41 protein-coding genes (2 of these 41 only partly in view) are annotated in these 57671 nt (G+C 52.8%); 30 read left to right on the top strand and 11 right to left on the bottom strand.

The annotated features are described in order from the left end of the window. Nucleotides 1-3239 carry the 5' portion of a WD40 repeat domain-containing protein gene (locus tag J7619_RS30430; protein WP_291208152.1) on the bottom strand. 817 nt of this gene lie to the left of the window's left edge, so 3239 of the gene's 4056 nt are visible here — the first part of the coding sequence; the start codon lies at nucleotides 3237-3239; its stop codon lies beyond the left edge, outside the window. Nucleotides 3240-3498: 259 nt separating this feature from the next. Between J7619_RS30430 and J7619_RS30425 the strand changes: the two genes are divergently transcribed. Further along, nucleotides 3499-6678: a caspase family protein gene (locus tag J7619_RS30425; protein ID WP_291208150.1), complete on the top strand. Its 3180-nt coding sequence runs from the start codon at nucleotides 3499-3501 to the stop codon at nucleotides 6676-6678. Here the strand turns inward: J7619_RS30425 and J7619_RS30420 are convergent. Beyond that, nucleotides 6630-9581: an ATP-binding protein gene (locus J7619_RS30420; RefSeq protein ID WP_291208148.1), complete on the bottom strand. Its 2952-nt coding sequence runs from the start codon at nucleotides 9579-9581 to the stop codon at nucleotides 6630-6632. The two genes, J7619_RS30425 and J7619_RS30420, sit on opposite strands and share 49 nt — an antisense overlap. Before the next feature lie 6 nt (nucleotides 9582-9587). Further along, nucleotides 9588-11420 carry a CHAT domain-containing protein gene (locus J7619_RS30415; protein ID WP_291208146.1) on the bottom strand — a complete coding sequence of 611 codons (1833 nt, stop codon included), beginning with the start codon at nucleotides 11418-11420 and terminating at the stop codon, nucleotides 9588-9590. A 261-nt stretch (nucleotides 11421-11681) separates the two neighbouring features. On the opposite strand from J7619_RS30415, the gene J7619_RS30410 reads away from it, so the two are divergent. The 3 genes from J7619_RS30410 (at nucleotide 11682) to J7619_RS30400 (ending at nucleotide 15368) form a co-directional block, all read left to right on the top strand. After that, a complete protein-coding gene (locus J7619_RS30410; protein ID WP_291208144.1) occupies nucleotides 11682-12374 on the top strand; it encodes a DUF1345 domain-containing protein in 693 nt (230 codons plus the stop codon). Nucleotides 12375-12615: 241 nt separating this feature from the next. After that, entirely contained in the window at nucleotides 12616-13071 is a 456-nt protein-coding gene (locus J7619_RS30405) for a (2Fe-2S)-binding protein (RefSeq protein ID WP_291208142.1), read from the top strand. A 32-nt stretch (nucleotides 13072-13103) separates the two neighbouring features. After that, nucleotides 13104-15368: a xanthine dehydrogenase family protein molybdopterin-binding subunit gene (locus tag J7619_RS30400; RefSeq protein ID WP_291208140.1), complete on the top strand. Its 2265-nt coding sequence runs from the start codon at nucleotides 13104-13106 to the stop codon at nucleotides 15366-15368. A gap of 64 nt (nucleotides 15369-15432) precedes the next feature. On the opposite strand, the gene J7619_RS30395 is transcribed toward J7619_RS30400, so the two are convergent. Then, nucleotides 15433-16695, bottom strand: coding sequence for a dipeptidase (locus tag J7619_RS30395; RefSeq protein WP_291208138.1), 1263 nt, complete (start codon nucleotides 16693-16695; stop codon nucleotides 15433-15435). Nucleotides 16696-16970: 275 nt separating this feature from the next. Next, nucleotides 16971-18311: a hypothetical protein gene (locus J7619_RS30390; RefSeq protein WP_291208135.1), complete on the bottom strand. Its 1341-nt coding sequence runs from the start codon at nucleotides 18309-18311 to the stop codon at nucleotides 16971-16973. 67 nt (nucleotides 18312-18378) lie between these two features. On the opposite strand from J7619_RS30390, the gene J7619_RS30385 reads away from it, so the two are divergent. The 16 genes from J7619_RS30385 (at nucleotide 18379) to J7619_RS30310 (ending at nucleotide 34104) form a co-directional block, all read left to right on the top strand. Next, nucleotides 18379-18528: a hypothetical protein gene (locus J7619_RS30385; protein ID WP_291208133.1), complete on the top strand. Its 150-nt coding sequence runs from the start codon at nucleotides 18379-18381 to the stop codon at nucleotides 18526-18528. Between the two features lie 60 nt (nucleotides 18529-18588). Further along, entirely contained in the window at nucleotides 18589-18930 is a 342-nt protein-coding gene (locus tag J7619_RS30380; RefSeq protein ID WP_291208132.1) for a VOC family protein, read from the top strand. Nucleotides 18931-19074: 144 nt separating this feature from the next. Beyond that, nucleotides 19075-19506: a CBS domain-containing protein gene (locus tag J7619_RS30375; RefSeq protein ID WP_291208130.1), complete on the top strand. Its 432-nt coding sequence runs from the start codon at nucleotides 19075-19077 to the stop codon at nucleotides 19504-19506. 94 nt (nucleotides 19507-19600) lie between these two features. Next, on the top strand, nucleotides 19601-20050 hold the full coding sequence (locus J7619_RS30370) for an NADH-quinone oxidoreductase subunit A (RefSeq protein ID WP_188929401.1): 450 nt from the start codon (nucleotides 19601-19603) through the stop codon (nucleotides 20048-20050). Continuing rightward, nucleotides 20031-20669, top strand: a complete 639-nt coding sequence (locus tag J7619_RS30365; RefSeq protein WP_291208126.1) for an NADH-quinone oxidoreductase subunit B — start codon at nucleotides 20031-20033, stop codon at nucleotides 20667-20669. Before J7619_RS30370 ends, J7619_RS30365 begins: the two co-directional genes overlap by 20 nt. A 1-nt stretch (nucleotide 20670) precedes the next feature. After that, nucleotides 20671-22428 (top strand): NADH-quinone oxidoreductase subunit C/D, encoded by a 1758-nt coding sequence (gene nuoC, locus J7619_RS30360; protein ID WP_291208124.1) that lies wholly within the window; start codon nucleotides 20671-20673, stop codon nucleotides 22426-22428. An 18-nt stretch (nucleotides 22429-22446) separates the two neighbouring features. Next, on the top strand, nucleotides 22447-22926 hold the full coding sequence (gene nuoE, locus J7619_RS30355; RefSeq protein WP_291208122.1) for an NADH-quinone oxidoreductase subunit NuoE: 480 nt from the start codon (nucleotides 22447-22449) through the stop codon (nucleotides 22924-22926). 4 nt (nucleotides 22927-22930) lie between these two features. After that, complete coding sequence (gene nuoF / locus J7619_RS30350; protein ID WP_291208120.1) at nucleotides 22931-24199, top strand: NADH-quinone oxidoreductase subunit NuoF; 1269 nt, start codon at nucleotides 22931-22933, stop codon at nucleotides 24197-24199. Nucleotides 24200-24205: 6 nt separating this feature from the next. Next, nucleotides 24206-26902 carry an NADH-quinone oxidoreductase subunit NuoG gene (gene nuoG, locus J7619_RS30345; protein WP_291208118.1) on the top strand — a complete coding sequence of 899 codons (2697 nt, stop codon included), beginning with the start codon at nucleotides 24206-24208 and terminating at the stop codon, nucleotides 26900-26902. Continuing rightward, nucleotides 26899-27852, top strand: a complete 954-nt coding sequence (gene nuoH, locus J7619_RS30340) for an NADH-quinone oxidoreductase subunit NuoH (RefSeq protein ID WP_291208116.1) — start codon at nucleotides 26899-26901, stop codon at nucleotides 27850-27852. Before nuoG ends, nuoH begins: the two co-directional genes overlap by 4 nt. 18 nt (nucleotides 27853-27870) lie before the next feature. Continuing rightward, a complete protein-coding gene (gene nuoI, locus J7619_RS30335; RefSeq protein WP_291208114.1) occupies nucleotides 27871-28386 on the top strand; it encodes an NADH-quinone oxidoreductase subunit NuoI in 516 nt (171 codons plus the stop codon). A 3-nt stretch (nucleotides 28387-28389) separates the two neighbouring features. Continuing rightward, a complete protein-coding gene (gene nuoJ, locus J7619_RS30330; protein ID WP_291208112.1) occupies nucleotides 28390-28950 on the top strand; it encodes an NADH-quinone oxidoreductase subunit J in 561 nt (186 codons plus the stop codon). Next, nucleotides 28947-29258 carry an NADH-quinone oxidoreductase subunit NuoK gene (gene nuoK, locus J7619_RS30325; protein WP_291208110.1) on the top strand — a complete coding sequence of 104 codons (312 nt, stop codon included), beginning with the start codon at nucleotides 28947-28949 and terminating at the stop codon, nucleotides 29256-29258. Before nuoJ ends, nuoK begins: the two co-directional genes overlap by 4 nt. 22 nt (nucleotides 29259-29280) lie before the next feature. Then, entirely contained in the window at nucleotides 29281-31170 is a 1890-nt protein-coding gene (gene nuoL, locus J7619_RS30320; protein ID WP_291208108.1) for an NADH-quinone oxidoreductase subunit L, read from the top strand. Further along, nucleotides 31167-32681, top strand: a complete 1515-nt coding sequence (locus tag J7619_RS30315; protein WP_291208106.1) for a NuoM family protein — start codon at nucleotides 31167-31169, stop codon at nucleotides 32679-32681. The genes nuoL and J7619_RS30315 overlap by 4 nt, the downstream gene beginning before the upstream one ends. Further along, nucleotides 32668-34104 (top strand): NADH-quinone oxidoreductase subunit N, encoded by a 1437-nt coding sequence (locus J7619_RS30310; RefSeq protein ID WP_291208104.1) that lies wholly within the window; start codon nucleotides 32668-32670, stop codon nucleotides 34102-34104. Before J7619_RS30315 ends, J7619_RS30310 begins: the two co-directional genes overlap by 14 nt. A gap of 67 nt (nucleotides 34105-34171) precedes the next feature. Here J7619_RS30310 and J7619_RS30305 read toward each other — a convergent pair whose 3' ends face one another. Together J7619_RS30305 and J7619_RS30300 are read right to left on the bottom strand one after the other, a co-directional pair. Further along, entirely contained in the window at nucleotides 34172-35011 is an 840-nt protein-coding gene (locus J7619_RS30305) for a class I SAM-dependent methyltransferase (RefSeq protein WP_291208172.1), read from the bottom strand. A gap of 126 nt (nucleotides 35012-35137) precedes the next feature. Continuing rightward, nucleotides 35138-36439 carry a vanadium-dependent haloperoxidase gene (locus J7619_RS30300; protein WP_291208102.1) on the bottom strand — a complete coding sequence of 434 codons (1302 nt, stop codon included), beginning with the start codon at nucleotides 36437-36439 and terminating at the stop codon, nucleotides 35138-35140. 228 nt (nucleotides 36440-36667) lie between these two features. Here J7619_RS30300 and J7619_RS30295 point away from each other — a divergent pair, with 228 nt between their 5' ends. Further along, nucleotides 36668-37288, top strand: a complete 621-nt coding sequence (locus J7619_RS30295; protein WP_291208100.1) for a DUF3455 domain-containing protein — start codon at nucleotides 36668-36670, stop codon at nucleotides 37286-37288. Here the strand turns inward: J7619_RS30295 and J7619_RS30290 are convergent, their stop codons facing one another. Beyond that, a complete protein-coding gene (locus J7619_RS30290; RefSeq protein ID WP_291208098.1) occupies nucleotides 37289-41317 on the bottom strand; it encodes a hybrid sensor histidine kinase/response regulator transcription factor in 4029 nt (1342 codons plus the stop codon). A gap of 243 nt (nucleotides 41318-41560) precedes the next feature. Here J7619_RS30290 and J7619_RS30285 point away from each other — a divergent pair, with 243 nt between their 5' ends. The 5 genes from J7619_RS30285 to J7619_RS30265 all read left to right on the top strand — a co-directional run bounded on the left by J7619_RS30285 (nucleotide 41561) and on the right by J7619_RS30265 (nucleotide 50888). Continuing rightward, on the top strand, nucleotides 41561-43441 hold the full coding sequence (locus J7619_RS30285; protein WP_291208096.1) for a helix-turn-helix domain-containing protein: 1881 nt from the start codon (nucleotides 41561-41563) through the stop codon (nucleotides 43439-43441). 267 nt (nucleotides 43442-43708) lie between these two features. Then, nucleotides 43709-46678: a TonB-dependent receptor gene (locus tag J7619_RS30280; protein ID WP_291208094.1), complete on the top strand. Its 2970-nt coding sequence runs from the start codon at nucleotides 43709-43711 to the stop codon at nucleotides 46676-46678. Between the two features lie 18 nt (nucleotides 46679-46696). Beyond that, complete coding sequence (locus J7619_RS30275; protein ID WP_291208092.1) at nucleotides 46697-48274, top strand: RagB/SusD family nutrient uptake outer membrane protein; 1578 nt, start codon at nucleotides 46697-46699, stop codon at nucleotides 48272-48274. Further along, nucleotides 48271-49317: a SusE domain-containing protein gene (locus tag J7619_RS30270; protein WP_291208090.1), complete on the top strand. Its 1047-nt coding sequence runs from the start codon at nucleotides 48271-48273 to the stop codon at nucleotides 49315-49317. Before J7619_RS30275 ends, J7619_RS30270 begins: the two co-directional genes overlap by 4 nt. A gap of 14 nt (nucleotides 49318-49331) precedes the next feature. Then, complete coding sequence (locus J7619_RS30265; protein WP_291208088.1) at nucleotides 49332-50888, top strand: alpha-amylase family glycosyl hydrolase; 1557 nt, start codon at nucleotides 49332-49334, stop codon at nucleotides 50886-50888. A 17-nt stretch (nucleotides 50889-50905) separates the two neighbouring features. Here the strand turns inward: J7619_RS30265 and J7619_RS30260 are convergent, their stop codons facing one another. The 3 genes from J7619_RS30260 to J7619_RS30250 form a co-directional block, all read right to left on the bottom strand. Then, complete coding sequence (locus J7619_RS30260; RefSeq protein WP_291208086.1) at nucleotides 50906-51274, bottom strand: glyoxalase; 369 nt, start codon at nucleotides 51272-51274, stop codon at nucleotides 50906-50908. Nucleotides 51275-51336: 62 nt separating this feature from the next. Further along, complete coding sequence (locus J7619_RS30255; protein ID WP_291208084.1) at nucleotides 51337-51903, bottom strand: Crp/Fnr family transcriptional regulator; 567 nt, start codon at nucleotides 51901-51903, stop codon at nucleotides 51337-51339. A 116-nt stretch (nucleotides 51904-52019) separates the two neighbouring features. Further along, entirely contained in the window at nucleotides 52020-53657 is a 1638-nt protein-coding gene (locus J7619_RS30250) for a phage tail protein (RefSeq protein ID WP_291208082.1), read from the bottom strand. 250 nt (nucleotides 53658-53907) lie between these two features. Here J7619_RS30250 and J7619_RS30245 point away from each other — a divergent pair, with 250 nt between their 5' ends. From J7619_RS30245 to J7619_RS30230, 4 genes are all read left to right on the top strand, one after another. Further along, nucleotides 53908-55056 carry a glycosyltransferase family 87 protein gene (locus J7619_RS30245; protein ID WP_291208080.1) on the top strand — a complete coding sequence of 383 codons (1149 nt, stop codon included), beginning with the start codon at nucleotides 53908-53910 and terminating at the stop codon, nucleotides 55054-55056. Then, the gene (locus J7619_RS30240) at nucleotides 55046-55783 is read left to right on the top strand and encodes a glycosyltransferase family 2 protein (RefSeq protein ID WP_291208078.1); all 738 of its coding nucleotides are present in this window, start codon (nucleotides 55046-55048) and stop codon (nucleotides 55781-55783) included. The genes J7619_RS30245 and J7619_RS30240 overlap by 11 nt, the downstream gene beginning before the upstream one ends. After that, nucleotides 55765-56565 carry a polysaccharide deacetylase family protein gene (locus J7619_RS30235; RefSeq protein ID WP_291208076.1) on the top strand — a complete coding sequence of 267 codons (801 nt, stop codon included), beginning with the start codon at nucleotides 55765-55767 and terminating at the stop codon, nucleotides 56563-56565. Before J7619_RS30240 ends, J7619_RS30235 begins: the two co-directional genes overlap by 19 nt. 164 nt (nucleotides 56566-56729) lie before the next feature. Further along, nucleotides 56730-57671, top strand: partial view of a GTP-binding protein gene (locus J7619_RS30230; RefSeq protein ID WP_291208075.1) — the 5' portion only. Its footprint extends 264 nt past the window's final position; only the first 942 of its 1206 coding nucleotides appear in the window; the start codon lies at nucleotides 56730-56732; its stop codon lies off the right edge, out of view.

Raw genomic sequence — 57671 nt, 5'->3', positions numbered from 1 at the left:
TCCAGGCCAGTCTTAACCGACCATTCCCGCAAGGTTTTGTCTTTCGAGGCAGAGAGGATTCTTTCGCCGTCGGCGCTGTAAACCGCGTGATAAACCTGGTCGGAGTGCCCTTTGAAAACCCGGGGCGGAACTTCGCTCTCGGCAGGCCATTCGATGATCGAGCGGTCGTCGGAGGCGGATAGTACGTGCATTTCGTCGGGACTGTAACACACACTGTTGACCTTTTCGGTGTGCCTGTTCAGCACCCTGAGGCATTCTCCCGTTTGGCCGGACCATTCCCGGACAGTCGTATCTGCTGAGGCCGACAAGATTTTATCCCCTTTCGGATTGTAACACACCGCCGATACATTCCTGGTGTGGCCGGTATAGGTCGTCGTGCATTCGCGGGTCGCGATGCTCCATTCCCTGATCAGCTTGTCATCGGCGCAAGTCAGAATTTTGGTCCCGTCCGGCGAGTATAGCGCATTATTGACCTTCGAATGCAAATGTTCGTAGCTGGCGAGTTCCGTTCCATTGCTTACCGACCATTCTTTGACGAATGTATCGAAGGATGCGGATACCACCTTCTGGCCGTCGGCACTGTATCTGGCCGACATTACCTTGTCGGTATGCCCGGAAAATGTTTGTAAATGCTTGCCTGTGTCCGTAAGCCATTCTTTAATGGTACCGTCGTCCGACGCTGTGAGCAGCTTTTTACCGTCGGCACTGTAATGCACCTGGTTGATCTGGCCGTAATGCCCTTTGAAGAGGAAGCCGTCGCCATCGAGGATACTGTCTTCAAACCGCGCCGGGAGGTAAGCGTTGCCCTGGTGGCGGGTTAGCGGGAGGCCATTAAACTGGATTTGGCGTAAGTCGAGGCGGGTCAGGTCGGCGCCGGCGAGGCTCTGACGCAAATCGAGCCAGATCGTCATCACATTCCGGATCACGAATGCACGCTCCGCATCGCCGGCGGTGATTCCCGAATTAGCCCGGCATAAATCCATCAGGCGCGACAATAGATTCTCCTTTTCTATCAGTTCGAGGCGACCTTTGGCTGCATTCCAGGCCGGTACCGCATGATGCTCTCCTTCTATTTCCCCCAGCAAACGCCGCAAATACACGGGAATATAGTTTCTGAAAAACACATCCGGCAACACGCGCCGCGCTATGGCGATCTCCGTCATATTGCGTATATGGCATACCGCGAAAAAATCCCTGAAATTCTGGTGTAAAAACCGGAGATCGTCACCTTCCATGACCAGCACGCGAAGCCGCTCGACCAGGAACTGCTTTACTTTTCCCGACCGCTGCTCTTTTTCGTCCAGCCCGGTGAGCACTCCCAGGCCCAGTTCCCTGCGTTTGCCTTCGAATTCGGGGTATAATTCGGTCAGTTCCTCCGTGTCGAGCTCGGCGAATGCCTCGTCCAGCAATGTTTTGAAATTGAAAGCAGGATCGGTGAGTTTGCGGATGGTAATGGCATATTTGCCCTTGTCTTCCATTCGGTATGCTATGTAAGGGACAAGCACACGGAGCAGAAAGTTTTGGTAGCGGATATCGGCTTCTTCGTTGACGTCCGTGAGCTGGGCGAGCTGGGCCTCGTTGAAATTCCAAAGCAGCTCGCCGTAGGTAGTCACTTTTTTGAAATGGAAGCGGTCGTCGTCCTTGAACCTCAAAGCGATATTGTTGGCCCCCGAATACAGCGTGAGCATCATCGGGTTTGCGAACAGCCCCAGCAAATCTTTGTTTGCCGGTATTTCCTGACCTTTTTCTTTCAGGTATGCGATAACGGTTTCCTGTGCAAGGGGCAGGATTTGCATCACTGCGGCGCTTTCGCTGGCCAGGTCCAATTTTTCAATCTGCTTGTTCCTGGACGAGATGATCATTTGGGTGCCGCCGGCCCTGGCGGCGAGATCGTTCACCGTGGCCATCAACCGCCCTTTTGGAACGGTCACTTCGTTGAGGCCGTCCAGCAGCAGGATCATCGACGGCTTTCCTTCCTGCGGTGTTTCAAACAGCTTCCAAAGGGCATTAGCAGTTTCCGGCAGCGGCTCCGGTATGTTGAGGAGGTTTTTGCATATATATCTGACCACGAAATCGTTGCGTTCGGCTTCGGAAGCCGAGTTGTATTCGTTCAGCGGAATGAATACGGGAACGGGGCCGTTTTCTTCAAAAAGGAGGTCCCGCCAGAGCAACAGCAGTGACACCGTTTTACCCATTCCGCCATCGCCTATGAGCAACGCCTGCGACTTCCTGTTTTGCCATAATGCACCCACCGCCAGTTCAAGCGAGGCAACCTGCGTGTCGGTTTTGACCTGTACATCGAGGTATTTACCCATGTTGATCTCCGAAACCAGGATGCTCTCGATATTCAGGTATTTGTAGCGCCCTTTTTGAAGCCGTTCGAACTGCGCTTTGGAGCCTGCGCGCAACGTATTTTGCAGGTTCGCGTTGTCGAATGGCGTGGCCGGTTGCGCTGCTTGTGCGGTGCGGTGGAAGAAAAACTCGCCCAGCTTGTATTTCTGGTTGACGAGGCTTTTGCAAAGGGGCTCTATCTCAAATCCATTGTCGCGTACCTGCTTCGTGATTTGTGCTCCCAACCAGTTGATAGACACACTGTCGTCCGCATTGTTATGGAGAATATCGATCAGCGCATCTGCAAACGGGCTTTTGTCGGGGACCACTCCATTGCGCCCGGCCGTAAGTACCCACCTCGACGGAACTTCTTCGGCTTCTGCCGACTGGCTTTGCTGTGCCACATCGATTTCCATCGTCGCAAAAGCCTCCGAGAAGCAAGCGTCGACGATCAGGACAATGTGGTGGGCTTTGATATTGGAAAGTATTCGGATGACCTCGCTGACTGAAATCAGCTTTTTCAAATCGCTCGGTCTTTCGGAAAGTACCGGTGCGTCGGAGGGTACCCAATACCCTTCTTTGTTCTTATCGAAATGGCCGTGGCCCGAGAAATAGATGATCAGGTTTTCGTCCGGCCTGATACGAAGTTCGCCGTTTTCGTCCTTGTCGGCCAGGTAACAGATCTCATCGAACACGATATCGGTTTTGGCATGCTCGTCGAAGAGCGGCTGGATCACGAAGTTTTCGTCGGAAAAGCCGTAAAAATCTTTGAGTACGGCAAAGAAGCGCTGGCAGTCGGACACCGGGTACTGCAGCGGCGTCCAGTTGTCGTACTTGTCGATCGCGACGAAAAACAGCCGGTTCCGTCTTGTTTTATGCTGTCGAGGGGTAATTGTCCCGATGCCCATGTTGGTAATATCGCTTACTAGACTTTCAATTTCGGTATTTTTCCGGGGTGTTGGCGGCGGCTGTCGAAGAAATTATTTACCGGGCCGAATCGGGGCCGCGGCATTTCTCAGGCACTATTTTCCCGTTCAATAATAAAGCATACCGGGTGTTGATTTTAATTCATGGGCAAGGTAATTTCAAGCAATACGAGCCAGCGCCGCTGATTAGGAGGCTTATTCTTGCAAGACATCCGTTCTTCCCAACCCAACCTTTTATCATATGAAAATCTTCGCATTGCTGATTGGCATTAATGAGTATAGTCCCACCTCGAACCCGCCGATCAGATCGCTGAACGGTTGTGTGAACGATGTCTCCGATTTCAGGAAACTTTTGAAGGAAAATTATACGGACCTTATTCCCGACGACCGGCAGATCCTCGTGCTTGCGGATGCGAATGCGTCGCGAGCGAAGGTGATTAGCGGCTTTCGCGAACATCTCACGCAGGCAGGGCCGGAGGATACTGCGGTGATTTATTATTCCGGGCACGGATCGACGGGCATTACCGCCCACGAATTCCAGGCCGGAACCTCCGACAGTCAGGAACAGACCTGGGTTTTGCATGACAGCCGCGAACCCGGGAAATATGACCTGGCCGACAAGGAAATCGCGCTTTTGCTGGAAGAAGTGAGTGCCCGTGGCCCCCGGATCGTCGTGATCGCGGATTCCTGCCATTCCGGATCGGTCACCAGGGAGCTTGAAACGTTTCTGCAAATGCAGCCGCGGTTTGAAAAAGGTACTTCCGACATCCGGCCACTGGAAACTTACCTGGATGGCGCCTATGTACAAAGGGGCAATGTCAATATACCTTCATCGGACCATTTGCTGTTGGCCGCGTGCGACCGAGTCGAACGTGCGTGGGAGAACAACGGGCACGGACAATTTACACAGTCTTTGATTACCGTATTGGGCAAAAGCGGCGGGCAAGTTACCTACGCAGACCTGTTCGTTCAGGTGCGGGCATTCATCCGGAATGCCTTGAAAAACCAGACACCGCAGATGGAATCGGTGGGTGTTTTCAATGTAAGCCAGGGTTTTTTAGGGCGAAATGTCGAAGGCGGGCGCCTGACGCGCTACCGCGTATATATGAAGGCGGGCAAGTGGACGATCGACCTGGGCGCGGGGATGGGGATCGAACAGCGCGTGGGCGAGCCTGTCAAAATCAGGCTGTTTGACGCCGTAGCGGAGGGGCAGCTTGTGGGTACCGTTGTGCTGGATGTCATGAATGTGACGGAAAGTACCTTGCAGATCGATGGATTACCGCTGGATGCGAACAACGTTTATTGGGGAGAGCCCGAATCGCTCCGCCTGCAACCGTTTTTCGTTTATGGTGACAGCTCGGTGGCGCAAGTCATGCAGGAAACGCTGGCCGGAGCCGCGGAATCGGGGATAGTTTTGACCGACGTTCCCGCCGCCGCTTTGTTTGAGCTGAAAATAGAAAACGGCAACGTGGCAGTCAGCCACTCGGGAAGCGACGCGATGATCCAAACTGTGGTCGGAACCGATAAATTTTCGGCAAACCATGCCCTGAACCTCTTGCAAACGCTCGCCCGTTGGCAACGCCTGCTCGATTTGCAGAACGTGCAATCGGCCATTCCACCCGGGCAAGTCACATTCAATGTGGAAGTCGCGCAGGGGGGAACTACCGACGTGTTTTCAGACACGCTGATCACGCTCGATCACGATGGGGAGGATATTCCTTTCAAAGTCAATTTTAGTAACGGTACGGCCCGAACGTTGTATGTATGCCTGCTCTACCTCTCGCCGGATTACGGCGTGACGGTCATTTTCAACGATTCGCAGCCTGTGCCTCCGGGCACTTCCGTCGTGCTCACGAGCGACGTCTTTACCCTCAACAGCGAGGAAGAGATAGACACGCTGAAACTGATTGTTTCGACGGAAACCATTGATAGCAGCCTGTTTGTGCAGGAACCGTTGCAAATAGGGGCGATTGTCACACCGACAGGCAGCCGGGGACTGGGGCAATCGAAAGCGATCGGCGGTGGGAAGTCCGACTGGCTCACGAAAGCGGTCAGTATCCGGTTGGTCAAAAAGGCCGAGCAGGAACTTGGTGCGGAGCCGGTGACCATCGGCAGAGGCATCACGGTTCGGCAACACGATTCGTTTCGCGGAAAACTCGGCTGGGCGCCGCTGGTTTCCAGGACCAGGAGTGTCGATAAACCCGTCATCAGTGAAGCTTATGCAGATGGCAATCCGTGGTTCGAAATCGTGAATTTCGACGAAGGTACCAGGGGAGAGGACCGCAGTATTGCGGAGGTGGTCGAAATCAGCAATACGGCTGTGCTTAAAGAGAATCCACTGATTATCGATATTCGGCCTGAGAAAGAAGACGAGCTGGTGTTGCCGTTCTTTTTCGACGGCGAAGACTTTTTGCCGATGGGCGTACTGGCGATCACAGAACCCGGGGTAATGCAAGTCAGTGTGAATACCATTCCCGAAGAAGCGGCAGAGAAGACGCGAAGCCTGGGAGGGGCCTTTAGAATGGTTTTCCTGAAATTCGCGGGCAAACTGGGTATTCAGACAGACCCGAACCGATTGCGGTGGGTGGATTATGCCAACAATGCTACCCGGGAAAGTGAGGGGCTGGAAGGAAAAGTTACACAGGCAAAATCGGTGTTACTGCTGGTACACGGAATTATCGGCGATACCGAAGATATGGCCAAGACGTTTAAAATGGCCATCGATGGCGGTTACGACCTGGTGATGACCTATGATTATGAGAATCTCAATACCCCGATCGAGGAAATCGCGGCAATCCTGAAAAATAAGCTGTCAGCCCTCGGGTTCCATGAAAACGATGAAAAGGAACTGGTACTGGTCGCGCATTCCATGGGCGGACTGGTGTCGCGCTATATGATCGAGGAACTGGGCGGCGACAAATTCGTCGACAAGCTGATTATGGCAGGTACGCCGAATGGCGGTAGCAAGTTTGGGGAGATACCCGGTTATGTCAGCTGGGCATCGGTGGCCCTGGCATTGGGCACCAAGTTGTTTCCTCCGCAGGTGGGCGCAGTCACAGGCTTTTTGTCGTCGGTACTGAAAGTGGGGAACAAGCAGGTACTGCATACATTGGCTCAAATGGACAGCGGCAGCGATTTTATCCAGAAATTAACCCAAAAAAATACGGCGCCGATTCCCTATTTCATCGTCGGCGGCGACCTGGATGCTTATCTGCGTGCCAGCGACGGGCTGCCTTTGATGGAAAAGGTGGTCACGCAAATTGGCACCTGGGTGTACAAGAATACCGTCAACGATATTGCCGTGAGCACGGACAGCATCTTCCAGGCGAAGACCGCCGCCGTGCCGCAAAAGGTGTCGTGCCACCACCTCAACTATTTCGTGATCGACGAGTCGGTCAATGCGCTGGCTAAGCTGTTATAGTCGGAATAGGGTATTTCAATGCGGGTGAGCATACCGATGATCGACGCTACATCGTCCCGGAGCGAATCCGGGATCATGTTCTTGCTGTCAAATGATTGCAGGTCGGCGATCATTACATCACGGTTATAGACGGGCGCATCGATATAGCTGCAATTTCTTTCACCGAAATTTTTGCTGGCTGCGTACTGCCGGTAGTACCGCCTGGCCTCCGCCACATTGCCCGAAAGTAGATAGGCGTGCGCCAGGTTTACGTAAATGTAATGGAGGTGAGATTTGGGCAAAATAGCCACGGCCGTGCCTTTTTTTGCATACTCGATCGACTTTTTAAAGTCTCCGTCGAAGAGCCGGTACCATGACGCATTGTTGTAAACGATCGACAGGTCGTGATTCAGGCACGGGTCATTCGGAAGCCTTTCATGCATGTCTTCCAGGAACAGAATGTGGTCGGCATTCGCGTAGCGTCTGGACTGCGTGCGCACGAATGTGAAAAGGGCGTTCCGCTCGTCCTCCCGCATATTCCGGATCTTGATTTCGAGCTCCACGCGCGCATCCCAGAATATTTCGTTCAGGCGCCGGTTACCGTCGGCACTTATTTTTCTGGATAATGCCATCCAGAGGCCGTAGTTGTCCTGCCCCTCCACTTGCCGGATCAATGCGCTCAATACGCCTTTCAGGTTAACAAGCGACCCCGAGTTTTCTGAGGAAAAGAAATGACTGGACAGCCGGTCGATCGATGTGAGGTATTCATTTTCCAGGTACGTCCACAAATCACCCTTGGCACCGACGCTCGAATTCCTTTTCAGGTATTCAAGGTCTTCGGCATCCAATGGCAGCAGGAAGCGTACTTTGGTTTCGGGTAGCAGGCGCGTGCTCGGTTCGATTTTTTTGTTGCCGGTCCAGAATAGCCGCGTGATACCCATTCGCGTATCGGAGATCGCAATCACGGAGTCGTGCGGGAAGCGCCTCAGCGAGTTGTAGTTATATTCGTTATCGATATCGTAGAGCGATTGCGTGCTGTCGCTCAAAATTCCTTCCGATGTGAGTCTGAACGATTCCCCGATGCGTGTGGTGTCGATGACCCTTTTCATGAGCAGCATCTTCCCGCTGTCGTATGAGATTCTCACCAGCGTTGTGTCGTGGCTGTTGACTACCACGTTGATGCCGTGGTTGTAGCGGTCCCTGGTCCACCGGCGTTTAACCAGGTTGTACCGGTTTTCCAGCGTGCCTAAACGCTCGTTATACAAACTTACAGTGTTAGGCCCGGCAATAATCAGCAGTTTCTTGTCCTTGCCCACGTGGGCAAAAGCCATGTCCGTGATCGGCTCTACATTAAATATGGAAGCGAAATAGAGGTTTTCATGCTCGGGATACCGCTTGATTTCATTAAACATGCCATCGCCGAAAAACCCGGCGAGCATACTGTTCTCTTCATATTGTTTGTAAAGAATGTATTGCTGAGTCTTCGACCGGGCCAGGTTAATGAGCAGCCGGTAGCGCGTGCTGGTTTCTGAGCTCCATACTGCCAGGAAGGTCAGTATGGTCAACAGAAACAGGGCGCCAGCGCCGTAGCTAAGCCCGTATAGGGTCTTGAGCCGGCGTTTGCTGTCTGTCACGAATTTCCACTCTTCGGCCGTGGGCTGCTTGCTTAGCGCCACATTTTCTTTAATATCCTTGGTGGAGCGCCTGATATCCCGCAAATCGTTGCGGTCGAGATACGATCTAAGGAACCATATCTTGTTGGATTGCTCGTATTTCAGGTAAGCATTTTTAATGGTCTTGATCGTCCGGGCGATGTGTGAATTTTCCAGACTGAACTTGTCATGAATGATTTTGGCCAAACTGTCGTGCGCAATTTCATAAATGCTGTCCGTTCCGTTGCCGCCGTATTTGTCGAGCCTGAGAATGTTGCGGGTAGCCAATGATTTGACAATCGCCGTGGCAATGTCCAGTGGAGCGGCCTGCGAAATGATGTCCTCGATCTTTTGCGGGCGCTTGGTGCCTTCGTCGGTCACAAAGCAGTAAAGCACGTCCCTGATCGTATTGTAATTGACCGATCCATGCACCGCGGAAACTTCTGAAATCGTGCTCTCTATCCTTTCTTCAAGGAACTGTTTGAGGACATTTTGGATATTGCCGACTTCGGCCAGTAAACTTGTTTTAAAGATTTTAGGCGGGCCGGGTGCTTTGTGCCAAAGCCGGTCGAGGTAAATTTGGAGATGCGGTAGTTCGATGAGGTTATCTTCGATTTTGAGATTCCGTACGATCGCATCAATAGTGGCCTCGTCGGTTTCTATATCGAAATGCTCGCAGGATTTCCGGATAACATTCTTGATATCGTTGTCGGTCATCCGTTCGATGAGCACCCGTTTATCGAATATCTCCGGCACAATGCTCTCGTACTTCTGCAATTGCGCAATGTAGCGCTCGCGCATAATGAAAATCACCTTGCACGGGATGTCTTTCGCATCGAGTATCCGCCTGAGTTCGTTGAAAAAAGTCTCCTGCTCCTCGGTACTCCCTAAAATGAATATTTCCTCGAACTGGTCGAAGATCAGGTACACGGGTTTGAAAAAATCGAGGTAAAGCGATCGCAGGCAGTCGAGAATGTCGGAGTCAAGCGGGAAATCCTGCTTGTTTTTGAGGTTGATTTCCTTGCGCAGCGAGACATTGATGTCGTCGTAACGCCGCACGAATATTTCCAGCCAGTCGGTTTTCTCGAAGCAATTGGCAAGCCCGCATTTGATGATACTGGATTTTCCGGTTCCCAACGGGCCGTTTACCAGTACGATGTTCGATTCGTGTATGTAGTTATATATGATCCGGATTTCATCCTCTCTTTCGAAAAATGCGTTGCGTTCGCTTTTTTCGAATGAATCGAGCAGCTTGAATGGTGATTGGGCCATGATCTGTCAGGATTGGAAATAGGAAATGAAACCTTCTACACTCAGAAGAATGTCCGGACCGATCGTTTCCAGCTCCTCCTGCGATATTTTCAAATCGGTTTTCGTCCTTAAAAAATTGGGCAATGCCGGGATTTGCAGACGGTCTTTCTTTTCATTGATATTCTTGATGAAATTATAAGTGCAGGTAGTGGCAGTAGTGTTTTTATCATAATTATAGAAGAAGTAGATCTTGGAAAGCTTCTCGCTGATCAATGCATTCATGTCGATCACGAAAGGGTACAGGTTGAATGCGGAGAGCTTCTTGTTCTCGATTTTGTAGATAACGACCGAATTGGAATCTGTGAAGTTTTCGAAATCTTCCATTTTGTCGGTAAACCCGACGAGCACATAATCCAGCTTCACCATCTTGTGCTGATACACGGCCGGCTGGTTCTTCTTTTTATTAATGTAAATATTCTTGATCGTCGCAAACTTGTACCGCGCGCAGAAGCCCAGCTCCTTGAACATAATGCAAAGGCTGGCTTCCGCTTTCTCGCAATCTTCCCGGCATTCCCGGTCGTCGAGCTCTTCCATGATGCTCAGGTCCCGGTATTTACTTTTAATGCGTGTAATGTTCAGATACCCTCCAAAGAACTCACTGTCGCGCTCGTCCATCAGGTCGGCCAGGTGCGACATTTCGCTCACGAACAGCGGTACGTCGTGGGCTTTCAGCTTGTCATGGATAAGCCTCACAAGCGGAATCACGTCGTAGGCCTGCCTGTCCTGATGGTTCAGCAGGAAGAAAGCGCCGATCTGTTCTTTCAGCTTATCTTCGAGAACGGGTACCTTTCCCTGCACCAGTGCTTCCCAGAGTTGGGAAAACATGATGAACAACAGCAAATCGGCCATTACCGAGTAAGTGTTGATTAAAAACCGCAGGCGTTCGCTGGCCAGGGGCTCGTCCTCGGTGACCAGCAATTTTCGCACCTGTTCGGCAATGGGCGAGGGCAGGCTGTTGATAATCGCGTTTTTGACCTCCCTGACGTCGAATCTCCTGGGATCCCATTGTTCACCATATTTCTTTTCAAGATCTTCGAACATCGGGAGTTCGTCGCTGAACGTCATCAGGACGTTATAAAGTGAGGCCAGAATGGCGTCCTCGGAAGTGTTGAAATTCGAGTCGATCTGGCTTTTGATATGCAGCTCGTAAAAGCTCTTTTCCGATAACCGGTGGCTGGCGGCGTCGGGGTGGTTTTTATGAAGGTAAAGTCCCCACACCGGACCTGCATTAGGTGCTTTGATTGTTCGGGCGATGCCGCGGTCCTGATGTTCTTCGGTATTTAAAGTCGCATTGTTTTTGGCGGTAACCACCTCCGTTGCCAGTTTGAAAGCCTCGTCGATAGCGTGTCCGCTGGCCAGCTTCTGGTAAAAATCTTCGGCAAAACGGGTGGCGGTATCGTCGCCGATGTCGACACTTGTCGCGATGACCGCGCGAACGCCCGCGTCGAGCAACTGGTGTACCTGTTCCTGGGTGGAGCAGCCGTTCAGAAAGACAAGTTGTAAATTCTTCTGCAAGCGGATCGATTGGAGCAACCCTGCTCCGTATACGGTGGCATCTTCCATGAGCAGCTGGCTGCCACTCGCATGTCCGGCGTAATGGATGATCTCTACCTGCGGCTGGTACAAAAGCAGGCGGTCCCGCAGTTTTTTGATCGTCCGCGGGTCGGTATCCAGTAGCAGATGCCCCTTTCCCTGCCGCTCACGCAACGCATCCGAAATGGCTTCTTTTTCCTTTTCGAGTTGTGACAGGTATGCGTCGCCGGAGTTCGAAAACGCACAGAGGATGACGGGAGGTCGCATTGATCGGGAAGGATTTAGGCGTGTCGGCAACAAAATGATAAGGTATGCAAGAATACCAAAGTAGTTCTACTTTTTCCGGGAAATGTTATTAAGCGGTTTTACGCTCATATCGGTTCCTGTTTATTACAAATTTACCGAATTAGTTGAATAACCCGACGGCATTCGGGAACAACCGCAACAGAGAAATGAAGGGTGTATTTTAGGCAATTGAACCGGCAATAAATTATCTTACCTTTTTTTGAAAACGTATACCCGACATTTATGCGAGTCACGACATTGATTAACCGAATGGATGCCCATCACAAGCTTGGCATTGCCCTTATTTTGGGTTCGCTGGCGGTCGTAACGACTGCTTCCCTGGTAGAAAAGCCTGTCAACTGGATGATCGGGTGGCTCGTATACAGTACGGTACATCTGGGCCTGGCCTGGGTGACAATTCTCAGTTCGCATCCTTTGGAGGTCAGGCGGGAAGTAAACGGCCAGGATTCGAGCCGGGTCGTGATTTCCCTGTTTGTTATTGTAGCTTCGTTTGTGAGCCTGTTCGCCATTTTGTTCTTGCTGCGTGCGGCGGGGAAAACGGCGTCGTGGTCGGAGCTTACCATTCATTTTATCCTATCGTTTTCCTGCATTGTTTGTTCCTGGATCCTGGTTCATACCATATTCACGCTGCGGTATGCCCATCTTTACTATCGCACCACGGAAGGCGGGCGCGACGGGCGGAACCAGCAGCAACGGGGGCTGGACTTCCCCAATGAAACGGAGCCCGATTACCTTGATTTTACCTATTTCTCGTTTGTCATAGGGATGACTTTTCAGGTTTCGGACGTAACGATTTCTTCCCGGCAAATCAGAAGGCTGGCGCTTGTCCATGCGCTGTTGTCGTTTGTTTTTAATACGCTTCTTGTTGCCCTTACCATCAACGTCGTGTCCGGGCTGATTCAAAACAGGGCATGAACGCGAAGTGGCACGACAGGCGAGGACGAAAACTGTCGTATCAGGAATAATGGTAGACATTTCAGTAATATATATAAGATACGGAGCCGGGACGTGTATGAAATTTGCCATTCTGAAAAGGTTTTTTGACGGAGAATTGGTGAAGTACCTCTTGTAATCGCTAACGGCCGGTGCGAAAGTGCTACCGGTTACGAATTAGGTTATGTCAGGTCAGAAAAAAATGGTCGTAAATTCAGGAACTATGGCTACATACAATCTAAAAATTAACGGAAAAGTCAGGCAGGTGAATGTCGATTCGCAAACACCGGTGCTTTGGGTATTGCGCGACCATCTGGATCTGCCGGGTACCAAATACGGTTGCGGCATCGCTCAGTGCGGTGCGTGCACAGTTCATCTGGAAGGTGTTGCGGTTCGATCTTGCCAGTTGCCGGTTTCGGCGGTTGGGAAGCAGGCGATCACCACGATTGAGGGATTGTCGGCCAATGGCGACCATCCTGTTCAGAAGGCGTGGCTCGAACACGACGTGGCCCAATGCGGCTATTGCCAGTCGGGGCAAATAATGACCGCTGCGTCACTGCTGAAAAGCAATCCAAATCCCACCGACGAAGAGATTGAAACGCATATGAGCGGCAATATCTGCCGTTGCGGCACGTATCTGCGGATCAGGGAAGCAATTAAATCGGCAGCCGGGAAGTAGCGGTACGATCCATTTCTGAACAAAACACGACTATGGCAGAAGATAAAAATTTTAACAGGCGCTCCTTTCTGAAGGCTTCCATGCTCGCGGGAGGCGGAATGGCGCTCAGTGTCAGCTGGTTTTCCAATGCAGTAGCGGCGGTAGCAACGACGCCGGGGCAGTTGCCGGACAATTCGCAGGCACCCGGGCAATGGGCGCATCTGAATGGCTACATTCATATCACCACGGATAACAAAGTCAAGCTGATTTGTCCCAATCCTGAATTCGGGCAAAATGTAATGACTTCCCTGCCCATGATCCTGGCCGAGGAGCTGGATGTGGACTGGAAAAACGTGTCGGTAGAAATGGGCCCGCACGACAACGTGAAGCTCGGGCCCCAGTTTACGGGAGGCAGTAATTCGGTGCGGATGTACTGGAAACCGCTGCGGGAAGCCGGAGCGGCTGCACGGCAAATGCTTCGCGAAGCAGCTGCCCGGTCGTGGAATGTGCCGGTGAGCGAGGTGACCACGCAAGCGGGCACGCTACGCCATGCGAGCGGGAAATCTGCCAGGTATGGCGAGATGGCGACCCAGGCGGCCGCGCTGCCGGTGCCTAAGGAGGTAAAGCTCAAAACACCGAAGGATTTTACGATCGTCAGAAAACCCAGCAGAAATGTTGAAGGGCACAAAATCGTTACCGGTAAACCGTTGTTCGGCCTCGATTATCGCCAGGAAGGCATGCTGATCGCGATGATCCAGCATCCGCCGGCATTTGGCATGAAATTCAAATCTTTCGACGCTTCCGAAACGCTTAAAATGCCGGGTATCAAAGAGGTATTCAGCCTGAAATTGTATGAAGAAGGTTTCGAACAGGCAGGCTTCGATACGCGTACTTTCAACGATTTGCTCGTGGTCGTAGGTAACACCACCTGGGAGGTGATGAACGCCCGTAAAAAGCTGAAAGTGCAGTGGGAGCAGGCCGGAGAGACGAAGGATACCATGGCGGGCAGAGATGGAAAGAGGGAGGTCGTTGTCCCAGGCGGGCTGGAAAGCACCACTGTCCATTTCGAGAAAATGAAGGAATACGGGCAGAAGCCTGCGCAGCAGCTACGTAAGGATGGAGACCCTGAAACCGCTTTCAAAAATGCGGAACAGATCGTCGAGCGTACTTACAATGCCCCGTTTCTGGCGCATAATTGCATGGAACCGATGAATTTCTTCGCGCATGTGACTGACGATAAGGCGCTGTTGGTCGGGCCGTTACAAGGTCCCGGCTGGATTGAGCCCACGTTGTCCAAAATCCTCGGTCTCCCTGCCGACAAGATTGAAATCCAGATGACACGCATGGGGGGCGGTTTCGGCCGGAGGGCTTATGGGCATTACCTCACCGAAGCAGCCCTGATTTCAAGAAAGGTCAAGGCGCCCGTGAAGCTGATCTATACCCGTGAAGACGATATGACATACGGCATTTACCGGCCGATGTACACCGCCACCTATCGCGCCGCGCTCGACGCGAATAAAAACCTGATCGCCTTCCAGGTCAAGGGTGGCGGTATCCCTGAGCATCCCATTCATGCCAACCGGTTTCCGGCAGGAGCGGTGGACCATTACCTTGCAGAGGGATGGCAGATACCCTCGAATATCACGATCGGTGCATTCCGTGCGCCGCGTTCCAACTTCAACGCCGCCGCGGAGCAGTCGTTTCTGGACGAAGTGGCCGAGGCAATGGGCAAAGACCCGATCGAGTTTCGGTTGGAGCTATTGAAAAAGGCAAAGGAAAATCCTGTTGGGAAGGACAATGACTACGATGCGGACCGGTACGCGGGTGTTTTGAAACTGGTAAGGGACAAATCCGGGTGGGGCAAGGCAGGTAGCGAAAAGTATAGCAGGGGTGTGGCTGCCTATTTCTGCCATAACTCCTATGCCGCGCACGTGGTGGACATGGTCACACGCGACGGAAAACCCTACGTTGAGCGCGTATTCAGCGCGATCGACTGCGGGATTGTCGTAAACCCGGAAGCAGCCGGGAACATGGTACAGGGTGCAGTGGTGGATGGTATCGGTAACGCATTCTACGGTGCATTGACCCACCGGGAAGGTGCTGCGGAACAGCGTAACTTCGATACCTACCGGATGATCAGGCACCACGAAGCCCCGAAAATGGTCGATGTTCACTTTGTCGAGAATGATATCGATCCGACAGGTCTGGGAGAGCCGCCATTTCCCCCGGTATTTGGCGCGGTGGCCAATGCATTATATAAGAACACGGGCAAAAGGCACTATAACCAGCCTTTCGGAGGGCGGCATGCCGACACCTGAAAGATGCCGGGTACGATTAGTAAAAAGGAGCCGCTGCATGAAGTGACTCCTTTTTCCATTCATATTATTTCCCTTCTGTAACCTGCCGGATCACACGAAGCCAGTTCTGTCCAAGGATCTTTTTGATCCGCTGGTCGCTATACCCCAGCTTTTGCATGGCGATAGTGATCTGGGGATAGTCGCTGATATCTTTGATCTCGCGGGGTAGTTCGGGGCCGCCATCCAGATCGGAACCCAGGGCAATGTGGTCTTCGCCGACCAGGTTTACGCCGTAATCGATTACCCTGGCGAGCTGGTCGACATGCATCCAGTACTCGTCGGGGATAGTACCATTGTAGGTAAACGGCAGTTCGCGCGCAAACTCCTTATCCACATCTTCAATGGTTTGCGTCGTAACCTGCGAGCTCAGGATCCGGGGTGTTTTGGGCTGTGGATTCGGCTGGACTTTAACCGGGTTGTTCGCTTTCTGCCATGCCCAGTATTTCGGATTGTTGAAAAGGCTGCCGAAATGCACACCGATCACACCACCTTTTGCCGCAATGGCTTTGGCCGCTTCGTCGGAAATGCACCGGGGATGGTCCACTATTTTGTAGAAGCCGCCATGACTGTAAATCACCGGGTGGCGGCTCGCCGCTACCGATTGCAGAATGGCGTCGTTGGACGCGTGGGCCACGTTGATCACCATGCCCAGGTCGTTCATTTCCCGGATCACCGCTTTCCCATGCTCGTTGATGCCTCCCCAGGTGTACACGTCGTTACACGCATCGATAAATGCGTTGGTGGTACTGTGGGCGGTGAGCTGCATCGAGCGCAGGCCGAGCTTGTAGAGTGCGCGCAGCAGATCGAGATCGCCATAAAGATCATAACCGCCTTCCAGATCCAGAAAAGCGGCCATTTTGCCCTTTTTATTGATACGTTCAATGTCTGAGGCATTCAGTGCCAGCTCGATAACAGCATTATTCTTTTTGATTTGGTCTAACGCCAGGTTCACAACCCGGAACGTGTTCTTCGTTTCGAACCTTCCGGGGTAATAGTTCTCGGGCGTGTAAACCGAGAAGAACATCGCGTCTAATCCACCTTCCCTGGCCCTAGGCAGATCGACGGTACCGTCCGCGTAGCGCTGGCCGATATCGGTTTTCAGCACCAGCTCACGGCTCATGACGTGCGTATGCCCGTCCATCACGAATGCGTTGCGATGCAGGTCTGGCATGGGCTTCGGTGAGGCTTTTGAGCTGCTTTTTCCACTCGCGGGAGCGGATTGTATGGGGAAGACACTGGCTGTTATAGGTAAGAGTGTCAGGCTTTTAATGACGTCTCTGCGGTTCATTGATTTAATGAGTGAATGAGTGAATGAGTGAATGAGTTAATGAGCCGCCGTGGAACGGGGAATGATTCAATGATTGAATGATTGAATGATTGAATGATTGAATGAGCCGCCATGGAACGGGGAATGAGTGATCGGGTATGTCAAGAATTATCAGAATAATTAGAATATCAGGAAGAATTGCATCACCATTCCTGACTATTCCTGACTTTTCCTGACTTTTCCATTCACTCATTCCCTGTTCCACGGCGGTTCATTCACCCATTCAAAATTTAGAACTACTCCGCGAACCCCCGCATATAGGGCACATTCGGTGGCCGCTCGCCTTTGTTGAACTGCGCGCCCCTCGTGGAGCGGTAGGTCATGTTCATGAAAGGCGTTTCAATGCGGCGGCCGACGGCGGAATAAACACCGTTCTGCCAGTTGGATTCCATATTGAATGCGGTAATACCGGTTGACAAAAGCAGCCGTTCCGCGTTGAATGGCTCCTTTTTGGTTATCATCGTTTCCACGATCCAGTGTGGTTGCGAATTGGAGGCATGGTATTGGGAAAATGGCCCCGGCCATTCGAGCATCGAGATGATCGTAGGCTCCTTGCGCCCTTCGATCTCGGCCGCGTAGGTCCAGCCGACATCCCTGGCATTGTAGATGGCCGCTTTCGTACCATCGTTATACTCGACGATACAGACATTCGGCTTTTCTATCTCCTGAAAGTGCCCGGGTTTGAGGTTGAAATTCGCTCGAACGGATTCCAGTAGTCTGGCCGCCCAGGGATTCTTTTCCGTCCACTTCCAGGTTTCGGGCCCGCGGATGCACTGCACCGATTTTACACCCGTCTCGCCACCTTTCCGGCGTTCCACAAATGCCTGCAATACATCAACGCAATGGAACAGCGCGCCCTCGTCGGGTGCGCCGCCCAGCATAACCGATGCTTTGATGGGTGTTTCTACATCGATTTCAATATCCGGCTTGCGGTAGTGGACCGGAATCGACGAGCCGCCGGTTAATGGGAAATTCAGTTCGCGGGACTTGTCGAACATCCATTTGGCTTCATCCCAGCTGTACGACAGGTGTTTGTCATTAAAAACAGGTACCGAACGTTTGCTCTGTTCGAAAACCCGGATCACTTGCTGGTAAATCCACCAGCGCGGCAGCATCCACTGGCCTTTGAGAGTAGTCGCATAATCGCCGTGCTCGCCGACAATCACCACGCCGTCGACCGCAAGCTCTTTCCCGCCCAATGTGACGGCCTCCCCGACGGTTTTGAAGATCGGGATGGTTTTGGATTTACATACTTTCTGGCCGAGCAGACTGGTGTCAAACTGGTGAATGTAAACGGACACCACCTCGATCCCCGAGGGTGTGTGGGCGCCCTGCCACCAGTAGCCGTCCATCAGTTTTGCAATGATCCAATCGGCATGGGACCGGGTAGCGCCCCAATAGGTGACCAGGCATGCGATGCGGGGTTTTGCCTGCGCAATTGAGGGAGCGGCAGCGGCTGTAAAGCCGGTCAAAGCCGTAAGGCCGGCCATCCCGGTAATGCCAAGCATTTCGCGCCTGCTCAGAAGCGGGAGCGCGGCTGCCGTCCCGGATGCAGGTTCGGTTGGGTTCTTTTCCATTATTTTTAAAAGTTGCGGTGTTTAGGAACTGATACAAAGAGCCGAAAAACGGTCCGGGATACCCTTTATGCGCAAAAAATATGGATTTGCCGACCGGAAACTACCCCGCGATCAGATACAAGGTGTACCCAAAATCCAGTTGGGCGTACTGGACCAGCCCCGCGCGCTCGTAAAAGGGAAGGTTTCTGACGGTAGAGGTTTCCAGGTAGCTGTTTGAACAAGCGAATCGCCATGATACATTTGCAAAAAACGAATCTTCACCCAAATTCCAAAAACCATGAGCCAGACATCCATCAATTACATCGAATTTTACTGCAAACGAATCGAAGTCATTAAAGCTTTTTACAGCGACGCTTTCGGCTGGACTTTTACCGATTATGGCGACGATTATACCGCATTCGAAGACGGCGCATTGTCCGGTGGCTTTCACCGTAACCAGCAGGAGGCGGCCGGGGGAAACCCGCTGGTGGTGCTGTACACCAAAGCGCTGGAAGGAGTAAAAGATAAGGTCATTGCAGCCGGAGGTACGATCACCGTCGATATTTTCTCCTTTCCGGGTGGCCGAAGATTCCATTTTGCAGATCCGGACGGGAATGTGCTCGCTGTCTGGAGTGAGTAAGGGTATTGCCTTATCCGTTGGTGTAACTTCCGTTCGTGAAAAAATATAAAAAAATGCTTGAATATTAGCTTTTTAATGTTTTGGTAAATATATTTATGTTAACCAAAATTTATCGCTGAATCCGTTTGGAGGCGGGAGTTAATTATGGGGAAAGTCAGAAATATTCTCGAAACAAAGAAAACAGGACCAGTGTCTATTCGGCCGGACAACACTGTTTTCGAAGCTCTGGAACTGATGGCTGAAAAAAACATCGGCGCGTTGCTGGTAATGGAACAGCAGCGGGTCGTTGGAATCTTCACAGAAAGGGATTACGCACGAAAAGTTATCCTGAGAGGTAAGGCCTCTAAAGATTTATTGGTGGGGGAAATCATGACAAGTAATCCCCTGACGGTATCCTCGGATACATCTATTGAAGATTGTATGGCTTGCATGACCGACAAATTTATCAGGCATCTTCCGGTTATCGACGACGAAAGGCTCACAGGTATCATTTCCATTGGAGACGTAGTCAAGTACATCATCGAGGATCAGGAATACGTGATCGACAACCTGAAACATTACATCACGGGCATCTGAGCATTCTTCACTTCCAACATCTTACCCATTTTATCACGCCAATCTGAGAGAATACAGTTCTTCTGCTGTTCACGTTTTCTAAATTGGATTGCTTATGGATCGTTTAAATGCGTCTGGCACGCCAGGATGGCCTTTTTGGCTATATACTTTACTGGTTTTTGCATTACTGACATTGATTATTTCGCTTTCTTACTTTCTCGGTCAACGACATCGCACGGCGGCGTCCGAACAGCCTTATGAATCGGGGATTCTCGAAACGGGCTCGGCGAGGCTGCGGTTTTCGGCGCAGTTCTATCTGATCGCGATGATGTTTGTCATATTCGATATCGAGGTGGTATTTATCGTGCTGTGGGCTCTGGCGTTCCGTGAACTCGGGTGGCCAGGGTACCTCGGCATTTGTGTTTTTATAGGGTTGCTGTTTGCCGTGCTGATCTACGAATGGAGCATCGGCGCGTTGAACTTCGGCCCCGACGGCAAGAAAATCCTCAAAGCTTACCGTAAACTGCCCAAAGGGCAAGCATACCATGAACTGGTGGCTAAGTAAACCGTCCGATCCCACGGCGGCGACGCAGGGAACGGGTTCATTCGAAGAGGCTGTGGGGCAGAGCGTTATGCTCACCACGGTTCAGGACTTGCTTGCGTGGGGCCGGCGCAACTCCATGTGGCCATTCCATTTCGGCCTGTCATGCTGTTTTGTAGAAATGGCTACCAGCATTACGAGCAAATACGATGTGGCCAGGTTTGGCGCGGAGGTGATCCGGGGAACGCCCCGGGAAGCCGATGTAATGGTGATCGCGGGCACGGTGTTTGTGAAAATGGCGCCGATCATCAAAAGGCTGCACGAGCAGATGATGGAACCCAAATGGGTTATTTCCATGGGCTCGTGTGCCAATTCGGGGGGAATGTACGATATCTACAGTGTAGTACAGGGTGTAGATAAATTTCTTCCCGTGGACGTGTACGTACCGGGCTGCCCGCCGCGGCCGGACGCGTTTATGCAAGGACTCGTGCTACTGTCCGAATCCGTAGGCAAGGAGCAGAGACCATTGAGCTGGGCTATTGGTCCCCAGGGCGTTATCAGGCCCGAAAAGCCTGTAATGCGCGTGGAAAAGAAAGAGGAGAGGAAAAAGGTCGTTGATTTTCGTACGCCTGACACTGTTTGACATGGAAGATATCGATTCCGGTCTCGAAGATGTGCTGAGGGCCGCATTGGGCGAATCAGCTTTTAAAATAGAAATCAACACAGACGGGGTTACTACGCTGCGCGTCAGGAAAGAGCGGGTAGTGGCCTTGCTGACACACCTGAAAACGGGGATAACCCGGCCGTTCAGCATGCTTTTCGACCTCAGCGCTATTGACGAGCGCAGCAGGGCGAAGGCCGCGTTGAATGGGTCAGTCCCACCTGATTTTACGGTAATCTACCATCTGCTATCGTTCGGCCGGAACAGATTTATCCGCATCAAAGTGGGCCTGCACGGCGAGTACCCGTCTATGCCCTCGGTTTGCACACTTTGGAAAAATGCAAACTGGTATGAAAGGGAAGTCTTCGATATGTTCGGAATACGGTTTGAAGGCCATCCGCACCTGCGACGTATACTGATGCCGTTAACCTGGAACGGGCACCCTTTGAGAAAGGAACACCCTGCCCGTGCGACCGAAATGGGCCCCTTCCGGTTATGGGAGGAAAAACAGGACCGGGAACAGGAAGCATTGCAATTCAATCCCGAAGAATGGGGCTTGAAAAGGCATAGTGAAGACGCCGATTTCATGTTCCTGAACCTCGGGCCACAACACCCCGGCACGCATGGCGTGCTCCGCATTATTTTGCAGCTCGACGGTGAAGATATCGTCGATGCGGTACCCGATATCGGTTTCCACCATCGCGGGGCCGAAAAAATGGGTGAACGACAGTCCTGGCACACCTACATACCCTATACCGACCGGGTGGATTACCTGGGTGGCGTGATGAACAACCTGGCTTATCTGCTCGCGGTGGAGAAGCTGGCGGGCATCCGGGTACCGCCGCGCGTCGAAGTGATACGGGTGATGCTGTGTGAACTGTTCCGCATTGCCAGCCATTTGGTATGGTACGGTACATTTGCCCAGGATCTCGGGCAGCTTTCGCCGGTATTCTACATGTTTACCGACCGGGAAAAGATATTTGACATAATAGAAGCCATTTGCGGCGCGCGAATGCACCCCAACTGGTTCCGTATCGGTGGCGTGGCGCAGGACCTGCCTGCCGGCTGGGACAAGCTGGTGCGTGACTTTGTGAATTATTTTCCCAAACGGCTCCGGGAATACGACCAGATGGTGATGCGCAACAGCATTTTCCAGGCCCGTACCGTGGGCATTGGGATATACACACTCGAAGAAGCGATTGAATGGGGCGTAACCGGCCCGGGATTGCGGGCGTGCGGGTTTGAATGGGATTTCAGGAAAAAACAGCCTTATTCCGGCTACGAAGACTTTGATTTCGAGATCCCCACCGCGCAGAACGGCGACTGTTACGACCGCGCGCTGGTACGGGTTCAGGAAATGTGGCAGAGCCTGAAAATCGTGGAGCAATGCCTGGAAAACATGCCCGAGGGGCCTTACAAATCGGACCACCCGCTTACGACGCCGCCTATCAAGAAAAACACGATGCAGGACATCGAGACGCTCATTACCCATTTCCTCAATGTAAGCTGGGGGCCGGTGATTCCGGCCGGAGAGGCTATGAGCTGTATAGAGGCTACGAAAGGTGCTAACAGTTATTACCTGACCAGCGACGGAAGCACGTCGGCCTACCGTGTCAGGATCCGGACCCCGTCGTTTCCGCATATGCAAATGCTTCCGTATATCAGTAAGGGTTACACGGTGGCCGACCTGCTGTCCATTCTTGGCAGTATCGATTATGTTTTGGCCGATATAGACCGATAATCAACAAACTTTTTTGTCATGATCGCCCAGGAAAGACTTACACCCGAAGAAATGGCGGAGATTGACCATGAGATCGCGCTCGTACCGATGCGTCGCGCGGCGGCTATCGAAGCGCTCAAAATCGTGCAGCACCACCGCGGTTGGATCTCGGATGATAGCCTGCAAGCCGTTGCGGGTTACCTGGAAATGTCACCGGCCGAGCTCGACAGCGTGGCGACATTTTACAACCTCGTTTTCAGAAGGCCCGTCGGGCGAAATGTCATCCTTTTGTGTGACAGCATCAGTTGTTATGTGATGGGTTATGAAAAAATATACGGGCAGATCCGGGAGAGGCTTGGCATCGGTTTTGGACAAACAACCCCCGATGGCCGGTTTACGCTCCTGCCTAATGCGTGCCTGGGTACGTGCGACCATGCGCCGGCCCTGATGATCAACAACGAGCTGTTTCGTGATCTGACGGAAGAAAATCTGGACGAAATACTGGACCGATACCACTGATACCATGGAAACACCGCTCACCCAGCATATCAGCTTCGACCGCCCCTGTTACAATCTCCGCGATTATGAAAAGAACGGAGGGTACCAGGCATTGCGGAAGGCGCTCTCGCTTTCACCCGAATCGATCACCGGCACGGTGCAGGCGTCGGATCTGAAAGGCAGGGGAGGAGCAGGCTTTAATACGGGTATGAAATGGAGTTTCGTACCGATGAACGGGCATTATCCGGTCAAATACCTGATCGCGAATGCGGACGAAATGGAGCCCGGCACCTTCAAGGACCGGATGCTGATGGAGGGAAACCCGCACCAGCTGATCGAGGGCATGATCATTTCGGCCTTTGCGATCCAGGCAAATATCTCGTACATCTTTTTGCGCTGGGCCTATAAAAAAGCCGGCAGGCTGCTCACGCATGCCATCGAAGAAGCATATGCAGCGGGTTATTTGGGCAAAAATATCCTGGGAACGGGCTATAACCTGGAAATGTACCTGCATACCGGCGTTGGTCGCTACATCTGCGGCGAGGAAACCGCCCTGCTGAATGCGCTGGAAGGCAAAAGAGCTACGCCAAGGGCCAAACCACCCTTCCCGCAGGTAAGCGGGCTGTTTGGCAAACCGACGATCGTCAATAATGTCGAAACGCTTTGCAATATCCCGCATATCATCAACAACGGACCCGATTGGTTCAAAAGCCTGGGCAAAGGAAATGACGCGGGGACGAAAATTTACGGCGTCAGCGGTCGGGTCAAAAGACCTGGTCTCTGGGAGTTGCCGATGGGTGTTTCCATGCGCGAGCTGATCGAGGACTGTGCCGGCGGAATGGCAAACGGATATGGTTTCAGAGGAGCGTTGCCGGGAGGTGCTTCCACCGACTTCCTTGTCAAGGAGCATCTGGACATTAACCTCGACTATAAATCCGTCGCCGCGGCGGGCAGCAGGCTGGGTACCGGTACGATGATCATTCTCGATGACCATACCTGCCCCGTGGGGTTTGTCCATAACCTCGAACATTTCTTCGCGCAGGAGTCTTGCGGATGGTGCACACCCTGCCGCGAGGGCTTGCCGTGGACGGAGAAAATATTACTCTCCATCGAACGCGGCGAGGGCAGGTCGGAAGACTTGCAGCTGCTCGAAACGCATACGCGGCTGCTGGGACCGGGCAATACGTTCTGCGCGCTCGCACCGGGTGCGATGGAGCCGCTGCAGAGCGCGCTGAAATATTTCAGAGAGGATTTTGAAAAGCATATCGATCAAAAAAAATGCCCCTGGCGGTAAACTATCATGGTACGCATTTACATCGATCAGAAGCCTTATGACGTAAAGCCGGGTAAAAACCTGCTCGAAACATGCCTCACGCTGGGGCTCGACCTGCCTTATTTCTGCTGGCACCCGGCTATGGGATCGGTGGGCGCGTGCCGCCAGTGCGCTGTTAAGGTTTTCAAAGACGAGAACGACAAGGCCGGGCGTCTTGTGATGGCGTGTATGGAAGGTGTTCGGGATAATATGTATTTGTCCGTGAATGATACCGTCGCGCACGATTTTCGGTCACAGAACATCGAATGGCTCATGAGCAATCACCCGCACGACTGCGCGGTGTGCGACGAGGGCGGTTCGTGCCATTTACAGGATATGACCGTGATGACCGGCCACGCTTACCGGCGTTTCAGGTTCCCCAAAAGGACTTACCAAAACCAGTATCTGGGACCGTTCCTGCACCATGAAATGAACCGCTGCATCCAGTGTTACCGCTGTGTCCGGTTTTACAAGGATTATGCGGGAGGGAAAGATCTGGACGTATTCGCGGCGCATAACCATGTGTATTTTGGAAGGGAAAAAGATGGTGTGCTGGAAAACGAATTCAGCGGAAACCTGGCGGAGGTTTGTCCTACCGGTGTTTTTACGGACAAGACCCTCAGAGAGCATTATACCCGCAAATGGGATATGACCATGGCCCCGTCGGTTTGCCAGCATTGCAGTTTGGGGTGCAATATCATCGCCGGTGAACGCTATGGAGCGCTCCGGCAGATTACCAACCGGTTCAACGGCGCCGTTAACGGGTATTTCATTTGCGATCGCGGGCGGTACGGCTATGAGTTTGTTAACGATCCCGACAGGGTAAGGCAACCGGTTATCCACGCGGAAAAAGAAGGCCGGAACCTGTTCGAAAGCCTGAGCGGCATCCTGACGGAAGGCAAACTGATCGGTATCGGTTCGCCGCGAGCCTCTCTGGAAGCCAATTTCGCATTGCGGCGGCTTGTGGGCGAAGAGAATTTTTACCAGGGTATCCCTGAAAACGAAGCGGAGCTGCTTCGTAAAATACTGGCCATACAACACAGTGGCCATGTGCATACACCTTCACTGAAAGAAACGGAGTACGCCGATGTGACGCTGGTATTGGGCGAGGACCCGACCAATTCGGCCCCGAGGCTGGCATTGGCTTTGCGGCAGGCAGTCCGCACCAAGCCGCTCGAAGATATAGCCGGATCAAATATTCCGCTATGGAATGATGCGGCGATCAGGGAGATGATCCAGGATGAGAAGGGAGAACTCTTTATGGCGTATCCAGTCAATACCAAACTCGACGAGATAGCGTCGGGGGCGCTTCACGCGGCACCGGAGGATATTGCGCGTTTCGGCTTTGCCATCGCCCATTTTATCGACGGTCATGCGCCCGTGCCCGAGGGTATGGAGCCACAAACGCTGGAATCCGCCAGGCGCGTGGCAGATCTTCTGGAAAAAGCTGAAAGGCCGCTGATCGTATCGGGAACGACGCTTTTTAATGGAGACATTATCCAGGCCGCGTATCAGATCGGGCAGGCATTGGAAAAAGGGGAGAGGAAAGCCGCATTGTGTTTTGTACTGCCCGAATGCAATTCCGCGGGGCTTGCTTTAATGCAGGCGCCGTCGCTGGCCATGGCGATGAAAGCTGCGGAGACCGGCAAATTCGCTACGGCGGTCGTTCTGGAAAATGATTTGTACCGCCGGGCGGAGCGGTCTGAGGTCGACCGTTTTTTCAGCACATTTGAAAATTGTATTGTACTGGACCACCTGGAAAACGACACCGCCCGCCGGGCAACGGTCCTGATCCCGACCGCCACTTTTGCGGAAGGAGAAGGTACGCTGGTTAACAATGAAGAGCGGGCGCAGCGCTTTTTTCAGGTGTTTATGCCTAAAAACGAACATATCAGGGAAAGTTGGCGCTGGCTCGACGAGTTCCGGCAATTCCGCGACGGCAGCAGGCCCGATGAGCTGCGCGAGCTGGACAATCTGCTGGAAGAGCTGGTGAGTGCCATGCCGCAATTCAAAGGAGCGGAAATGGCAGCTCCACTATCCGATTTCCGGATTAACGGACAGCGGATTCCCCGGGAGCCGCACCGGTTCAGTGGCCGTACCGCCATGCTTGCCAACGTAGCCGTGAGTGAACCCAAGCCGCCGGAAGATACCGACTCGCCGCTTTCATTTACGATGGAAGGCTACCGCGGGCTGCCGCCCGCGCCTTTGACACCCTTTTACTGGTCGCCAGGCTGGAATTCCGGGCAATCGATGCACAAATACCAGAGCGAAGCCGGCGGGTCGTTGCGCGGCGGAGATCCGGGCGTGCGGTTATCGGGAGATGGCGTGCATTTTTCCAATGGTTTACAAGGTACTATTCCGTCTGCATTTAAGCGGCAAGATAATGAAATGGCATTGGTGCCGCTGCCGCACATTTTCGGTTCCGATGAGCTGAGCGTACGCTCGTCGTCCGTGGAAGGGCGTTCGCCCCGCGCTTACATCGCCCTGAGCAGCCTGGATGCGGAACGCCTGCATGCGGCAGAAGGGAGCATTTTGCAAATGCGGATAGGGGGCCAGGTTTTTGACCTGCCGGTAACCCTGAAAAATGAACTACCGGAAGGCCTTGCGGGGCTGCCCTACAATCTGCCCTCGATGTCGGGTATCACATGGCCCGCGAAGGGTGTATTAACCAACACAGCCTTATGAACGAGATTCTGAAATATACGCTGATGATCGTGATCATCCTGTTTACGCTGACGACGATCGCGGCCTGGCTGATCTGGCTCGAACGCCGGATGCTGGCGCTCTGGCAGGACCGCTATGGTCCGAACCGCGCAGGGCCGTTCGGTTTGTTTATCGTCGTGGCCGACACGATCAAGCTGTTTTTCAAGGAAGACTGGATACCGCCGTTTGCCGAGAAAGCCGTTTTTGTTTTTGCCCCCGCCATTGTGGCGGCGGCCGTACTATTGAGCTTTGTGGTGGTACCCTTTGCCCCGGACATACTGGTGGCCGATCTGGACATCGGGCTATTGTTCTTTCTTGCGATGTCGTCGCTGGGCGTGTACAGCATTGTGCTCGGTGGTTGGGCGTCCAACAACAAATATTCCTTGCTGGGCGCATTGCGCGGGGCTTCGCAGATGATCAGCTATGAAGTTTTTATGGGACTTTCTCTGATGGGTGTGGTGATGCTTTCGGGCTCGTTCCGGCTGACAGACATCGTAATGGCACAGAAAGACTTCTGGTTTGTGGTCACGCAGCCGGTTGCATTTGTGCTGTTTCTGACAGCCGGAATAGCCGAAACGCACAGGCTGCCTTTCGATATTCCCGAAGCCGAAAGTGAACTGGTGGCTGGCTTTCACTCGGAGTATTCGGGCATGAAGTTCGGTATGTTTTTCATCGGGGAATACCTGGGTATCATATTGATTTCGGCGATGGTGGTCACTATCTTCTTTGGAGGATGGCTTGGGCCGGTTTTGCCGCCGGTGGTGTGGTTTACCCTCAAAACATTCGTTTTTATCATTTTCTTTATCCTGCTCCGCGCTTCGCTTCCACGCCCCCGGTACGACCAATTGATGGAATATGGCTGGAAGATCATCCTGCCCATTGCCCTGCTCAACCTGCTCGTAACCGGCGGATTTACCTTGCTGAAAAACTAACCATTAACCCAATGCGTCATGATCAGCTTACTCAGATCGATCGGTCTTATTTTCCTGCACATGTTCAGGAAGCGCGAGACCATCCAATACCCGGAAGAAAAAGTAGTGCTGCACCCGCGCTGGCGGGGGCGGATCGTGCTCACGCGTGATCCCGACGGAGGCGAGCGATGCGTAGGCTGTTACCTCTGTGCCGCTGCGTGTCCGGTTGATTGCATTTCCCTGCAAGCCACTGAGGACGAGCACGGCAGGCGGTATCCGGCATTTTTCAGGATCAACTTTTCGAGATGTATTTTCTGCGGGTATTGTGAGGAAGCCTGTCCGACGTACGCGATCCAGCTCACACCCGATTTTGAAATGGGGGAATACAACCGCCAGAACCTGGTGTACGAAAAAGAGGATTTGCTGATCGACAGCCAGGGTAAATACCCGGGTTATAACTATTACAAAGTGGCCGGGCTCTCCGCCGGAGTGAAAGGCAAGGGAGAAGGCGCGAATGAAGAGCCGCCGGTAGATATACGCAGTTTGATCCCGTAAACTATGGAAATCGCCTTTTACATCGCAGGTACCGTAGCCGTGGCGGCCACATGGATGGTCATCACACGGCACAATCCCGTTCACGCGCTCCTGTACCTGAATGTGTCGCTGCTTGCGCACGCCATGCTTTTTTACCTGCTTGGTGCGTCGTTTGCGGCGTTGCTGGAAATCATCATCTATGCGGGAGCGATTATGGTCCTTTTCATTTTCGTGGTCATGCTGCTGAATCTGGGAAAGGAGACCGCCGAGCAGGAGCGAAAGTGGCTGAAACCCAAAGTATGGGTCGGGCCGACAGTTTTGGCAGCCATCTTGTTTGCTGAATTTCTGGCGCTCGTTTTGTCTTCGGGGCAGGGTGCTTACAGCCCGGCTGTGGTAAGCCCGCGTGAGCTGGCTACTGCATTGTACCGCGAATACCTGATCGGCGTTGAGCTGGCAGCGATGCTGCTCATGGCCGCAGTGGTGGGGGCTGCGCATATCGGCCGCCATAAAAAGCTGGTACTGCACCGGTTTTTACAGGAAGAAAAGGAAAAAGAAGAAGAGAAACACGAAGAAGCGGTGCTATGAAAACAGCTGTTTCAGTCGAGGTGGTGGTATTGCTGGCGGGCCTGCTGTTTGCATTGGGGATCGTCGGGGTAATCATCCGGAAAAATATCATTTTCATGCTCCTGTCGGTCGAGATCATGCTCAATGCGTCGGGACTGGCCTTTGTGGCGGCAGGCTCCCGGTGGGGGCAGCCCGACGGCCAGGTGATGTTTGTGTTCATTCTGGCGATGGCGGCCGCGGAGGTTTCCATTGGCCTGGCGCTGATCCTGCAAATCTACCACCAGCACAAATCGCTGGATATTGATAATCTGAAAGAGATGAATGGGTAAGTAACCCGCAAACCGAAAGCTCATGGACAAGTATCTATGGCTCATTCCCGCCCTTCCGCTCGGCGGATTTCTGATCCTCGCATTGGCAGGGAGACAGCTTTCCCGCCCAATGGTGGCCATTGTCGGAGCGGGCAGCATCTGCCTTTCCGCATTGGTTACCTTCGCCGTCGGCAGCGCATTTCTGGCCGGCATGCCGGCGAACCCTGTATACACTCAGACATTGTGGACATGGTTCGAGGTGGGTGGGTTTAGTGCGAAGATTACCCTCACGCTCGATGTCCTTTCCCTGGTTTTCGTATTTGTCATCACATTTATCGGTGCGCTGATCCACATCTATTCCACCGCATTTATGGAGGAGGACAGGGATTATGCCCGTTTTTTTGCCAGCATGAACCTGTTTGTGTTCTCGATGCTGGTATTGGTACTGGCCGACAATCTCTTGCTGATGTACCTGGGTTGGGAGGGGGTGGGGCTTTGCAGCTACTTGCTGATCGGCTTCTGGTACGAACAATCTGCCAATGGCAATGCGGCCCGTAAGGCATTTACCGTCACGCGGATCGGCGATGCGGCGATGGCTATCGGGCTGTTTATGGTTTTCCAGCAGGCCGGTACCCTTGTTATTTCCGACATTGGGGCCAATGCTTCTGCAATCTGGCAAGTCAATGGTACCATCGTTACGGTCACAGCGCTGTTGCTGCTGGCCGGAGGGCTTGGTAAGTCGGCCCAGCTTCCTTTGCAAACCTGGCTGCCGGACGCTATGGCGGGGCCTTCACCCGTGAGCGCGCTCATACACGCGGCTACGATGGTGACCGCAGGCGTGTACCTGGTGGCGCGTATGCACGCGATCTTCGCCCTTTCCGAAACCGCCCGCCTCGTTATCGCCGTTATCGGGGCGGCGACTTTGCTGCTCGCGGGCCTCACCGCGCTTACCCAGTACGACATCAAGCGGGTACTGGCTTATTCGACCATCAGCCAGATCGGCTATATGTTCCTCGCGCTGGGTGTGGGGGCGTGGACGGCCGCGATATTCCATTTTATGATCCATGCGTTTTTTAAAGCATTACTTTTCCTCGCTGCGGGGGCCATCATCGAATCCCTTCATCATGAACACAATATGTTTAAAATGGGTGGGTTAAAGGACAAAATGCCGGTCGTATTCTGGACTTTCCTGGCAGGTGCCGTGTCCCTGGCCGCAGTCCCGCTGGTTAGCGCCGGGTTTTACAGCAAGGACCAGATCCTGTGGTACTCCTGGTCGGCTAATGGTGGCGGGCCGTTGCTATGGGCTGTGGCCCTGTCCGGGGCATTGATCACGGCAGCCTACACCACCCGGATGATGATCCTGACCTTCTGGGGAGACTCGTATACGCCGGTCGGACATTTGCCGGGCAAGCGCATGACGATGCCACTCGTGGTGCTCGCAGTGTTCTCAATTTTCGCCGGTTTTATTGAGTTGCCGCATAATTTCGGACATTTAACGCTTTTTTCGGATTTGTTGCATCCGGTACTGCCGGAGACGATCATGCGGGATAACGTTCCTTCTGAATGGCTGTTTCAGCTATTAGCGGCACTGGCTACCCTGGGCGGCATATTTCTCGGATACCATTATTATTACCAGCAACCTGCACGCGTCGAAAGCCTCCGCCATAACGCCCTGCTGGCGAGCCTTCACCGCTTCTGGTTCTCGGGCTGGGGATTTGATGCGCTGTACGATAAAATGCTCGTGAAACCATTCATTTTTATATCCAAAATCAATAAGTCGGATATAACCGACAAGCTGTACACCGGCATAGCTGCCGCGACGGACGAAATGTACAAGCTGCTTGCAAGAACGCAATCCGGCTCGCTCCGGTGGTATATCATGGGTCTGGTAGTTGGTGCAATTCTCATCCTGGGTATTCAGATAATGCTATGATGCTGGTTCTTTTGATCACGGTTTTAATGGTCGGCGCCGTTGCCGCAGCGGTTGCCGGGGAGTGGAACAGGCACCTTCCGCGATGGATTGCATTGATGGCCAGTGCCGCGGGATTGTTGCTGGTCATACTTCTTTGGGCCACCACCTCGCCGCATTCGGTGACAGACCGGCAATGGCTGATGGACTACCGCAAGGAGTGGATCCCTTCCTTTGGCATAACCTTTCACCTGGCGGTCGATGGGCTGAGCCTGCTTTTGCTCGCATTGACATTTTTCCTCGGCGTATTGGCCGTGCTCTGTTCCTGGGATGAAATCCGGGAGAGAACCGGTTTTTACTACTTCAATCTGCTCTGGATCCTGGCCGGTGTGGCCGGGGTGTTTATGGCCCTGGACATGTTCCTGTTCTATTTTTTCTGGGAGGTAATGCTCATCCCGATGTACTTTCTGATTGGTATATGGGGAAGCGAAAACAGGGTATATGCGGCTTATAAATTCTTCATTTTTACACAGGCGAGCGGCTTGCTGATGTTCCTGGCCATATTGGGCCTGTATTTCATCCACGGTCGCGATACGGGCGTTTACACATTCGGTTATTTTGAGCTGGCCGAAACCGTCATACCATTCCAAACGGCTTTCTGGCTGATGCTGGGCTTCATGATCGCGTTCGCCGTCAAGCTGCCGGTGTTCCCGTTCCATACTTGGCTGCCCGATGCGCACGGGGAGGCGCCCACGGCAGGAAGTCTCATTCTGGCCGGATTGCTCCTGAAAACAGGGGCCTATGGTATGCTGCGGTTTGTGGTCCCCATGTTCCCCGAAGTAGTGGCGGACGTAGCGCTCCCGGCCATGGTACTGGGCGTGGCGGGGATTATTTATGGGGCGGTAATGGCCTATTCGCAGACGGATTTGAAACGGCTGGTCGCATTCACGAGCGTCAGCCACATGGGCTTTGTAATCACAGGGATTTTTGCATTGAATGAACTGGCATTGCAAGGGGTGGTCATGCAACTGGTTACGCACGCCCTGAGTACCGGCGCGTTGTTTTTAACGGCAGGGATGATCAAGGAGCGCCTGCATACCCGTGATATTGAGCAAATGGGCGGACTCTGGGGGCCTATGCCTCAAATGGGCACCATCGGACTTGTGTTTGCCATGGCGTCGCTGGGGTTACCGGGCCTGGGAAACTTCGTGGCCGAGTTTCTGATCCTGCTCGGCGTTTTTCAGGCGCAGCCGTGGATTGCCGTAGCGGCCGTTTCCGGCCTGATATTCTCGGCGGTGTACTCCCTGCGCATCGTTGGAAAGATATTCCTGGGCCCCCGCAGGACATTGGAAGCTGTTCCCGATTTTTCATTCAGGGAAATGCTGATCATGGCGGCGCTCACGGTTTCGGTGGTCTGGCTCGGGCTGTTCCCGCAGCCGGTGATCGACACGGCAAAGCCAGCTATCACGGAGCTTATCCGGTTTATGGACGTTCATAGTACGGCCTCACACCATCAGTCTTATGTCAAACAATGATTTTTCCGCGCTGATGCCGCTCATGGTGCTGGCAGGCGCTTCGGTCCTGGTGATGTTGCTGATCGTGGCGCGGCTGAGCCACCGTGTTATCCAGCTTGTGAGCCTGCTGCTTTTCGCCATCGCATTCATTTCGCTGCTCAATATCCGTGAAATGCTTCCGTACGAAGTAGGTACATTGTTTATGATCGATAGCTTCGGCACTTTCATGACCGGGCTGATCATTTTTTCGGGATTAGTAGTCAATGTGTTTTCATACATCTATTTTCAGGAAAAAGAGGAGGGGCCGAGGGAGTATTACGTGCTGCTTTTCCTGTGTACGCTGGGCGCCTGCGTACTGGCGCTGAGTGAACATTTCGTATCCGTGTTTCTGGGACTTGAAATCCTTACCATAGGCTTGTACGCGCTCATCGCCTACCTGCGTACGCGAAACCATAGCATTGAAGCGGGGATCAAGTACCTGGTACTGGCGGCATTTTCGTCGGCGTTTCTGCTTTTTGGAATGGCCCTGGTGTATTTGCAAACAGGTACGATGTCGTTTGCCGGAATGGCCGGTGTGGTCGCGGCCGACAGTGTGCCGCCATTGCTGCTTACCGGGCTGGGGCTTATGCTTGTCGGACTGGGCTTTAAGTTGGCCGTGGTACCGTTTCACATGTGGACGGCCGATGTGTACCAGGGCGCGCCGGTGCCCGTGACGGCATTTATCGCCACGGCTTCAAAGGGTGGGGTAGTGGCTGCCATGCTCCGGTTCTTCATTGCGATCGATGGTTTCCGGTCGGAGCAGTTGCAGACGGTCCTGATCACGATCGCCATTGCTTCGATGGTGGCCGGTAACCTGCTGGCATTGAGGCAGAGAAATATCAAGCGGCTACTCGCCTATTCTTCTATCGCACACCTGGGGTATTTGCTGGTGGCATTCATTCCGGGAAGCGCTGTGGTGCCGCAGACGGTTAGTTTCTATTTGCTTGCTTACTTTATCACCACTTTCGCCGCATTCGGGGTGGTTACGATCTTGTCGGATTCGGAGTCGGATGCGGACGACCTGGTTCGTTACAAAGCATTATTCTGGAAGCATCCCGCATTGGCGACGATTCTGAGCGTTGCCATGTTTTCGCTGGCGGGTATCCCGCTCACCGCGGGTTTTACGGGGAAATTTTACGTGCTGACGACCGGCATCGGACAAGGGCTCTGGTTGCCGGCCGTTGTGTTGGTGCTGAGCAGTGTGGTCGGGCTGTACTACTATCTCCGGGTGGTTACGACCTTGTTCGCCGGTACCCGCGATTTGCTTCCCGATCCACCGGCCCGATACCCCGTCTTTTTGGGTATCAGCATGGCCGTCCTTTCCGTTCTCACTTTTGCCCTGATCTGGCTGGGCGTCTATCCCGATGGCGTGATTGGCGTCGTTCAGGGGCTGCAATTGAAATAGCCATGAAAAAAAGGCCTGTTCGTCAGATTGTTGTAACAAAATGAGAACAGGCCTTCCGTAAGTTACCTTAGCGGCGAACCGTTACTTTCAGGAATGTAGCGGGAATCGAAGTCTTGTTTTTGTCCGCGCTTTGATTCTGGCTTTCGAACAATACTTCCAGTTCCCGGTGAAGCTCGGCTTCTTTCCCGTTTTTTTCAGCCGCTTCAAATGCATTCATGGTCGGGCCGTAGTATTTCCTGAAAGTTTCAAGAAACGCAGCCGGAGGGACAGGCGTGCTGAATGTAAATGTATCCCTTTCGAAAGAGATGTTTTCCTTCGACGCGCCCGCAGCCACGAAGCGCTCGGTTACATTGTTTTCCACGCCCCAAAGCATCGGGCTGACAAAGCCTTCCGGCGGGGCGGGGGTATAGGCCGAGCTCACTTTCAGGATCTGGGCGACGAGCGTCGGATCGCCGGGAATCCAGTTGCCCATGACGATCTTGCCGCCGGGGCGCGTTACGCGATACATTTCCTTCGCCACGTCAAATGGCTGGGGTGCGAACATGGCACCGAAAATACTCACCACCACGTCGAAAGAATTGTCCCCGATGCCTTCCAGGTTGATCGCGTCGCCTTCCCGGAAAGTAATGTTGGTCAGTCCCTCGGCCTTTACCCGGGCGTTGCCGGCTTCGACGAGGTTTCTGGCGATATCTACACCCTGGACATGAGCGCCCAGTCGTGCGGCAGGGATGGCGGTGGTACCGTCGCCGCAGCCCAGGTCGAGGACTTCCTGGCCTTTTGTAATTCCTAATTTCGCTACCAGTGCAGAGCCGCTTTCGCGCATTGTTTCTGCCAGACGGGTGAAGTCACCCTTTTCCCAAAGTGCTTTGTTTGCATTCATTTTATTTTTCATTTTTAGATTAAACAGGTACTATTTTTATTCTGCTAAACGACTCGCTGATAATGAATCAATGAGAGGAAAAGCGCGAGAAGAATGGTCATTAATTTAAGCATTTTCATGGCTGGTGTTGTGCCGGATACTACCCGACATAGTTTACGGTTCGAACTTTAATTTGCCGATCACATTCTGCCCCACAATTTTTCCATGGAGCAGGCTAACCTCGCAGGTTTTGCGGAAGTGAATGCCGGCATATACCCTCGAAACCGCAGCCTCGGCGGCCGCTTCTTCAAACGAATTATAAGTCCTGGGCGCAAAACCGGGCAGGTTGTAAGGCTTATCCACATAATGGTAGTTTTGGCCAAAAATGTGGGTCAATACCTCCGCCGAAGCAGCCGACATGACCGAGTGGCCCGAGGGGTATTCCGGATGTGGCGGCGTGGCGAAGACCGTATTCCAGTCGGGATGGTTCATCACCGTGCGGATGTAGGTGATCGGGCGCATACCCTGGTACACGTATTTGCTTTTGCAAAGACTGATGGCTCCGTCGGACATGGCGATGCCCAGCTGGGTGAAGGCTTTGGCGGCCACGGCCAGCCCGGGTTTTTCGGCAGCCAGAACCTGGCTCAGAATGTTATGCCATGAATTGTCGGGCCAATACGTTGCGACAGTGCGCTGCTCCTGTGTGAGCGACTGCGAAATGGCATACAGCTCTTCCGCCTGCTTATAATATTCGGAAGCCGGATCTTCCGAATAGGGCGTCGGCGCACCTTGTTCGGCACCCGCGTCGCTGTTAGCCACGATCGTCCGCACCTTGCCCCAGTTGGACAGAATAGCCGGGGCGAATGCGGGTGGCGTGGGTTTCCAGTACGACGGTCCGCTGAGCGGCGTATACGGTGTGGCGTTATCATAGCCGTCGGTTTTGGACCATTCGAAAACCGCTGCCGCGATCTTCTTTCCAAAGTCGATGGAATTGGCCAGCACGTCGGGCTGCTGGTGCGCCTGGTACTTCGCCAGATTGGCTGCTTCCAATGAATCGACGCGGGCCAGCGTAGCGGCTGAGATACCCGGATGGATCACCCGGTTGATAGCTGCCATCGCCGCGTTGGCACTGGCCGGGAAGTAGTAGCGCAGCGAACCGGACGGCTGCGGCAATGCGGGCAGGCCGTTAAGCTGGGGTGCGATCGACTGGTAACCCGGCAGGCCAGGCTGCAAGGATTCCCATAATGTTACACCACTGTATGCCCACCTGCGAGCGGTTACGGGGGGCGAGGCGGGCGTCGCCTGCGCGATTTTCAGTTGCATGGTGAGCCACGATGTGACTACTTCGGCGGAAACAGGCTGTTCGGCCGGAATCTGGGGGCCGTCGTGATCGGTGCACGAGACCGTGAGCATTGTGCAGGCAAGCCATCCGATGGCCGATTGTCTGACGCGTTTGAATAATGTTAAATTTTTCATGTGATAATAGATGATTGAGGCTGCAAAGTTGCATTGCGGTCAGGGGTCAAAACTTGTAATGGCGAAGCATATCCAGGTAATTATGCATCACCGTGAGCGTCTGGAAAACGGCCGCTCGTAACTACCTGATTTTGCATCCCGCTTACAATCCGGGCCGGTTGGGCGCATTTAGTTTTGTCGCCGGTTGGTCCCAACCATTTTTATCCCATTCATTTACATTAAACAGCTATGAAAAACAATCACATTTTCCGCCTGTGCGGACGCATTCTCGCATTCGTTATGTTGATGGGCTCCCTGAACGCCTGCTCGGATCAAGATGACCATCCCAAACCGGTTACCACGCCTGCCGACCATATTATGCTCAGTGAAAATCTGACGATGCCGGCAGCATTTACACTTCCGCCCAATCCGAAAGGATATGAGCGGGTCGCTACCTATTTCGCTGTCGGGGTGCAGAAGTACAAGGCGCAGGTGAAGGAGGGCGCGGGGGCGGTTCAGTACCAGTGGGTTTTTGTGGCGCCGGAAGCGGAATTGTATGATGCGTCCAATGCGAAAATCGGACGCCATTATGCCGGCCCCACCTGGAAGCTGAATGGCCCGGGATACACGATTATGGGGCAGGCGTTCAGCCCCGCGAAAACCTATTCCAAAGATCCGAAGAGCATCGATTGGCTGCTGCTGGGCAACAAGGACGGGCAGGAGCCGACCGGTATTTTTCAGGGGGTGGGGTACATTTTCAGGATTGCCACAACGGGCGGGAGGGTCCCGGTAACGCCTCCGACCGGCCTGACCGATACGGCCAGCGTACCTTACACGGCCGTTTACCGGTTCGTCAAACGCATTCCCTGATTATTCTTCTTTTTGGGAAACCCTCGCGGCATATTCCGTGGGGGTTTCGCCGAATTCCTTTTTAAAGCTTTTGCTGAAATACGATTGGTCATTAAATCCCACCGCATAGCCGATCTGCGTGATCGTGTCGGCTTTTTGACGGATCATTTCAGCCGCTTTTTGAAGTCGCAGGTCGCGGATAAAATCGTTCGGGGCCAGGCCGGTGAGCGCTTTGAGCTTTCGCAACAGCTGGGTGCGGCTCAGGCTCATCTCATCCGCCATTTTCTCGACCGAGAACAGAACGTCTTCCATATTGGCTTCCACGATTGCCTTGGCTTTCATCAGAAACTTGTCATCGAGCGACATTTCTTCCGGGGACGTGACGTGTACCCGAATGCGTTCGCGGTAGCGCCCGGCCAGTTTTTTTCTAAGTTCGATCAGGTTCGCGACCCGGACCGTCAGTTCCTCCACGGAGAACGGCTTGGTGAGGTAATCGTCCGCGCCGGTTTTCAATCCGTCGATCCTTGATTCCTGGCCGCTTTTTGCCGTAAGCAGGATCACCGGGATATGGCTCGTCCGTTCGTCGGATTTGATGCCGGCCGTGAGCTCGATGCCGTCCATCCGGGGCATCATCAGGTCGCTGATGATAAGGCTCGGCAATACCTTGCGTGCGCATGCGAGCGCTTCCACGCCGTCGGGCGCCTTGAAAACGGTGTATTGGCCTTCGAGCAGGGACGCCATGTAGTCGCGCAATTCGGCATTATCCTCCACGATCAGTACTGTTTCCTGCATAGTCGCGCCGGCTGCCGCATGACGTTCTTGACTTCCTTCGTCTTTTGAAAGCGGCATGGCCGGGGCCTGCGCAGCCGGTTGGGTGGAAGATAATGTGTATTGATCGGGAGCATTTTCGATGATTTGGTCTGGCTTGTAACCTTCCCTGTCAATGGGTATTTGAATGGAGAAAACCGAGCCCTTGCCGATCTCGCTGTGGAGTGAGATATTTCCATTGTGCAGCTTGACGAGCTCTTTGGCGAATGCTAATCCCAGGCCTGTGCCGCCATCCTGGTTTTCGACGGTCTGCCTGGCTTGATAAAACGACTCAAACACCTTTTTCTGTTCTTCGGGTGCTATGCCGCGGCCCGTATCCGATACCGAAGCTTGGAGCACAGGCCTGCCACCCCGTTCGGTAATATGACCGGCAAACTTCACTGTGCCGCCCGGTGGCGTGAATTTGAATGCGTTGGAAAGAAGGTTGATGATCACTTTTTCGAGCTTGTCGGGATCGAACCAGAAAAGCCCCTCCGGTACTGTAATGTTTTTTTCAAAAGCAATTTCCTTATGCTGCGCCAGCGAGTCGAATGAGGAGGACAGCACACTCAGAAACTGGCGCAACTCGCCTTTTTGGACGTGAAGTTCCATTTTACCCGCTTCCAGTTTCGACAGGTTCAGCAATTGATTGACCAGTTCCAGCAACCGGTTGGCATAGCGCTTCATGAGCAGTAGTTTACCTTGTTCTTCGGGAGGCTTTCGGGCCAATTCCTCTTCAAGAGGCGCCAGAATGAGCGTTAGGGGCGTGCGGAACTCGTGAGAAATATTGGCAAAGAACCGCGACTTCATGCGGTCCATTTCTTTCAACTCTTCGGTTTGGAGCATGATTTTCTCGGTGCGCTCGCGGACGGTATTTTCCAGGACAAGTTTTTCCAGTTTCAGCTTTCTTTCACGGAACCGCACCAGCATGACGGCCATCCCTCCCAGCAACATGGCGTAAATGGCAAATGCCCACCACGTGCGGTACCATGGCGGCAAAATGGTAAAGGCCAACAGGTCGTCCTCTCCCGCATGGCCATATACGTCTTTGCCACGGACCCGGAATACATAGTTCCCCTCGGGCAGGTTGGTGAAGTCGACGAACGCCTCGCCCGACCACGGAGACCATTTGTCGTGGAAACCTTCGAGGAAATATTGAAACTGGTTTTTAGCCGAAAGATCATAGCTGGGCAATGCAAACTGAAACCGCAGCCGGTGACCGTAAGCCATTTCGGACGGGACGCCCCGGAAACTGACCGAAGAATCCTGGTCTATCGAAATCCGGCGGATCAGGGTCTTGAATGGCCTGGTGATACCCGTTTGGAGGTTTTTGTCAAAAAGTACCAGCCATTTGTTGGAACCAAAAACCATGAATCCGTCGCCATTGTCGTGTACTTTGGAAATAAGCGCTTCCGACAGCCGGCCCGACACCGGTAACCTTTGCAACCTGCCCTGTGCGTATTCGAAAACCTGGCTCTGGTAATTGTGGTAAAGTGTAAACCACATGGTACCGTCGCGGCCGGCGACTATTTCGTTGATCCACCCGCCCTTGTAGGACGCTACACCGGCGGTCAGTACCGAATCTACTTCAAAAGCACGCTTAGCAGGGTTAAAACGATGCATAGCCTCGTCGGTGGAAGCGTAAACCGTATTGCCAACCCTTTCCAACCAACGGATTTTATTGGACGATAGCCCGTTTTCCGGGCCATGGTGAATCAGTTTGAACGGCTCGGCCAATGAATGCCCTGCGCCTGGGGTTTGCCAGGCCATTTCATAGATCCCGTTTCGCCGGCTGTTGATGAAAATGGTGCCGTCCGCCCCGCGCGCGAAGCTTTCGGAATAAAACTTCATATCGTCGCGCCTGCCGCCCTGCACCCATTTGCCGTCTTTCCAAAGCAGCTCGGTAAGGCCGTTTCCTTCCAGGCCTACGAGTAAATGCGGCGGGACTTGTGCCGATCGGGCTTCCTCTACGCGTACTACATTTTCCTTGGCTATTTGCGACCGGCGACCGGTTTGGTCCAGCACAAAAACGCCGTCGTAATTGGATACAATCAGTTCGTTTCCAAAGGTCTGGCAATGCATGGTCAGGTTGTCGATGCCGGAGATTTTTTTGAAATGGAGCTTGGAAATATCCTGCGAAGGCGGGCTATTCAATTCGAAAAGTCCCTTGCTGTTGGTGGTAAAGAGTTTGTTGTTGAAAACCTCGATGTCCATGGGATTTTCGTCGATACCGTGATTTTCGTTGAGTACCCGCAACGGCGAGCTGATTTCCAGGCGGCTGATCCCATTGTCGGTAGCGAGCCACAAATCCTTTTCAGCATCCTCGAAAACGGCATACACGGCGTCGCTGGACAGCCCTTCTTTCCGGCAGATATTGTTACGGATGGTCCCGTTGCGTTGCATCAGGTAAAACCCGGACCCGGTGGTAGCCAGCGCATAATCTCCGCTGCTGAGCTGTGCGCTGTGGTACACCGCATCCTTGATCCTGACCCGTTGGCCGTCCTTCATCAACGGTGCCAGCGCTGCCCCGTCGTAAATGTAGAATTCCTTACTGAGGCCTGTTGCCAGCAGTTTTTTGCCCTCGAAAGGTAACAAGGTCGTGAGCCCCATTCCTTTAAATGCTTCGCCGCCTTTGACCAGTTTCAATGCATCCCGTTCCTTTCGGTACAAGCCCTTCCCGCTTACGCTCACGTACAGGACGTCGTTGACCAGCCAGGCAAAACCCAGCGTACCGATGTCGCTTTTCCATACTTTGAACTTCCCGCCGGTAAATTCGAGGATATGCAGATCGCAGACGAAATAAACAGAGCCCTTGTCGGCAAAAGTGAACCAGATATTTCCGAAGTTCCGGTCGGCGCTCCTGAGTTTATTTTTCAGCGAATGGAAAACCATTTTATTCTGGCTGTTTTCGGCCAGATAGCCCACTTCCCCTGAGCCGCCGACATAAATGCGCCCTTGGGCGTCCTTGGCGAGCGACCGTACGGGGTTACCCTCGCTGGTAGGTATGAGCTGCCATGTCACCCCGTCGTATTCGAGCACCCCCGAGTTATTCGCGGCATACATAATGCCATTATTGCCCTGTACCAGCGCCCAGTTCTGGAATGCTGCCTTGTATTCGTCCGTCGAATAGTTGGTAATGAATGGAAGGCTCTGCTGCCAGATTTTTGCAAGCGGAGAATCGGGCTTTTGTGCCGCTGCGTTCAGGCCCATGGCCAGGGCGAAAAGCAGGGTTATTTTTTTCATAGGTCGGGTAGTAAAGCCTGGCATGTCAGGAGCAAACCTACACGTGGTGAGTACGATACGTTGTGAATCAGGAAATAAAAGTATTGTATTTTGAAGGCAGGAGCAATGTTCAGGGGCGCGTTCAGGGGTGGAACTTAGTTAACGGGTCCTGGTGCTCCGATTGAATCTCAGACGGGCGTTCCCCAAAAGCCTCCACCCGCCGGCACGGATAGTTTTTTAGCAAATGTTTGATTTGATTTGTACATGTATAAGCTTTTGTTAACCACTATCCTGGCTTTGGTGTGCGGAGTTGCTTTTGCGCAGCTTCGGATGGAAATTGTGGCGTCTCCGCCGCTGATTTCCCCGTCGGCATCGCTTTTTCTCGCTTCGGATCTGAATAACTGGAGTCCGGGTGACCCGAACTACAAATTCAGGAAAGACCCGTCAGGAAAGTATTACATCGATATTCCGAAGGTACCGTCGAGATTTGAATACAAGATTACCCAGGGCAACTGGACGATGGTCGAGGGAGATTCTTCGGGAAGCCCGCTGGCCGACCGGGTTTACGACGCATCGAAAGAGGCCGATCCGCATTTGGTCAAAATCCGCATTGCCGGTTGGGAAAAGAAAATCGTATATACTTTCATTATCAATAAGCTCCCTGAAAACACGCCGCACGATGCGGAGATATTCATTTCGGGGAATTTCAATGACTGGGAGCCTGCGAACCCGCTTTACAAGGTGTACAAAAACGTGGACGGGACTTACCGGACCACCATTTACACGGATAAGGACCCGGTCGAATACAAGTTCACGCGCGGGAGCTGGCAATCCATCGAAGGGCGGGAGAGTGGCAAGGCACGCCCGAACCGGACGATCTACCGCGATTCGAAAGTCGATCACATGTCGATCAACATTGAGATAGATGGTTGGGAAGATCTTTCAGCATCGTTCCATTTCTATTCTTTGTACGACCTGCTGCTGCTGTTTTCGGTTTTTCAGGGTATTCTGTTGATCATCGCGATCCCATCCATGCAGAATTACAACCGGCCGGCCAACCGCTGGCTCGTGATTACGATCGGTGTGGCTTCGCTGATGATCCTGCTGCGGACGATCGGCGGGTACCGGGAGGCAGCGCAGGCATTCGGGAAAATCCTCCTCATGCCGGACTTCATCCTTTTCCTTTACGTTCCGGCATTCTATTTCTACCTGCAAAGGCTGCTTTTCAATCAATCGGTCAAGCCATTCAGGCAGGTGGTGCTTTTTTTACCGGTGTTGTTGCAGTGTTTTGTATACCTGCCGTTTTTCCTGATCAGCGACAGGGAACTGCACTTACTATTCCTGGTGCGCGACCGGAGCTTATTCGGGGTGTTTCTTGGCACGGGCCTGCTCGCCCTCGGCTGGAATACCTATTTCTGGTTTCTGTTCCGCAAGACCTTTCGTTTTTACAGAGAGCAGTACCAAAGCCATTTTTCGTATGAACAAAACCTGCATTACCTCAATACGGTGCTGTTTATCCAGGCGCTATGCCTGGGACTGTGGTACTTCCTTTTCGCGATGCTCGGCTTGGGCTATTGCTTTGATTTCGACGTGACCCAGATCGTCGAGGGGAGCGTGGACGCGATCTGGCTGGCTTTTTCCACCATTACCTATTTCGTGGGTTACTTTGCGATTCACCAGCCCGAAATCTTCAAAATATCGCCGCAGCCAAGATCGATTTTTGATGCCGGCGTGAGTGTGGAAGAAGAGGAAAGCCCGGAGAGCGTCGCCGACAAGAAACCGGAGCAGGCGGAGGATATTTCTGATCTTAAACGGCAGGTCGAGGAGTACATGGCCAAAGAAAAGCCTTTCACCAATCCGAAGTTGACCCTGAGCGAGCTGGCCGGCAAGCTGAAACTGTCGCAGCACACATTGTCGAGGGTGATTAACGACGGCTTCGAAAAGAACTTCTTCGACTTCATCAACTCCTACCGGATCGAGGATTTCAAAAAACGGGTCGATAACCCGAAATTCAAAAACTACACGCTGCTGAGCATTGCCTACGAGGTGGGTTTCAATTCCAAAACGGCATTCAACCGGTCGTTCAAAAAAATCACCGGGCAGACCCCGCGCGACTACTATAATGCGAGCCGTCCGGAGGAATAATTGACTTTTTTGGGTTTAAATTATCAGGAAAATAAGTGCCATTTTATAAAGTGGAGCTCGTAATGGTGTATTTAATGTATTGGAAATGAATTATTTATAATGTATTAGGCCCCTGTTTTCAAAAAAATCACTGAAAACGGGAAGTGGAACGACAGCGGGTTCGAAAGGGGATAGTTTTGCCAGGAAATATTTCGATAAATAATTGGATTTATCCGATTGGCGTCTCGAAATGTTCGAAAGCAATCAATCACATTTTATCCCTTTACGATGAAACAGCTTTACCAAAAGACAGTCTGTTTTGCCCTTCTGCTCCTGCTTGGGAATGTCGCGCTTATGGCGCAAGGCACGGTCAGTGGAAAAGTTACCGATGAGCATGACGGCTCGGTATTACCCGGCGTTACCGTTGTGGTCAAGAACAGCGCGCTCGGTACCCAAACCGACGAAACAGGAAAGTACTCTCTCTCCAACGTGCCGGCCGGTGCAACGCTTGTATTCAGCTTCGTGGGCAAGCTGGTGAAGGAAGTGGCTGTCGGAATCGAATCCGTCATCAATGTCACGTTGGCCGATAATTCAAAAGAGCTTTCGGAAGTGGTCGTGATTGGGTATGGTACGCAGAAAAAGCAGGAGCTTACGGGCTCGATCACCAGCATTTCGTCGAAGGACTTCCAGCAAGGCAATGTCCAGAGCCCCGAGCAACTGATCTTGGGAAAGGTGGCCGGGGTTTCGATCACGTCCAACAACGGACAGCCGGGCTCGGGTAGCACGATCCGCATCCGCGGGGGAGCGTCGCTGAATGCGAGTAACGACCCGCTAATCGTGATTGACGGTGTTCCGCTGAGCGGCAGCAGCCTGAGCGGCGCACCGAACCCGCTCAGCCTCATCAACCCGAACGATATTGAAACGTTTACCGTGCTGAAAGATGCCTCGGCAACGGCCATTTACGGCTCGCGTGCATCCAACGGCGTTATCCTGATCACCACCAAAAAAGGCCAGAGTGGAACGCCGGTGATCAATTTCAATACGCAACTGGCTGTTTCGAAAATTATCAAAACCGTGGATGCGCTCAGCGCCGACGAGTTCAGGACTTATGTAGAAACGAACGGGACCGATGCCCAGAAAGCATTGTTGGGTTCTGCTAAAACCGACTGGCAGGATGAAATATACCGCACCGGCATCAGCACCGACAATAACCTGAGCATTTCAGGGGCATTGAAAAGTATGCCCTACCGGGTTTCACTGGGATATTTGCTGCAAAACGGGATTCTGATCACCGACAAAATGCAGCGCCCGTCCGCTTCGATCAACATCAGCCCGAGGTTTTTCAACAAACACCTGAAAGTCGACCTGAACCTGAAAGGGGCTCAGACCAAATCTCACTTCGCCAATCAGGGCGCGATCATCAATGCGGTGCAGTTTGATCCTACCCAGGCGGTGATGGATGAAACAAGCCCGTTCGGTGGTTATTTCGAATGGGTAACCAAAGACGATGCCGGTAAGGCGACGCTCAACCCGAATGCGCCGAGAAACCCGGTGGCGCTGATCCGCCAGCAGGACAATAACGGCAGGGTCAACCGCAGCTTCGGGAATGCGCAATTTGACTATAAATTCCATTTTCTGCCCGATTTGCATGCGAACCTGAACCTGGGGTACGACATTTCAAAGGGTAGCGGAACGACATTCGTGCCGGAATATGCCGCGCAGAATTTCACGACCAAGGGCCAGAACAACAAGTATTTGCAAAAGGTGAACAACAAGGTCGCCGAATTTTACCTCAGCTATGCGAAGGATCTCAAAAGTATTAAAAGTAATGTAAGTGCTACGGCCGGTTATGGCTACTACAATAATGCGACCAAAAATTACTTCTATCCCAATTTCAGCGCCAATGGCGAGATTGTGGAAGGTTCGCAACCCAAATTTGCATATGACATCCCCGAAAATACGCTCATTTCCTACTATGGAAGGCTGATTTACACTTTCGACGACAAGTACATCCTCGCAGGTTCGATCCGGACGGACGGTTCGTCGCGGTTCTCTCCTGAAAATCGTTGGGGGGTATTCCCGTCTGTGGCAGTGACCTGGCGCATTAACCGGGAGGAGTTTATGAAGCCGGTGAGCGCGCTGACCGACCTCAAACTCCGGCTTAGCTACGGGGTTACCGGTAACCAGGACGGCATTGCCAATTACTCGTACCTCGGTATTTACTCGGTGAGTTCCAACGCGTCGCAGTACCAGTTCGGAAATACCTTTTACAACATGACCGCCCCGGCTGCCTATGACCAGAATATCAAGTGGGAGCAGACGGCAACGGCCAATGCTGGCCTGGATTTCGGGTTTTTCAATAACCGCCTGTCGGGAAGCCTGGATGTTTATTACAAAAAGACAAAAAACCTGCTGAATACCGTACCTATCCCCATTGGTTCGAATTTCAGCAACCAGATCCTGACCAACGTCGGTAATATCGAGAACAAGGGTGTCGAATTCGCGGTGAACGGTACGCCGATTGCTACCGGCAAGCTGACCTGGAATGCGGGGTTCAATGTTACCTACAACAATAACAAGATTACCAACCTGACGGCCGTCAGCGACCCGGAATTTGCGGGTAACCAAACCGGCGGCATCACCGGCGGGACCGGGCAGAGCATTCAGATCCACTCCGTTAACTACAATACCTTTTCGTACTATGTTTTCAAGCAGGTATACGACCAGGATGGCAAACCGCTGGAAGGTGTCTACGCGGATTTGAACGCCGACGGGGTGATTAACCAAAAGGACCAGTACCGCTACAAGTCGCCGTTTCCGAAGGTAATGTTGGGTTTCAATACGCAGCTTACTTACGACAAATGGAGCCTGAGCACCATTCTCCGGGCGAACATCGGCAACTATATGTACAACAACGTGGCTTCGAACTTCGGCGTGAGGAGAAATATCCTGAACCCGAACAACATCCTCGGCAACAGTACCACGGACATTTATAATACCAACTTCTTCAACAACCGTTACCAGTCGGATTACTATGTCCAGAATGCCTCCTTCCTGCGCATGGACAATGTGGGCATAGGCTACAGTGCGGGCCGTGTGCTGGGCAACCGGATGAACCTGCGGATCAATGCGACCTGCCAGAATGTATTTGTAGTCACCAAATACAAGGGCCTCGATCCCGAGATCAACGGTGGTATCGATTACAACCTCTATCCGCGGCCGAGAACGTTCGTGCTGGGCCTGAATCTGGACTTTTAATCGCTAAAAATATTGATTATGAAATTCTTATATAAAACATTGCTGTGCTCGGCGCTGGTTGGAGGAGCCGTATCCTGCACGAAAGACCTGGACCTTTCGCCGACGAATTCCATTACCGCCGATATTGCCTACAAAACACCCGCAGATTACAAACAGGTGCTGGCCAAGGTATATGGAAGCTTCGCGCTCGCCGGTAACAATGGTATCAATACCTCCGACCTGGCGGGTATCGACCCGGGGCAGGCCGATTTCCTCAGGCTTTTCTGGAACGCCCAGGAGCTTACTACCGACGAGGCGGCGTGCGTTTGGAACGATCCCGGTATTCCCGACTTCCACAACCTGAACTGGACCGCCAGCAACGTGTTGTTGAGCGCCCTTTACAACCGCAGCTTGTTCCATGTGACGGTTTGCAACGAGTTTATCCGCGAGTCGTCCGATGAGAAGTTGGCCGGCCGGGGTATTGCCGGGCAAGATGCGGAGGAAATCCGCCGGTACCGTGCCGAAGCGCAGTTTTTGAAGGCGTTTCAGTACTGGGTGTTAATGGACCTTTTCGGGAATCCTCCTTTTGTGACTGAAAAAGATCCCATCGGCAAATACATCCCGCCGCAAATCAAACGCGCTGACTTGTTTGCTTACGTCGAGTCGGAACTCAAAGCGGCGGAAGCCACGTTGGCGGAACCACGTAAAAACGAATACGGACGGGTGGACAAAGCGGCATCCTGGGCATTGCTGGCCCGCCTGTACCTGAATGCGGAGGTGTATCTGGGTAAAGGTCAGGGACGGTACAACGACGCGATCGCGTATTCGGAAAAAGTGATCCAGTCGGGCTACTCGCTCATGCCTGAATACAAGCACCTGTTCCTGGGCGACAATGACGTGGATAACCCGGAAGTGCTTTTGTCCATTAACTACGACGGGATCAAAACCCAGAACAACGGTGGTACGACGTTCATCATCAACGCGGGTATCAATGCGGCGATGAACCCTGCATCATTTGGCATTCCCAATGGCGGCTGGGGCGGCAACCGCGCTACCAAGAACCTTCCATTGCGTTTCGGCGATTACAGTGGCAAGAAAGACAAACGCGCGATGTTTTTCGGGCAGAAGATTGAAATGGACGATCCTTCCGTTTTCACCGACGGGCTGGCTATTACCAAATTCCGGAACGTTACCCGGGCAGGGGCCATTGTGCCGTCTTCGGGCAATTCTTTTTCATCCGTCGATTTTCCGCTCTTCCGCCTGGCCGAAATGTACCTGACCTATGCAGAAGCCGTGAAACGCGGCGGAACGGGAGGTAGCGAGGCCACCGCGGTTACCTATTTCAACAAACTTCGCGAGCGTGCCTATGGGAATGCGAGCGGCAATGTGACGGCCATTACCCTCGCCGACTTGCTTGACGAGCGTGGCCGGGAGTTCTATTGGGAGGCCCACCGCCGCACCGATCTGGTACGGTATGGATTGCTGACTTCCGGAAGCTACCTCTGGCCCTGGAAGGGTGGGGTAAAAGACGGAAGAGGGGTTTCGGAGAGTTTCAACCTGTTCCCGATCCCTGCCACAGACCTCATTGCGAACCCTAACCTCCAACAGAACCCATGAAAAAGTACCGCAGCATATCAGTTTTTGCCTCATTAATGGTATTTGCCATGATGTCGGCCTGTGAAAAGGATGAAATCAAAACCATCGCCACGCCGGGGCCGGCGGCTACGCTTTCCGTGAACCAGCCTGTACTGGAACTGACCAGCGCAAATGCAGATAAGGAGGCTGTCGTTTTCTCCTGGACGCCTGTGGATTATGGCTTCGCCAGTGTGATCAGCTATACCATTCAGCTGGACAAAAAGGGTAATAATTTTCAAAAACCGGTGGAGATCAGTGCCGGCAGCGCGTTGAAAAAGTCGCTTACTACCAGCGAAATCAATGGCCTGATGATCAACAAGCTCAAACTGGCAGCCGGGCAGGCGGCGGATGTGGAGGCACGGGTGATATCGTCACTCGGTACCTCGGCCGAACGCATGAATACGATCTCGGCCACGAAGGAGTTGTCGGTCAAGCCGTATTTTGTCGTGATCGTCTATCCGGCGATTTACGTTCCGGGCAGCTATCAGGGCTGGGCCCCGGACAAGGCGCCAAAGCTGGTTTCGGTGAAGGACGACAAAAGATTTGAAGGTTATGTTTACTTTCCGGACGAAACTACCGAATTTAAATTTACCAATGCACCCAACTGGAATGAAGGTGATTATGGCAGCGGAGGCCCCGGCAAGCTGGGAACCAGCGGTAACCTGACGCAGAAAGGCTCCGGTTATTACCTGCTCAAAGCCGACCTGAACACCAGCACGTGGTCGTCGCTTAAAACCATATGGGGCGTACTGGGCTCGGCGACCAAAGGTGGCTGGGATAAGGACCAGGACCTGACGTTCGACCCGAAAAGCGGGGCCTGGACTGCGGAAGTGGCGTTGACCCAGGGAGAAGTCAAATTCAGAGCGAATGACGACTGGGCTCTCGCATATGGAGACGGTAATGCTGATGGTATACCCGACACGCTGGACAATGGGAACATCAAGGTGGATGCGGCCGGCACGTATATCGTGAGCCTCAACCTGAGCAATGCGGGGAACTATATTTATTCTATCACCAAAAAATAACTTTCATCTGATTCATGGATTTCAAGCAGGTCAAAAGATGCTGTTTTGCCGTGCTGTGGCTCCTGACCGGGGCCGCGGCACAGGCCCGGCAAACCAATCCTCCCGCTGTTTGCTACGAAATATTCGTCCGCTCGTTCGCCGATTCGAACGGGGACGGGATAGGGGATATCAACGGGATCACATCCAGGCTGGATTACCTGAAAGACCTGGGCGTGGATGCGCTTTGGCTCACACCCATCTGTAAATCGCCGACCTACCACAAGTACGATGTGACGGATTACCGGCAAATCGATCCGGAATATGGCACAATGGCTGATTTCAAAAGGTTGCTTTCAGAAGCGCACAAGCGGGGGATCCGGATCATCAAGGACCTGGTCGTGAACCACACCAGCGATCAGCACCCGTGGTTTCAGCAGGCACGGCAGGGAAAGCAGAATCCCTACCGCGACTATTATGTGTGGCTTCCCCAAAAGACGATCGATTCGCTGGGCATCGCTACACGCGAGAAATCGGGTGATTCATGGGAAGTCAATCCTTGGCATGCGGTGAAAGAGGGTGGTGATGAAAAATACTATGGCCTGTTCTGGAGCGGTATGCCGGACCTTAACTTCGACAATCCCAAAGTTCGTGAGGAAATCTACGATATTGCCGGTTTCTGGCTGAACGAAGTAGGAGTGGACGGGTTCAGGCTCGATGCTGCCAAGCACATTTACCCCGACTGGGAGGCGGAGAAAAGCCATGCGTTCTGGATCGAGTTTCGCGAGAAGGTGAGGAGCTTCAAGCCGGACGTTTATCTGGTAGGGGAGGTTTGGTCAACCCCTGAAAAAGTTGCGCCGTATTTCAAAGGCCTTCCTGCCAATTTCAACATCGACGCGGCCCTGGCTATCCATCAAATGCTTAAAAGTGGCGAGTCTATTAATCTCATCAAGCAATTGCAGCAAACCCACGCGGTTTACAAAGCGGCTAATCCCGATTTTATCGATGCTGTTTTTAACAATAATCACGACCACGTCCGCATTGGCACTACTGTGAATGGCGACATCCCCAAAATGAAGCTTGCCGCCAGCCTGCTGCTGACGCTCCCCGGTGAGCCGTACCTCTACTATGGCGAAGAAATAGGCATGCTCGGTAACAAACCTGATGAAAACATTCGCGAACCATTTCTGTGGCGGGACCAGGCGACAGACAAGCTGCGCACAAGCTGGATGAAACCGTCATATTCCACCGACGACAAGGTGCGTAACCTGGAAGCCCAGGTGAAGGACCCGGCGTCTATTTACCATCATTATAAAAAATTGCTCAAGCTACGGCACGAATATCCTGCATTACGCCAGGTAGCGCCTGTGAACCTGGGTGATGCGGGCATCCGGCAGGAGCACATCATCGCATTCACGCGCCCGCACGCGAGCGGGGACCTGCTGGTCGTGCATAATGTGAGCGGCGTGGAAAAGGCCATTGAGCTTCCTGCGGGAGCGCGTGGCAGGAAGCTGTTGTTCGCGTCTTCTGAAAAGGTCGAAATCAGCGGCAAACTGCTTAAAATTCCGGCCTACGGATCGGCGGTTTTGCGGTAAATCAGGGCTTAGCCTTGCTACTTTTTAAAAAACTCCCCGAAATGCCACAATATGCCCGAAGGGTCGTGAACGAAACATTCGCGACCCCAATGGTCGACCCGTATCGGGGTTAGGCGTACATTTTTGTATTTCGCCGAAAGGTCGAGCGTCACAAGCTCATCCCAGAAGCTTTGTACATTCTCCACTTCAAGGAATACCATCGTATTGTCGATCCAATCCTTGTTGAATGCATTTTGCAGGTAAAAACCATGGTCTCCGGTTTTGAAAAGCGACATAACCGGCGTCAGTATGACCTCCTGAAACCCCAGATCGCGATAAAAAGCGCGGGAAACTCCGAAATCGGTAGCCCCGATGAATGGGCGGATCGATAATGCTTTGTGTTCCATATGATATGCAGTATTTCCTGCCAAAAGTAGAACATTGGCGTGAGTACTCATCTTGATCGAAATCAAGAAATGGCGCCATTCGCCACCGCATTCCTGGCCCTGCTGAGAGTTTCAGGTGTGATTTTGAGATAGGAGGCGATGATTTTGAGCGGGAATGCCTGGATCACTTTCGGACGATTTTCAAGCAGGTAACGGTATTTCTCTACCGGTGTCATGGATTGGTCAAAAAATTGCATTCTTTGAAACGCGCCTTCCAGAACCTTGTTGAGCTGTAAAAACGCGATTGACTTGCCCGTCAGATAGTGAATTGTATCCAGGCTGATTTCGATGAACCGGCAATCGGTGTAGGCTTCGATGAACAACCGGGAAGGACGCTGGGCGACCAGGCTTTCATGATTAAAGAACCAGTCTCCGGCAAGATGGAGGTCAATGGTATTGTATTCGGATTCAGAGACGATATCGTATTGTCGTACGGCGCCTTCCAGCAAATAATATACGGACCGGGCAACTTCGCCTTTTCGGAGCAACAATTCGTGTTTCAGGACTTCTCGCGCCCGTACTTCTTTCTCAAAAAGCCCGATGTCGGAATCCTGATAATTTCCTGTCGCTCTTAGGATAGCTGCATACATACCGGTTGATTGTTTGCTCAGCCCGAAAATACGAGAATTACCGTCAAGGTTATTCGGAACGGAGCACTTTTGCCGGGTCTGTCAAGGAATTGCTGAGCGATAAAGACGTTTTACAACTATTTACACCTGATGATGTAATTTACAGAAACATTAACCGGCCTTGATTCGGAATCTCCACCTGAAATCTGGTGTGAATGTTCACCATTTGACGAAGTGTGGCCATGGGAATTGTGTTGAGCAAGCTCAATGCCCGCCACGCGGTCGATGTTCTGCATTTCCGTGGGGACATTGTTCATAATATGGGTATGCTCGCCATCGGTTGTGGTGATGATCGGGTTATTGGGTGCGCCTGTCTTGGAGTTCTCCAGTAACGTACCCGCCCGCACTTTGCCTGCGCCGATTATAAAACACCCACGCAGATCGGGGAGTCTGTCGCCCAGAAAACTTTCGCCATAGATGCGGCCTATGATTTCTCCTAATTCCCAGTATTCACGAACCGCCATATTGATGATGCCTCCATCGCATGGAATCCAGTCGGCCCGTTTGAGAGCTCTCAAGACCTGATCGTCGGTTACATCTCCGCCAAATGCCAGGATAGTACCGACAGGGGGCGCCGATTGGGGGACGTTATCGCTCGCAATCAGAAAATCAGTGTAGATATTTTCCGGCCTGGTCTCTTTGTCACCGCCTGTGAGCGTATGCGTATGATCTCCACTTTCCGAAGAGGTCGTTTGATTTTCTGTCCACACCATACAGTTGAATGCCGCGGGTCCGGATGCACCGAAGGCTGCATAGCTGCTCGTTTGAGGCACTTTGTCAATATAGTGATAGTGGTTGCCCGTATTTGTAAGACGGAGTGTCCTGGGTGAAGCTGTGGCGTAAAACTGCGCAGAGCCCACCTTATGGCCCTCATTGCCACCCTTGTTTAAGGCATGTCGTTTAGGGGCATCTGCATCCCTGCCGGTGTCATGACTGGCTCCCCGGAGGAAGTAGCCTCGCAAATCCGGAACATTTAGCACACCTGCACCGTCTCCACCATAATTATTTCCGATTGCTTTTGTCAGGTTGGGCTGCTGTGCCTTATCGTAAGGAGTACCGTCACATTTTAACCATTTATCAGGCAGTGCGGACATGCCGCCACCGAAGGCAATGATCGCACCGGCAGGGGTATCACCCGTTGACTGATAGGGCTCTTTGGCTTTGATGATAAAATACATCGCGACGCAGACAGGCGTTGTCTCCTGATCGAATCCCGTTAGCTGATGGAAGTGTGCCCCGGTACTTTGGGTTGTTGCAGGCGCGTTCCAACGGGCCATTGTTTGAGTTGAACCACTCCAGGCCATGCGCATTTGAGCGTTTAGGTGACTGCAAGTATGTGTATGCGAGCCGGCTGATTGCAACACCCATTGATTTTTGGGCAAACCTGTGGCAGCCGGTTGCCAGGAACCTGTATTGTTGCCGGTCGCCCCGCCGGGAGCAGCCGACGTACGGTTGCCGGCGTCGGGATCGACAGCAGCGCTACCGGTAGTTCCGCGAAGGAATCTTCCCCGCAGATCAGGAACGTTAAAGCTGACCGCATCACCACCATGGGCAGTACCGATTGCATGGAACAATTCGGGATAGGCATCTTGCCGGTAAGAGCCGCCGTCGCAAACCAGCCAGCCGGAATTCTGGAGTGGTATCAACGTATTGACGTTCGTAATATCTCCGGCAAAAGGTGCGACAGTGCCGATCGGCATGTTGGGTACTGGCATTGGCAATACTAAGGTTAGGAAGCGGTTACGATGTACACAGGGCCAAAATACTTAATTAACCTCTTCCGGTTACAACCGTCAGGCATTTTTTCGCGTCCTTCCCCCGATTGCCGCTTTTTGTCGGCGGATAATGATTATAGGATATTAGGAAAAAATTAAAATATGCCGAGATGATGATTTCCCGTTTTTCGTTGATCCGCCGCGCTATATCTTTGGATCAAAACCCATCCCTAACAAGTACATTCGAGTAATGAAAAGAGTATCGGAATTCTTCTCGCGTGAGAAGGTTGTTTTAGCTGTTTATGTCCTGCTGAGCGTCATTATCGGCATCCAGCATTATGTAGGCGGACCGTTGAAGTATAATAATTTCCAGATTTTCAGAGCGGCCCTCGGTCACCTGGCCCGGCATCAGAACCTGCACCTGGAATATCCCCGCGAGTATTTCGATTTGTTCCTCTACAATCCCTCCTTTTGTATTTTTTTCGCACCTTTCTCATTTCTGCCGCTGCCGGTCAGTCTTGTGCTCTGGCTTATATGCTGTTCGCTGGCGCTTTTCTATGCCATCCGCAGCCTGCCGCTTGCTTATGACAAAAAGGTGTTCTTCTGGTGGTTCATCCTGTTCGAGCTGGTGACCTCGCTCCACGGGCAGCAAACCAACCCCCTTATTGCGGCGCTGGGCCTCCTTACTTTTACTTTTCTCGAGAACGGCAAAACCCGTTGGGCAGCGTTGTTTCCCTTACTGGCATTCTGTATCAAAGGGTACGGACTGATTTACGCCGGTATGTTCCTGTTTTATCCGCGCAAAGGGCAGTTTATAGGCTATTCGGTGCTCTGGGCATGCGTATTGGCATTGTTGCCGCTGCCGGTGACGGGGATCGATCATTTCGTGCAGGTTTATGAGGACTGGTACGGTATCCTGGTCGCCGATCACGCCGTCAATTACGGATTCTCGATTATGGGCCTGCTGAAAGTCTGGATCCCTGCGTTCTCTCCCGATGATGTGACCAAAGTACAGCTGGTAGGAGTGGTGCTGTTCGGCATTACATGGTTGCTGTGTTTTTTCAGAAAGCAGTACGTCACGCTTGACGAGCGGCTGCTTTTGTTTGCATATGCTTCGCTTTGGGTGATCGTGTTCAACCACGCGGCCGAATCGCCTACTTATGTGATCGCTATTCCCGGTGTAGTGCTATTTCATATCGTTAACCGCGAGCGGCTCGCGCCCTGGTCGAGAATATTACTGGTCCTGGTGTTTGTGTTCTGTATTCTGGCACCGACCGACATTTACCCGCCCTCTCTTCGACGCAACTTTTTCGAGCCTTACCTGATCAAGGTGATCCCTTGCGTGCTGGTGTGGGTGGTTTTACAAACACAATTACTACTTCATCGACATGAAAACTGAAAATCAGCAGGGGCTCAGCGTGGTGCTGCCCTGCTACAATCCCCTGCCAGGCTGGTGCGGGACGTTGGAAGCCCATATCCGGGAGCTGAATGCGAAGCTGCCGGACAGGGTTGTCCAGTATATTGTCTCCAATGATGGCTCTACACGTCTCGACCGGACTGAAGTGGCTGCATTGAGCCGGATCCCGAATGTGATCTTCCTCGATAATGCGGTCAATGAGGGCAAAGGCTCCGCCATCCGGAGAGGTACGCTCCGGGCGGAAGGTGATATCATCGTTTACACCGACATCGATTTCCCGTTTGGCACAGACCCGATCGTCGAAATGGTGAGGATATTTGAAGAAAATCCGGATTGCTGGTTTGTTTACGGAAACCGCAGCGCCGAGTATTTCAAAAAGCTCCCGCTGAAAAGAAGACTGTTTTCGAAAGGCCTGCATTTGATGAACCGCCTTTTTCTGAACAAACACATTACCGACACACAGGCGGGTATCAAAGGCTTGCGCCGGGAAATATTGCCCGAAGTGCAAGGGACGAAAACCAATACCTTTGTTTTTGAAGTGGAACTGATCCGCAAGCTCATCCGAAAGGGCATCGGAATTGAGAAGGTGGAGGTTTGTGCCAATTCTTCTATTGTTTTCAGCGACTTCAGCATGAAAGTACTGTTCCGCGAAGCGGTTAATTTTGCAAGAATCACCATCCTTGGAGGCCTATGGAACGATCTTTCGTAATGCTCACTTTCGACCTGGAAGAGTTTGATATTCCCGAAGAATACGGTCAGAAAGTGTCCGAAACGGATCAGATGCAGGTGACGCTACGAGGCATGGAAAACGTACTTTCCGTGCTTGACGCGCATGATATCCGCGCGACGTTCTTCACTACCGGGCATTTCGCCGCCGAAAATCCGGCGTTGATCCGGAAACTCGCTCAAAAACACGAGATCGCCTCGCACGCCCTCGTGCACGCACCCATGCATGTGTTCCGCGAGAGCGACATCGCCGATTCGCGGAGCATATTGGAGGCTGTCAGCGGGCAAACCGTGAACGGGTTCCGTATGCCGCGCCTGAAACCATTCGATCGCGCAGCATTGCGCCGGGAGGGCTTCCGCTACGATTCGTCCCTGAACCCGACCTGGCTCCCGGGGCGCTATAATCTGCTGGGAGAGGACCCGCTGCCCAACCGGACCGACGGGTTGATCGAACTACCTTGCTCCACCACGCCCTGGTTGCGTTTCCCGCTGTTCTGGCTGTCGTTTAAAAACCTGCCGCTTCGCATTTACGCCGGACTGTGCGGCCTCACGCTCCGAAAGCGCGGTAACCTGATGCTCTATTTCCACCCCTGGGAATTTGCGGACCTGAGCGCGTACACGCTGCCGGGTTATGTCAAAAAGACGGACGGAGATAAACTGACCGCGAAGCTCGACCGGCTGATCCGTGCAATGAAAAAGCGCAATGCGGCTTTTGTTACCTGCAATGCATTTTGCGACAAATGGGAAGGGGACAATCAGGGCTGAAATGCCGGTTCTCTACTCCGCAAACGAAACTCGACATAAATCCGAATGTGGCACAGAATCCACTCTGGTTGGAACCGGCAATGTTTTCAATAAATGCAACATAGTTGCATTTATGTATCAAGGTTTATAATTTGCAACATTGTTGCAAATTATAAACCTTTTTTATGAACCGGAAAAAGATGCCTGTGACCGTCCTGAGCGGATTTTTGGGTGCGGGAAAAACGACATTGCTGAACCATATCCTGCACAACAGGCAGGGAATGAAGGTAGCTGTGATCGTCAATGACATGAGTGAGATCAATGTGGACGCCCGCCTGGTGGAAGGCCAGCACACGCTGAGCCGTACGAACGAACGGCTGGTTGAAATGTCCAATGGCTGCATTTGCTGTACACTCAGGGAAGACCTGATGATCGAGGTGGAGAAGCTCGCGAAAGAAAACCGATTCGACTACCTGCTGATCGAGAGCACGGGTATCTCGGAGCCGGTCCCCATTGCGCAGACGTTCAGTTTCGTGGACGAGCAAAGCGGCATCGATCTGTCGCGCTGGGCGACGATCGACTGTATGGTGACCGTCGTGGATGCATTCAATTTTGCCCGGGATTTTGGGTCGATGGACACCGTGGCCAGCCGCAAACTGAACGAGGATCAGGACCACCGGACAATTGTGAACCTGCTGACGGACCAGATCGAGTTTGCAGACGTCATTATCCTCAACAAAACCGACCTCGTTACACTTCCAAGGCTGAAAGAGCTGCACGCGATCATCAAGGCGCTCAACCCGGGCGCGCGCATTGTGGAGAGTAGTTTTTCGAAAGTCGATATTACCCAAATCGTCAATACGGGTTTATTCGACTACCAGCAGGCCGAACAGAATGCGGGTTGGATACGTGAACTGGAGAAGGCCGAAAATGGTGGTCATGTCTCAGAAACAGAGGAATATGGCATCAGTTCATTTGTGTTCCGCGCTGCGCGGCCTTTCCATCCGAAACGTTTTTGGGACTACATTCAGCAAAACTGGCCTGCGGGTATCATTCGGAGCAAAGGCCTTTTCTGGTTAGCGTCGAGGACCAGCCAGGCGCTCAACTGGAGCCAGGCCGGTGGCTCG

The sequence above is a fragment of the Dyadobacter sp. genome (assembly GCF_017744695.1).
In the GTDB taxonomy this organism is placed as follows: domain Bacteria; phylum Bacteroidota; class Bacteroidia; order Cytophagales; family Spirosomataceae; genus Dyadobacter.
The sequence above is the reverse complement of the archived record's forward strand: the minus strand, read 5'-3'. Positions and strand labels throughout refer to the sequence as shown.

Coding starts and splice junctions, on each gene's coding strand:
- J7619_RS30425 (WP_291208150.1), top strand. CDS start 3,499: ATGAAAATCTTCGCATTGCTGATTGGCATTAATGAGTATAGTCCCACC.
- J7619_RS30420 (WP_291208148.1), bottom strand. CDS start 9,581: ATGGCCCAATCACCATTCAAGCTGCTCGATTCATTCGAAAAAAGCGAA.
- J7619_RS30415 (WP_291208146.1), bottom strand. CDS start 11,420: ATGCGACCTCCCGTCATCCTCTGTGCGTTTTCGAACTCCGGCGACGCA.
- J7619_RS30410 (WP_291208144.1), top strand. CDS start 11,682: ATGCGAGTCACGACATTGATTAACCGAATGGATGCCCATCACAAGCTT.
- J7619_RS30405 (WP_291208142.1), top strand. CDS start 12,616: ATGGCTACATACAATCTAAAAATTAACGGAAAAGTCAGGCAGGTGAAT.
- J7619_RS30400 (WP_291208140.1), top strand. CDS start 13,104: ATGGCAGAAGATAAAAATTTTAACAGGCGCTCCTTTCTGAAGGCTTCC.
- J7619_RS30395 (WP_291208138.1), bottom strand. CDS start 16,695: ATGAACCGCAGAGACGTCATTAAAAGCCTGACACTCTTACCTATAACA.
- J7619_RS30390 (WP_291208135.1), bottom strand. CDS start 18,311: ATGGAAAAGAACCCAACCGAACCTGCATCCGGGACGGCAGCCGCGCTC.
- J7619_RS30385 (WP_291208133.1), top strand. CDS start 18,379: ATGCGCAAAAAATATGGATTTGCCGACCGGAAACTACCCCGCGATCAG.
- J7619_RS30380 (WP_291208132.1), top strand. CDS start 18,589: ATGAGCCAGACATCCATCAATTACATCGAATTTTACTGCAAACGAATC.
- J7619_RS30375 (WP_291208130.1), top strand. CDS start 19,075: ATGGGGAAAGTCAGAAATATTCTCGAAACAAAGAAAACAGGACCAGTG.
- J7619_RS30370 (WP_188929401.1), top strand. CDS start 19,601: ATGGATCGTTTAAATGCGTCTGGCACGCCAGGATGGCCTTTTTGGCTA.
- J7619_RS30365 (WP_291208126.1), top strand. CDS start 20,031: ATGAACTGGTGGCTAAGTAAACCGTCCGATCCCACGGCGGCGACGCAG.
- nuoC (WP_291208124.1), top strand. CDS start 20,671: ATGGAAGATATCGATTCCGGTCTCGAAGATGTGCTGAGGGCCGCATTG.
- nuoE (WP_291208122.1), top strand. CDS start 22,447: ATGATCGCCCAGGAAAGACTTACACCCGAAGAAATGGCGGAGATTGAC.
- nuoF (WP_291208120.1), top strand. CDS start 22,931: ATGGAAACACCGCTCACCCAGCATATCAGCTTCGACCGCCCCTGTTAC.
- nuoG (WP_291208118.1), top strand. CDS start 24,206: ATGGTACGCATTTACATCGATCAGAAGCCTTATGACGTAAAGCCGGGT.
- nuoH (WP_291208116.1), top strand. CDS start 26,899: ATGAACGAGATTCTGAAATATACGCTGATGATCGTGATCATCCTGTTT.
- nuoI (WP_291208114.1), top strand. CDS start 27,871: ATGATCAGCTTACTCAGATCGATCGGTCTTATTTTCCTGCACATGTTC.
- nuoJ (WP_291208112.1), top strand. CDS start 28,390: ATGGAAATCGCCTTTTACATCGCAGGTACCGTAGCCGTGGCGGCCACA.
- nuoK (WP_291208110.1), top strand. CDS start 28,947: ATGAAAACAGCTGTTTCAGTCGAGGTGGTGGTATTGCTGGCGGGCCTG.
- nuoL (WP_291208108.1), top strand. CDS start 29,281: ATGGACAAGTATCTATGGCTCATTCCCGCCCTTCCGCTCGGCGGATTT.
- J7619_RS30315 (WP_291208106.1), top strand. CDS start 31,167: ATGATGCTGGTTCTTTTGATCACGGTTTTAATGGTCGGCGCCGTTGCC.
- J7619_RS30310 (WP_291208104.1), top strand. CDS start 32,668: ATGTCAAACAATGATTTTTCCGCGCTGATGCCGCTCATGGTGCTGGCA.
- J7619_RS30300 (WP_291208102.1), bottom strand. CDS start 36,439: ATGAAAAATTTAACATTATTCAAACGCGTCAGACAATCGGCCATCGGA.
- J7619_RS30295 (WP_291208100.1), top strand. CDS start 36,668: ATGAAAAACAATCACATTTTCCGCCTGTGCGGACGCATTCTCGCATTC.
- J7619_RS30290 (WP_291208098.1), bottom strand. CDS start 41,317: ATGAAAAAAATAACCCTGCTTTTCGCCCTGGCCATGGGCCTGAACGCA.
- J7619_RS30285 (WP_291208096.1), top strand. CDS start 41,561: ATGTATAAGCTTTTGTTAACCACTATCCTGGCTTTGGTGTGCGGAGTT.
- J7619_RS30280 (WP_291208094.1), top strand. CDS start 43,709: ATGAAACAGCTTTACCAAAAGACAGTCTGTTTTGCCCTTCTGCTCCTG.
- J7619_RS30275 (WP_291208092.1), top strand. CDS start 46,697: ATGAAATTCTTATATAAAACATTGCTGTGCTCGGCGCTGGTTGGAGGA.
- J7619_RS30270 (WP_291208090.1), top strand. CDS start 48,271: ATGAAAAAGTACCGCAGCATATCAGTTTTTGCCTCATTAATGGTATTT.
- J7619_RS30265 (WP_291208088.1), top strand. CDS start 49,332: ATGGATTTCAAGCAGGTCAAAAGATGCTGTTTTGCCGTGCTGTGGCTC.
- J7619_RS30260 (WP_291208086.1), bottom strand. CDS start 51,274: ATGGAACACAAAGCATTATCGATCCGCCCATTCATCGGGGCTACCGAT.
- J7619_RS30255 (WP_291208084.1), bottom strand. CDS start 51,903: ATGTATGCAGCTATCCTAAGAGCGACAGGAAATTATCAGGATTCCGAC.
- J7619_RS30250 (WP_291208082.1), bottom strand. CDS start 53,657: ATGCCAGTACCCAACATGCCGATCGGCACTGTCGCACCTTTTGCCGGA.
- J7619_RS30245 (WP_291208080.1), top strand. CDS start 53,908: ATGAAAAGAGTATCGGAATTCTTCTCGCGTGAGAAGGTTGTTTTAGCT.
- J7619_RS30240 (WP_291208078.1), top strand. CDS start 55,046: ATGAAAACTGAAAATCAGCAGGGGCTCAGCGTGGTGCTGCCCTGCTAC.
- J7619_RS30235 (WP_291208076.1), top strand. CDS start 55,765: ATGGAACGATCTTTCGTAATGCTCACTTTCGACCTGGAAGAGTTTGAT.